We start from the raw sequence: 57,671 nt of genomic DNA on the forward strand, positions 1-57,671 counted from the left end.
TGAGTTAAATAATAACTCACTGAATAATCCGGATTGTTCCCCGTTATCTCTAAATTCTTTAACGTTAAATCTATACTCGTCAACCCATCTGGTACTCCATCATCACATACCTCTAATGCGGTTGGTGGGATTGCAATTACTGCTGGATGAACAGTTACAGACTGCATACTTGTTGAAGGACAAGCTCCATTAGTTGTATATTCTAAAGTATATACTGCATCAGAAGTTCCACCTGTAATTACTCCTGTAAGTGGGTTAACAGCAGCGGTATCACCAGGTAATGGATTAAATGCAAAAGTACCTCCTGAAAGACCAGTAACTGTTGAAATTCCTCCATCACAAGTTGGTGCTATTGTAAACGAAGCATCATCAGCAAGAAAAACATTAAAAGTTTCAGTACTTACTTCGGAACATACACCTGGAGTTGTATATTCTATTGTATAACTAGCACCTGAAGTGCCTCCAGTAACAGTTCCTGTAATTGGATTTATAGCAGCATCCGTTGGGACAGGGTTTAAAGCAAATGTTCCGCCTAAAGTCCCTGTAATATTAACTGTAGCTCCATCACATGTTGGTGTAACTGTAAATGATGCATCATCAGCAGCAGAAACAGTAACATTTTGAGTTGAATTTTCTGAACAAGACCCCAAAGTTGTATAAACAACTGTATATGTTACTCCTGATGTACCTCCAATTATAGTACCTGTGCTAGCATCTATAGTAACTGGTAATCCTGGATCTGGGTTTAATGTAAAAACTCCTCCAGTATCTCCAGTAATTGTTGCTAAACCTCCATCACATGTTGAAGTCATTGTAAAACTAGCATCTTCAGCTGGTAAAACTGTAACATTTTGAGTAGTTGTTGAAGGACAAATTCCTACTGTAGTATACTCAACTGTATATGTAGCACTTGGTGTTGCTCCAGTAATAGTTCCTGTCAACGGATTAATAACCGCTGTATCTAAAGGTATTGGGTTAAAAACAAATGTCCCTCCAATTACACCAGTAATGTTAGCTGTTGCGCCATCACAAGTTGGCGTTAATGTAAATGATGAATCATCTTCTGGTAAAACAGTTAATGTTTGAGTTGAAGTTGCTGGGCACGTTCCAGGAACTGTATACTCAATAGTATATGAAGCTCCTGAAGTTGCTCCAGTAACTGTACCTGTTGTTGAATTAATAACTGCTGTATCTGTTGGAATTGGATTAAAAGCAAAAGTTCCACCAACATCTCCTGTAATAGTAGCTGTTCCACCATCACATGTGGCAGTCATAGTAAACGATGCATCATTAGCTGGATTAACAATTAAATTAAAAAGCGGTGTAACTGACACATTATTACAAGCTGAATCACCAATAACTTGTACACGTACAAATATTGGTTGCGGACTACCTACATTATTATAAGGGCTTGTTAAAGCACCAACATTCATGTCTGCATCATTAAACGATGTATGATATGTTACTATAAAAGTAGTATCAGACTGTGCACCAAGAATAGTTGCAGATTGCGACTCTAAGTTAAAAGGTTCTGTTCCATCATTAGATGAATCATCACAAACAACCATATCTCCAACAGGATTAATTGTTGGTTGAGACGTAATATTTAATGTAAATGTTTCAGACTCATAACATCCCGATGTTAAGTATTCTACTCTCACATAAATTATTTGACCATCAGTTCCTGTATAATTATCAGGATTTGGAATTGGATTGACATCTCCATCTGCATCTGCTTGAGTTTCATGATAGGTTACATTTAAATCTCCAGCATTTGGTGATGGCGTTAAAATAATTGGTGTGTTTTCTGTTAAATCAAAAATATATGGTGGTGCACCAGGATTACATAAAAACAAATCACTTGGTGTATCGTTTATAATTTCTGGTAAAACTTCTACATCAACATCATATGTATATTCACAACCAAAATCGTCTGTTACTCTATACGTATACGTATGTGTTCCAGCAGTAGGTGGTGCGACAGTAATTGTATTACCTGTAGTATTTGTTATTGTCGCATCTGTATCCCATGCTTCAGATGTAATGGTTGGTGTAAATGATAATTCTGGTGGCTGTAAAGCTGGGTCAAACTCTATTCCCCAAGAAAAAACATGTCCATTATCAGCAGAGATATTATCTACGATTCTAATCGTCCAATTCCCATTTAAAGGCGACCCTAAAAGACCACTTAACGGGTTAAGTGAACTATATGTTCCCGCAGGCACAAAACTATCTGTATAAGTTCCAGGTCCATCGCCATTAGTAAATGTTCCTCCGTTTTGTATTCCTCCAACTAAAGTAGGGTTTCCTGTATTGGGTTCAAAACAATAATCATAACCAACTCCCGGAGTTGTATTATTACTTTGCCCATCTACGGTTCCAGTAGCCCATGGTTCACCCAAATTAGCTGAACCACTTCCTTGTTGGTCATGTATTCTTACAACTTGTCCATTAGGAGAAATTATTTCAATATCTAAATCCCCTAAATAAGAATGCTCCATATTAATACAAATATTGACTAATTGACCTATATTATCTAATGTTTGCGAAGAATCATAACAATCTACAGTGATAGACGTTTCATAAACAGCACCACTCCCATCTGGCAAAAACGTAATACCACTTACAGGAGGTGTACAATCATTTAAAAACTCAACAGGGTTAACAACACCATCTATTGTTGTAGTATCACCAAAACATAATGTAGGGTTAGCAGCCTGTGTTCCAGTAAAATCAGGTTCTGTTGCTACTTGTATCACTTGATTTATAAGATTATTATTTGTACATCCCAAAGGGTCTGTACCTGTATTAGTATCTCTTATATTTAGATTTACAATATAAACACCAGGAGTAGCATAAGAAAACGTAGCTGTTTGTCCTGTTATTGTATTACCATCTCCTAAGTCCCACTCATAGGTTGCTCCTGTACCATCTAAAGAAAACACGCCGCTACCTGTAAGTGTAACATCCTCGTTAGGGCAAACCCAAATATAGCCATCTCCATTAGGAGCAGGCGTAGCAGTATCTATTTGAGAGTTTATGGTTTGGCATGGCAAAAAACAAGAAATAGTTGCAGCCCATCCAGAAAACGTTCCAGAAGCATCAGAAGTAAACTCAACTGTTATACAACCAGATCCGTTATCTGACGTTGCTCTTACAGAAGGTGGTAACGTATTACCATCAAAAGTTCCAAAAGCTGGTGCTGCTGTACTATCTCCATTATAAATAGTCATTGAATCTGCTCCAGCTTGGATATTAAAATCAGTAAAATCTAGCTGCGAAAGTTCTCCTGGATTTTCAGGACAAATAGTAAACACTAGACTTTCACCACTAGAGTAATTTGCAAATTCTCCTCCAGAATCGTATAGTACACCAGAACATTGCGTTGCTGTTCCATTTTGCATTAAGATGTCTTGTGCAAATGTTACTGCAGAAGACATTAAAAAAAATATAAGTATAGCTTTTTTCATCGTTAAAGTTTGATGTTATTATTTTATAACTGTTGTGTTTTTATTATAATAAAATAGTTTGTGTTATCAGCACGATACATATGAGGCCCTCCAGAGAAAAATTTAAACATATATTTAAGAGGATTAAAATTTCTAGGATTAAAAGAAGCATCTCTTTTTAAGTCTTTAACATAATTATCAAATAATGGTACTTGGGATAATAATGTACATTGCTTTTGATTCTTAGAATCTGAAACTAATTTAATTTCTATTCTGTTTCTTAATAGATGTTTAATATCTTTTAAACGTTGTGGTTTACTTAAAACATTATTTTGTAACTGGTTTCCATAAACCTCTTTAAGCATTTTCATTTCATTAGATGTTAAAGGCGCTTTAACATTATCTGGATAATTTATGACTTTTGCAAGTTGGCTGTTGCTTATTGATTGTGTATAACCTTGACTTATAGCCAATAAAGCAAACACAAAGACTAAAGGGAGAAATAATTTTTTATTCATAGCGTTTTTACTCGATTTTAAAGACGTGAAAATTAAGAAAATTTTAATAAATAAACTGTTAATCTAACAACAGAATTAAACTGTCTATCTATTTTATAGATATAACATTTTAAGTTAAAAAACTCCTACCTATGTCTTTGACTTTTTTTAATTGCTTATCTTTGCATTTGATTAAAGCCAAATACTTTTAAAGTATAATTTAAAGAGATTTCCGCTTTGACGGAAAATAAGTATGAAAATAGAAAAAGATATAAAAGATTTTGAATCTTTAGGAGATAACCACATAGGAACATCGGCAGAAACTCCTATGCGAAATGATGCCTTTAAGCTTAGCAATGATGAGAAAATTGACATTATTAAAGATGATGTACGTCATATTATGGAGACTTTAGGTTTAGATTTAAGTGACGACAGCCTTAAAGGAACGCCAAACAGAGTTGCAAAAATGTTTGTTAAAGAAATATTTGGTGGCTTAAATCCAAAGAAAAAACCAAGTGCTTCTACCTTTGACAATAAGTACAAATATGGCGAAATGCTTGTTGAAAAAAACATAACAGTTTACTCAACATGTGAGCATCATTTATTACCGATAGTAGGAAAAGCCCATGTTGCTTATATCTCTAACGGAACAGTTGTTGGTCTTTCTAAAATGAATCGCATTGTAGATTATTATGCTAAACGTCCTCAAGTACAAGAGCGTTTAACGATTCAAATAGTAAAAGAACTACAAGAAGTTTTAAACACTAAAGATGTTGCTTGTGTTATTGACGCAAAACATTTATGTGTTAACTCAAGAGGTATTAGAGATGTAGATAGTAGCACTGTTACTTCAGAGTTTGGAGGAAAATTTAAAGAAAAAGAAACTAAACGAGAATTTTTAGACTACATTAAATTAGATACAACGTTTTAAAATGTTAGATGTGTAGTTGTTTAGTTGTAAAGCCGTATTAAACAATCAGCATTACAACTAAACAAATCAACAACAAACCATTATGCATTTATATTCATTTGAAAAATTGGAAGTTTGGGAAGAAGCGAAGAAATTAGCTATTAATGTTTACAAAATAACAAGAGAATTTCCCAATGAGGAAAAATATGGTCTTAAATCGCAAATGAGAAGATGTTCAATTTCTATACCTTCAAATATTGCTGAAGGTACAGCTAGATTAACTAATAAAGACAAGGCTCATTTTATGACTGTAGCATATAGTTCTGCTATAGAACTGCTAAATCAAACAATTATTTCAAAAGAATTAAATTTTATTTCCGAAAAAAACTATAAAAATATTAGATTAGAAGTTGAATCTATTACTAATAAAATAAATTCATTACGTAATTATTTTTTAAAACCTTAACAGCAGACAAATTAACAACTAACACTATTAGCCCATGCATTTGTACCAAGAGCAAAAGATTCAAATTTATAATACGCTTAGCGGAAAAAAAGAAGCTTTTAAACCCATTGTAGATGGCTATGTTGGTATGTATGTTTGCGGACCTACAGTATATAGCAATGTGCATTTAGGAAACGTAAGAACTTTTATGTCTTTCGATATGGTGTTTCGTTATTTAAAGCATTTAGGCTACAAAGTACGTTACGTAAGAAATATTACAGATGCAGGACACTTAGAAAACGATGCCGATGCTGGTGAAGATAAAATTACTAAAAAAGCACGTTTAGAAGCTATAGAACCTATGGAAGTAGTGCAACGTTATACTGTAGATTTTCATAACATTTTAAACACACTTAATTTTCTTCCTCCTAGTATTGAGCCAACGGCTACTGGACATATTATCGAACAAATTGAATTAATCAAAAAAATTATAGATAATGGTTTTGCTTATGTCGTAAATGGGTCAGTCTATTTTGATGTACATAAATTTAATGAAACCAATGATTACGGAATTTTAAGTAAGCGTAAGCTTGAAGATTTAATACACAATACAAGAACTCTTGATGGACAGAGTGATAAAAAGAATCCACAAGATTTTGCGCTTTGGAAAAAAGCAGAACCTCAACATATTATGCGCTGGCCATCACCTTGGAGTGACGGATTTCCTGGTTGGCATCTAGAGTGTACAGCTATGAGCACAAAATATTTAGGCGATAATTTTGATATTCATGGTGGTGGAATGGACTTGAAGTTCCCACATCACGAATGTGAAATTGCGCAAAGCGAAGCTGCAATCGGGCAAGCACCTGTAAACTATTGGATGCATGCGAATATGCTAAACCTTAATGGTCAACGCATGTCAAAATCAACAGGAAACACAGTAAATCCTGACGAATTACTTTCAGGAAATAATGCATTTTTTAGTAAAGCATATGCACCAAGTGTTATTCGTTTTTTTAATGCACAATCATCTTACAGAAGTATTTTAGACCTTACAGACGATGGTTTATTAGCTAGTGAAAAAGGGTTTTACAGATTAATGGATGCCATTAATTTGTTAGACGATTTAAAACCAGAAAGCTCATCAACATTTAATGTTACCGACTGGAAACAAAAATGTTATGATGCAATGAATGATGATTTTAATTCACCAATATTAATTGCACATCTTTTTGAGGCCGCAAAACAAGTCAACCAAATTAAAGATGGTAAAGCATCATTAACTTCTGAAGATTTAGAACTACTCAAAAACACAATGAATGCATTTACATTTGATGTTTTAGGTTTAGTTAATGTTTTAAAAGCAGATACTGGCACAGATAAACTTTCTGGAGCTGTTGAATTATTAATACAATTACGTCAAGATGCAAGAGCCAATAAAGACTTCGCTTTATCAGATAAGATTCGTGATGATTTAGCTTCAGCTGGCATACAATTAAACGATGGTAAAGATGGCACAACATTTACCACCAACTAGTTTATCATGTCATTCTGCAGCAGATGCGGAATTCACTTATAAAACTTTAAAATAGATTCCTGCTTTCGCAGGAATAATAAACATTGAAAAAAATACTTACATACCCTTTTTTGTTTTTAATTAAAGTATATCAAACTTTAATCTCACCATTAACGCCTGCTAGTTGTAGATTTCAACCAACATGTTCTCATTATACTAAAGAAGCATTAGAAAAACATGGGTTATTAAAAGGCGGACAATTAGCAATACGACGTATTTTTAGTTGTCATCCTTGGGGACGAAGTGGATATGACCCTGTTCCAAAAAAGGATGACAACTAAAAATTTGCCAGCGCGATAACTCGCATGTCGCTAAAAATGTACACTGTACATTTTCTTTTTCGCTTCATCGCCTTGGGGACGAAGTGGATATGACCCTGTTCCAAAAAAGGATGACAACTAAAAATTTGCCAGCGCGATAACTCGCATGTCGCTAAAAATGTACACTGTACATTTTCTTTTTCGCTTCATCGCCTTGGGGACGAAGTGGATATGACCCTGTTCCAAAAAAGGATGACAACTAAAAATTTGCCAGCGCGATAACTCGCATGTCGCTAAAAATGTACACTGTACATTTTCTTTTTCGCTTCATCGCCTTGGGGACGAAGTGGATATGACCCTGTTCCAGAAAAGGAAGATTAAAACTATCTTAAGATGCTTATTTAATTTGAGCATAAACAGTATATTTACCCAACAAAATAAATACCTATGCATGCATTAGAAATTGTTTGGAATCCTTCAAAAGGAATTGACCTTGGTTTTTTCACAATTCACTATTATAGTTTAATGTGGATTGTTGCCTTTTTATTAGGTTTTCAAATCATGAAACGCATTTATAAAAATGAAAATCAAACCGACGAATCTTTAGATTCTTTATTTATCTATTCTGTTATTGGTATTATGCTTGGCGCAAGATTAGGTCACGTTATATTTTACCAGTCAGAATTAATTACTCAAGATTTCTTTAGTATTTTTCTTCCGTTTCGATTTAATCCAGAGTTTGAATTTACCGGATTTCAAGGTCTTGCCAGTCATGGCGCAGCTATAGGTATGATTCTCTCAATGTACTTATACAATAAAAAAGTACTTAAAAAAAGTGTGATTTGGATTTTAGATCGTGTTGTCATTCCTGTTGCTCTTGGTGCCATTTTTGTTAGAATAGGAAACTTTATAAACTCTGAAATTATAGGAAAACCTACAGGTTCAGATTTTGGTGTTGTGTTTTCAAAATTAGGGGAAGATTTTGCAAGACATCCTGCTCAACTTTATGAAGCTACATGTTATGTTTTTGTGTTTTTAATTCTATTCTTTATTTACTGGAAAACAAAAAAGAGAGAACAACAAGGCTTTTTATTTGGCTTGTTTTTAGTTTTACTTTGGACCGTTCGTTTCTTTGTAGAGTTTGTAAAAGAAGCTCAAAATATTGAACGAGCAGAATGGTCTTTAAACACAGGTCAACTATTAAGTATTCCGTTTATACTTATAGGCTTGTATTTTATGTTTGTGTACAAACCAAAACACAAATTAAGTTAACCATAAAATGAAAAACATAACACTTAAAGTTATTGCCTTATCAATAACTAGTTTATGTTTTGCAAGCATTACATCTTGTAAAAAAGACAAGAAGGATTCAACTGTAAAACCTGTTGTAATTGTATTTAAAAAAGAAGGCTCGCTTCTGTTAAAAAAAGCAGCTACAGGTTCTATAATTTCAACTTTAGATATTGAAATTGCTGATGATGCATACCAAACTCAAACTGGGTTAATGTATCGTGATAGCATGAAAGATAATCAAGGTATGTTATTTATATTTCCAAATTCTGATTATAGAAGCTTTTATATGAAAAACACTAGAATACCTTTAGATATCATATACATTGATGAGGCATTAACCATTGTAAGTATTCAAAAAGATGCCAAACCTTTTAATGAAACTTCTTTACCATCTGAAGCTCCTGCAAAATATGTATTAGAAGTCAATGCTGGGCTAGCTGACCTATGGCGTTTAGGAAAAGGTGATGTGATAGAATTCTCAAAGAACAACTAACAAAAAAGTTAACTAATACACTTAAAAAACAAAAAGCCATTTCTATTTCGAAATGGCTTTTTGTTTTCAATAAAGAATGGTTTTTAGTCTTCAGTTTCCTCTTTTGGAGGCGCAATCCCTTTATTCTTTAATGTATCATACATAATTGGAGTTGCAATAAATACAGATGAATATGTACCAACTACCACACCAACAATTAATGCAAATAATAAGCCTCTTAATGAATCAGCACCAAAAATAAACATTGCTAAAAGCACCACTAAAGTTGTTAATGACGTATTTAATGTTCTACTTAATGTACTATTGATTGCCGAGTTAATATTTACACCACCTTTAAATCCTGCACGTTCTGCAAGTACTTCTCTAATTCTATCAAATACAACCACGGTATCATTTAACGAGTAACCAATTACAGTTAATATAGCCGCAATAAATGCTTGATCAATCTCCATACTAAATGGCATAAACTTGTATGTTAATGAGAATACACCTAATACAATAATAACATCATGGAAAACCGCTGCAACTGCGCCAGTTGAGAATTGCCATCTTTTAAAACGTATTAAGATATATAAGAATACTACAACTAAAGATCCTAAAATTGCCCAGAATGATGATTGTTTAATATCATCGGCAATTGTTGGACTTACTTTACTTGAGAGCATTTTACCAATCTTAGCATCACCAGAACCATCAACAAAAGCTTCGTAAGTCATTCCTGCTGGTAAGTAAGATTTTAAACCTTCAAATAACATAGTTTGAACTTCTTCATCTGCTTCTGCTGAGTTTTCGTCAACTTTATATTTTGTAGATATTTTTAATTGATTTGCATTACCAATAGTTTTGGCTTCTGCGCTTCCAAACACAGCTGTTAAGTCTTTAGTAATATCTTCTGGACTAACGGCTTTATCAAAACGCACTTGATATGTTCTTCCTCCAACAAAATCAATACCTTGATCTAATTTATTAGTAAATAAAGAAATTAAACTCACTACAACTAAAGCAGCAGAAACTACATAAGCAACTTTACGTTTACTAATAAAGTTAATTTTCATATTCTTAAATAAGCCTTTAGTAAGTGATGTTGAGAAATCTAATTTATTTCCTTTATTAACATACCAATCTACCAATAATCTTGTAATAAAGATTGCAGTAAATAGTGATGTTAAAATACCTATTAATAAGGTTGTAGCAAATCCTTTAATTGGTCCTGTACCAAATACAAATAATATAATTGCAGTTAAACCTGTTGTAATATTTGCATCTAAAATAGAAGATAATGCATTTGCAAAACCATCTTTTACAGCTTCTTTTTGCGATTTGCCTTTTCCTAATTCTTCTCTAATACGCTCAAAAATAAGAACGTTGGCATCTACCGACATGCCTATTGTTAACACAATACCAGCAAGGCCAGGAAGTGTTAGTACAGCACCTAAACCAGATAAAACTCCAAATATTAATAAGATGTTTAATAATAACGCTATATCTGCAAAGATACCACCTTTACCATAGTAGAGAATCATCCAAATTAATACTAATGCTAATGCAATTAAAAATGATTTTGTACCACTTTCTATTGCTTCTTGACCTAATGAAGGTCCAATTTCATCTGCTTGAACAATATCTGCAGAAGCTGGTAATTTACCTGCTCTTAAAACGTTAGCTAAATCGGTAGCTTCGTTAACAGTAAATGTTCCAGAAATTTCTGAATTTCCTCCTGCAATTGGTCCTGATGTAACTCCAGGTGCAGAGTATACAATATCATCTAGTACAATAGCAATCTGACTTTGCTGCGTATATGCTTTTCCAGTCATCGCTTCCCAAATCTTAGCACCTTTTCCGTTCATTTGCATGCTAACAGATGGTTCACTTCTTTGGTTATATGATTGTCTTGCATCTGTAATTACAGCACCACTTAATTGTGGTTCGTTATCTCTGTTTCCTACAAGCGCATAAACATCAACTAATTCAGTTCCTAATTGGTCATTTGCTACTGGCAAACCAAAAGCAAACTTTGTATAACGTAACTCTACTGGTAAATTAGCAATTACTTGAGGCATTTTTAAATATGATGCCATCTTATCTTTATCTTCAACTTTAATAGCAAATAAAGCTGAAGGACTATTTTGACCAACTATTAAATCGAATAAAGGATTTACTTGAGTTGGTTGAATAGAGTCTGTTGATGTTTCTCCTAGAAGGTCATCAATAGTACTATTATCTGAATCTGTAGCAGAAGAATCTGCAGCTTCTACAACTTCATTCACTACTTCTTCTATACCAAGAACATCTTTTAAGGTTTCGTTAGTTTTCAAGAAGAAGTCTCCTAATTCTTGTCCTTTTTGAACATCCCAAAACTCTAATTGTGCAGTACTCTGTAATAATTTTTTAATACGTTCTACATCTTTAGCTCCTGGTAATTCTACCAAGATACGTCCTGAGTTTCCTAACCTTTGAATGTTTGGAGATGTTACACCAAACTTATCAATACGCTTACGTAATACCTCGAAAGCAGATACGATAGACTCATCAACTTTTTTCTCAATTTCTGTTTTAACAGCATCATCAGACATTGAAATATCAATAACATCATCTAAAGTTCTGTTTGCAAAAATATCTGGAGAGGCTAATTTTTGATCACCTTTTATAGCATCAAACGCTCTATAAAAAGACTCTAAGTAAGATTCTTGTGCATCTTTTTGGAGTTCTTCAGCATCAGCTAATGCTTTATTAAATAATGGGTCTTTAGTATTATTTGCTAATCCTGCTAAAATATCTTTAACAGAGATTTCTAAAATAACATTAATACCACCTTTAAGGTCAAGACCAAGGTTCATTGCTTTTTGTTTTACTTCATCGTAAGTAAACTTTGCAACACCTATATTATAAACCTCTTTATTAGAAATAGAATCTAGGTAACGAATTTCATCTATTTTTTGTTCGTCAACATTTTGAAATTTACTAATAGCAATCTCTTTTGCTGTATCTTCAACTTGGTTGGCTTTGAATGTAAATGATAATTGATAAATACTTACCAATCCAAATAACACCGCAAACAACTTTACTAATCCTTTGTTTTGCATTACTTTATTTTTTAGTCAAATTTTTAAAAACGAGCAAATATAGAATTTACCGTAAGATTTGACAATTATTTTTTATGATTATATATGTGATTTTTTATAGCTGGATAGCTATATATTACTTTCAAAAAAACAACATATATGTATCTCTGAAAGTACTTTATAATAAGTTAGTTTAGCTAAGAACTGGTCCAGCTCTAACCTCTGGAATCTTATATGAAGTATTATCTATTGCTATTGCAATATCTCTACGTAACTTGTAGGCTACTTTTATTATGCTTTCGTCTTCCTTATCATCTGTCTCTTTAATAGACATAAATGTATTAGGATTGAAAAATCTATCGTTTCCTGTTTTTGACTCTAAGGCAAGTTTTCCTGATAAACCTGAAGCAATATCAGACCCATTATGAATTTCAAATACATCAAGATTATAAGAAACCGATTTGTTTTCTGAAGGAATTTTAGCTGGACTTTCTTCCTGATGCTTAGTAGCATCATCAAATGCCAAGGTTTTATCTTTAGAAAATATCTTTTTTATACTAGAAATATCAGCATCACTATAGTAGGTAATTTTTAATTGCCCTTGTTCTAAATCTAGTATTTGAATATTATCAACTCCAATAGCTTCTAATTGCTCTTTAACTATTGTAATTGTATTTTGAGCTTCGTTTGATGTAACCTCATCATCATTAAACTGAAGTACTATTTCCTGATTAGGGACAGATGTTTGCTGTTGACTAGCAATTCCTCCTAATAAGGCAAGTATAATGATTAAAGTACTAAAGTACCATTTCGAGTTCATGCGCCAAATATAGAAAAAAAATAAAGACTGCATTTCTACAGTCTTTATTTTAATATTTATATCAAAATCGTTGAGTTTACTGTTTTTTCAAGAATAACGATTTTATTCGAAACATCGAGACTATATCTCAATAAATTCTTTTTAAATTATAGCTCTAATAAACCATTGGTTTTTTTAACGCCTTCTGCACTTTCTTGCATGTGAGCTTTTTCAGCATCGCTTAATTTAATATCAACAATACTTTCAATTCCGTTACGACCTAAAACAACTGGTACTCCAATACATAAGTCGTTTAAACCATATTCTCCATCTAATAACGTTGAGCAAGGGAATATTTTCTTTTGGTCACAAGCAATGGCTTGCACTAATCCGCTTACAGCTGCTCCTGGAGCATACCAAGCAGAAGTGCCTAATAATTTTGTAAGCGTAGCTCCACCAACTTTAGTATCTTCTTTAACTTGATTTAATCTATCATCTGAGATAAATTGTGATACTGGAACAGAGTTTCTTGTTGCCAAACGTGTTAAAGGCACCATTCCTTTATCGCTATGTCCACCAATTACCATTCCGTCTACATCACTAATTGGAGCTCCTAAAGCTTCAGCTAATCTATATTTAAAACGAGCAGAATCTAAAGCGCCTCCCATACCAATAACTCTGTTTTTTGGTAGGCCAGTTGTTTTATGAACTAAATAGGTCATTGTATCCATAGGATTACTAACAACTATTATAATTGTGTTTGGAGAGTGTTCTATTAAACTAGACGATACCATTTTTACAATACCTGCATTAATACCAATTAACTCTTCACGAGTCATTCCTGGCTTACGAGGAATACCTGAAGTAATCACACAAATATCACTATCTGCTGTTTTTGAATAATCGTTAGTTGTTCCTGTAATTTTAGTATCAAAACCGTTTAATGAAGCTGTTTGCATTAAATCCATTGCTTTACCTTCGGCAAAACCTTCTTTAATATCTAAGATAACGACTTCTGAAGCAAAATCTTTAATTGCAATATACTCAGCGCAACTTGCACCTACTGCTCCTGCTCCAACTACTGTTACTTTCATAATATTTATAATTTTATGTGTTGTTTTTAAGACCGCAAAATTACGAATTAATATGCTTTTAATAAAAAAAAGCGCAAGATTAAATCTTGCACTTTTTTTTATCTACATTGTTTATTTCTACTATCTAAAGCTAAATGCAATTCCAGCAGATGCTGTGTTATACTCTTGCAATGTATAATCTGCAAATATTTTAAAGAAACCTAAATTTAAACGCGTACCTATGGTAGCTCTCACACCATTAGCCTCAAAATCTAAGTTAATTGGATTACTAATTGTTTCACGTACAGATGGACCAGAAGGGTTTCCATTTTCATCTTCTACATCATATGTTAAGGTATAATCACCTTTCATTTTTGCTGTGGTTTTACCATTATTGTAGCCTAAACTTCCGTAAAGTGTAATAATTTTAAAGTCTAATGAAGCTATAGCTTGTAGTGTCCATGTGTTCATTTTAAATTCTGCTTCGCCATTATTAACTTCAACATCATCAGTTGCGCTTTCGTCTTCTATTGCATAAGTGACATTCATATTAGTAAATGCGGCTAATACTGAAACATTAAGAGGTAGTTTTTCTAGTGGTCCAAAATATTGCATTAAATCATGTTGCAGACCAAAACCTATAAGGCTAGCTTCTACATTATCATCAAAATCTAGCTTTGGCACTAGCCTTAACTTAATATCTGTTTTATATGGCAAACCAAAACCTAGTTGAATCATTGGTGTTGGTACAGCATTTACTGGCAAATCTTCTGTTATACCACCTGGCATATTAAAACTTGCAACTTTAAAAGTACCATCTTCTCTTGGAATAGATATATCTACTGTAGTTTCTGTATCGTTTTCACTCATCACTGTAGGTAATGAGGTTTCTCCATTTGGTAAATTTAAAAACATATAATCACTATCTATAAAAGAAAACATCTGTTCTTTATCTGGAACAAAAGATGCATTTGCATTTATTGTAATATCAAATCCAAACTTTTTATGTGTTTTTGCTGTAGTATACCAACCACCATTCATACTATACATTAGTCCTTTCATTGCTGGATTAAGGTAGTTCTCGGTTAATTTGCTAGCATCATCTGCAGCTAATAAAATTGTTTCTAGTTCTTGAGCTTGCGATAATTGGAATGTCAAAAAGAATGACATTATAATCCATGATTTTTTCATAATGTGTAAGTTAAGGTTAGTGTAAAACTATATAAAAAATTTAAAAAAACAACATTTAATCGATAAAAATTGCATTTTACCGATGTATTTATCTTTAAACTCTAATTTATTAGAAGTTACGGAATAAAAAAATACCCAATTTTGGGTATTTTTTTAATGATTACAATGTAATTGTATTTGAAAATCTTACGCATCAATGTTTGCATAAATAGCATTCTTTTCAATAAATTCTCTACGGGGTGGAACTTCGTCTCCCATTAACATAGAGAAAATACGGTCGGCTTCACTTCCGTTATCTATTTGTACTAATCGCATGGTTCTAAATTCAGGATTCATAGTGGTGTCCCAAAGTTGCTCAGCGTTCATTTCTCCTAAACCTTTGTAGCGCTGAATTTTTGAACTCTCACCAAATTCTGCTACAATTTCGTCTCGCTCTTTATCAGACCAGGCATATTGTTTTTTGGCTCCTTTTTTAACTAAATATAATGGTGGAGTTGCTATATAAATGTGTCCATTTTCAATGAGTTCTTTCATATATCTAAAGAAGAAGGTCAAAATTAAAGTTGCAATATGACTACCATCAATATCGGCATCACACATAATCACTACTTTATGATATCTTAATTTAGATAAATTTAAAGCTTTACTATCTTCTTCTGTACCAATAGTAACACCAAGTGCTGTAAAGATATTTTTAATTTCTTCATTTTCAAACACTTTATGTGTCATTGCTTTTTCGACATTCAATATTTTTCCTCGCAATGGAAGAATTGCTTGAAACGCTCTGTCACGTCCTTGTTTTGCTGTTCCACCTGCCGAATCTCCCTCAACAAGAAATACTTCACATTTTTCAGGGTCTTGTTCTGAACAATCACTTAATTTTCCTGGCAATCCACCAATACTCATAACGGTTTTACGCTGCACCATATCACGTGCTTTTTGAGCAGCATGACGTGCTTGTGCGGCAAGTATTACTTTCTGAACAATGGTTTTAGCATCATCTGGATGCTCTTCAAGATAATCTGTAAGCATTTCAGAAACTGCCTGACTTACAGAAGCCGAGACTTCTCTATTACCTAGTTTTGTTTTGGTTTGACCTTCAAATTGAGGCTCTTGAACTTTTACAGATATAATGGCTGTTAACCCTTCACGAAAATCATCACCAGCAATATCAAACTTAAGTTTGTCTAACATTCCTGAGCTATCAGCATATTTCTTTAAGGTATGTGTTAAACCTCGTCTAAAACCAGATAGGTGTGTTCCACCTTCATGCGTATTAATGTTGTTTACATACGAGTGTAGATTTTCGGCATAAGAGGTATTATATATCATAGCAACCTCAACTGGAACGCCATTTTTTTCTCCTTCAAATGAAATGACATCTTTCATTAAAGGCTCTCTGTTTCCGTCTAAAAACTTTATAAACTCTTTTAAACCTTCTTCAGAATGGAATGTTTCACCCTCAAAAGAGCCATCTTCCTTTTTATGTCTTTTATCTACTAAATGAACCGTAATTCCTTTATTTAAATAGGCTAATTCACGTAAGCGGCTTGCTAAGGTATCGTAGCTATATTCTAACGTTTGTGTGAAAATTGTTGGATCTGGTTTAAAGGTAACTGTTGTACCTCGTTTGTCTGTATCACCAACTTGCTTAACAGGATACATTGCTTTACCACGCTCATACTCCTGCTCATAAATTTTTCCTTCTCTAAACACTGTAGCTTTTAAGTGTTCAGAAAGTGCATTCACACAACTTACACCAACACCATGCAGTCCGCCAGAAACCTTATATGAATCTTTATCAAACTTACCACCAGCACCAATTTTAGTCATAACGACTTCTAATGCAGAAACGCCTTCTTTTTTGTGAAGACCTACAGGAATACCACGACCATCATCTTCGGTAGTGATAGAATTGTCTTCGTTAATAGTTACTGTGATATTATCACAATGTCCAGCTAAAGCTTCATCTATAGAGTTGTCTACAACTTCATATACTAAATGATGCAGACCACGAGTACCAACATCTCCAATATACATAGAAGGACGCATACGCACATGCTCCATACCTTCTAAGGCTTGAATACTATCTGCCGAATAATTATGTTTGTTAAACTCTTCTTTTTTATCGCTCATAAATTTTAATTTATTTTGAAATATCTAGTTAATTCACTTTAGTATAATTTTGAATTATACGCCACATAAAAAAAGACGCTTAATAGCATCTTAGAACACTAACAAAGATACGAAATTACAGAGCCTTTTAAAAGCATTTCATAGAATGAAAGCGATATTTATCAACATTTGTTAATTACTAAAAAAAGCTCTTAAATCGCTTAAAAATAGTCTTAAATTAAATTTGATGTATATTTTATACAGCTTGTAAAACATTTTTTTATAAAAGTCTTTTAAAAGCTATAATTTGAAGCAGCACTAGTTTAATTCTTTATCAATTTTTAACTTATTTCTTCTATAATATTCTGTAAGTATTATTGCAATTATTAAAACAAAAAGCTGCATAAACAAACCAATATTTTCTGTTTGAGTTCTTAATGATGGAGTAATATCTGTAGGAAATTCTAAATTCCATATAGCATGCCTCTCATCTTTTTGTCCAACTAATGCAAGTATAACATTTATAGCCATATGCAACCCTGTTGGTAGTGCTATTCCTTTAGACCAGATTGCTGCAATTCCATAAATAAATGCCCAAATCCCTGGACCTAGTAATTGATTTAAAAAAGAAGCTCCTGTAAAATCATGATACCAAGTAAAAAGAAGAGCTAGTAAAATTTGAGCTGGCCAAATGCCAAATTTATTATTGATTTTTGTAAAAGCATAACCTCTAAAAATAATTTCTTCCATGTATGCTAGTGGGAAAAATGCCAATAACCATAATAATACTGTTTGAATACTGGATTTTGAATTATAAGAAATTTCAAGGCTTGAAAAGCTAATTGATAATGCAAGCATTAAAGCAGTAATAACAAAACCAATGAGAAACCCAATAATAAATCGAGAAGGTGTTTTTCTGTCTAATTGAAATCCTATTTTTTTGAATGTTGTTTTATCTCTTATTACAGTAATATATGTTAACAAAAGTGCGATTACAGTCATCAGTAATCCACCAAGACCATATTTACTTATAGACGTTATTGGCACTGCATTTAAAATAATTAATATTATTATAAAAGAAATAGGTAAAATTAGGGCAGCAAGTATCTGCATGAATTTAGTTTTCATAATGATAAAATTTTAAAATTTAATATAGAATTAACTCGTTTTCAGCTTCAAAAACGGAATCGATAAAGGATAATAATAGGTTTGAGAACTTAACGCAGACATTAAATTTTTAATACTAAAAATTAACCCAAATAGTACAATTGCTCCTGTGACAAAAAAGTTAAATCCAGGGAATAAAAAAAATGTCAATAGTGAAACTACAAATAGCAATGTAATAGTGCAATGAAAATTTATTACAGCTCTACCATGAGCATCATAAACCTTATGGTCTTCAGCCTTATGAATCCATAGAAATAATGGAAATAATATATTAGCAAACGGAATTATTAAACCTAAAAAAGGAGAACCATGTAGCAACAACATCCACTTGCGTTTTATAACCTCCTCATTTGGATTATCAAGAACTAGTAAGTTATCAACTTCTATATCTAAACCAACAGCTAATAATTTTACAGTTTGTAAATGTGGTTGTACATCTCCTTTTTCAATTCGTTGAATGGTACGTACTCCAACTGTAGTTTTATCTGCAAGATCTTCTTGAGTATACCCCTTTAACTTTCGTTGATACACTAAATTTTCGCTTAAAGATTTTTTATTCATGACTATGATTTTTGTTGGTACAAATCTATAACGATATCTTGGTTTTTAACACGCCATTTAAATGTCACATATCTGTCACTTACAGTGTTTACAAGTTTTTTTTTAAGTGATTCATCAAATATATTGTAAAAACAGAGAGATACAAAAAAGACCAATTATAATAATTGGTCTTTATTCTACTCATTAAATTTCAAATTGCTAATACGCATCATCATGTACATGAGCAATAGCTCTACCAGAAGGTTCATTCATGTTTTTAAATGCTTCGTCCCATTCTAATGCTGTAGCTGTACTACATGCTACACTTGCTTCTTGAGGTACACTTAAAGCAGCTGTATCGCTTGGAAAGTGCGCTTCGAAAATTGACCTATAATAATACTCTTCTTTATTTTGAGGTGTTTGGATTGGAAACCTAAACTTAGCATTTGCTAGTTGTTCATCTGTCACTTCTTTTTCTACGATATCTTTTAACGTATCAATCCAACTATAACCAACACCATCACTAAATTGTTCTTTTTGTCTCCATGCTACACTTTCTGGCAGCATATCTTCAAAAGCTTTTCTAATGACCCATTTTTCCATGCGCTCTCCATTAATCATTTTATCTTTTGGGTTAATTCGCATTGCTACATCTATAAACTCTTTGTCTAAAAATGGTACACGACCTTCAATTCCCCAAGCCATTAAACTTTTGTTAGCACGCAAGCAGTCGTACATGTGCAGCTTGTCTAACTTACGAACTGTTTCTTCATGAAACTCTTGCGCATTTGGTGCTTTATGAAAGTATAAATAGCCACCAAAGATTTCATCTGCGCCTTCACCAGACAAGACCATTTTAATTCCCATAGACTTAATAACACGAGCCATTAAATACATTGGTGTAGACGAACGAATTGTAGTAATATCATACGTTTCAATATTATAAATAACATCTTTAATGGCATCTAATCCTTCTTGAATAGTAAACTTAATCTCATGATGAATCGTACCAATATGATCTGCCACTTTTTTAGCTGCTACTAAATCTGGAGAACCTTCCAATCCTACTGAAAAACTATGCAACTGTGGCCACCAAGCTTGTTCTTTATCATCAGCTTCAATACGTCTTTGTGAATATTTTTTAGCAATGGCAGATGTTACTGAAGAGTCTAAGCCACCAGACAATAACACTCCATAAGGCACATCGCTCATTAGTTGTCTATGCACAGCATCTTCTAGAGCTTGCTTCACTTCTTCAATACTAGTTTGGTTTTCTTTTACAGCATCATAATCTTCCCAATCTCGCTTATACCATTTTACAAATTTTCCATCACGGCTACTCATATAATGTCCAGGAGGAAACAATTCAATTTTAGTACAAATACCTTCTAATACTTTTAACTCTGATGCTACATAAAAAGTACCATGTTGATCCCAACCTATGTACAATGGGATAATTCCCATGTGATCACGTGCTATGAAATATTCATCTTTTTCTACATCATATAATGCAAATCCAAAAATACCATTCATATCGTCAACAAAACCAAGTCCTTTTTCTTTGTATAAAGCCAAAATAACTTCACAATCACTCTGTGTTTGAAATTGGTATTTGCCTTTAAATTGTTGACGTAATTCACGATGATTATATATTTCTCCATTAGCTGCTAACACCAATTTTTTATCTTCACTAAACAAAGGTTGCTTTCCAGAAGCTGGATCTACAATTGCTAATCTTTCATGAGCCATTACAGCTTTTTCAGTACTATAGACGCCACTCCAATCTGGACCACGATGGCGAATCTTTTTTGCCATCTCTAATATTTGTGGTCTTAAAGTCTCACTCTTTTGTTTTAAATCAAACGCACATACAATTCCGCACATAACTTTATATTTTTAATATTTTTACTACTAATTACATGACAAATATGAATTTAAAGTTTCATAATTAAAACATAAAAACATTAATTAGTTATAATTTATAACTAAAAAACACATGTTTGATATTAAATAAAACTAATAGAATTAAAAATAGAATTTTAACTTAGTAAAGTGAAAGTAAAAAGTAATTTAATGAAACTTATAAAGCTAGTATTAATCTTATCATACTTAAATTTATTTGCACAGCCAACTTGGCAAGTAACTCCTAATATAATTTCAAACCCAAACAACCAACGCTTTGATGATGTTTTCTTTTTAAATGAAAATTTAGGTTGGGCAGCCAATGGCTATTATGCATCTGTTTACAAAACTACAGATGGTGGATTAAATTGGACAGAACAAGTAAACGAAGCTAGCCTTGGTGGTAGTTTTTATTTTAGAAATATTGAGTTTTTAAATCAGAATGTTGGTTTTTTAGGAACTTTAAATGGCAAGTTTTTTAAAACCATTGATGGCGGCAGCAATTGGGTTGAAGTTACTAACATTTCACCAAATCCAACAGCAATTTGTGGGTTAGACACTGTTGGCAGTTCAACAATTTATGGTTGTGGTGCCTATTTTACACCTGCACATATTATAAAATCTACAGATAGCGGAAACACTTGGTCGTTTATAGATATGTCTAGTTATGCTAATGCTTTAGTTGAAGTTTTATTTTTAGATGAAACGACAGGATTTGTTTCTGGAAGAAACAATACTGGTGGATTAATATTAAAAACTACAGATGGTGGATCTTCTTGGACCGAAATATACAACACAAATAATCCTGGAGATTATGTATGGAAACTTCAAACTTTAGAAGGAAATAATAACATTATGTTTGGATCAATTGAAGCAGCAGGTCTCAATACCGGAAAATTAATTAAATCAACAGATGGCGGTGTTAATTGGAATAGCTATGATGCCCCTGAAAGAGTTATACAAGCGGTTGGTTTTATTACCGAAAACCATGGATGGATGGGCGGACACACTACTGGATTTTACGAAACATTAGATGGCGGACAAACATGGAACAATCTAAACATTGGGCATAACCTAAATAGAATTTTTATTATTAACTCAACTACAGCTTATGCTTCTGGAACTACAGTTTACAAATACACTAATGAAACTTTAAATATAGAAACCGTTAAAAACACAGATAAAACTCACTTAGATATAAAGATTCTTGAAAACCCAATAAAAGAGTATCTAGAGTTTACAATTAACTATAAAAGTGATGACAATATTCTTATAGAATTATACGATGTAACTGGCAAATTTATAAAGCAATTAACCCGAGATATCATTCCTCAAAACATAGTGAAAGCATATGCGTTTGACGTTAGTGAGTTATCGTCTGGTAGTTATATTATAGATTTTCATAATAATTCTGGTAGATCAATAAAACGATTTATTAAAGAATAATACTTTTCAATACTGAATACTGAATACTGAATACTGAATACTGAATACTGAATACTGAATACTGAATACTGAATTTAAGGTATATTTAAATACTTATGTGTTTGTAATGATACTTTCCATTTAGGATTTGCCATCACATAATCTACAATCTCAGGAACCACTTTATCACGCTTACTCCATTCTGGTTGTAAATATAAAATACAGTCCTTGTTTACTTTTGCAGCTTGCTCTTCAGCAAAACGAAAATCATCTTTATTATAGATAATACATTTTAGTTCGTGAGCTTCAGCATATACATCTTCTTTAGGTAATTTCATCTTCTTAGGTGATAAACAAATCCAATCCCAAGTACCAGATAAAGAATAAGCTCCCGACGTTTCAATATGTGTTTGAACCCCTTTTGCTTTTAACTGCTCAGTTAATGGTCCCATATCCCAAGTTAATGGTTCGCCGCCAGTAACAACAATTGTATGACTATACCTTACAGCATTTTCAACAATTTTTTCTGTTTCAGTAGGTGGATGCAATTCTGCTAACCAACTTTCTTTAACATCACACCAATGGCAACCAACATCGCAACCACCAATTCTTACAAAGTAAGCAGCAGTTCCTTTATGAAAACCTTCACCTTGAATTGTATAAAACTCCTCCATTAGAGGCAACAACAACCCCTTATCTAATAACTCTTGTCTTTCACTTCTTGTCATAGGCGGCAAAGATAGTTGACAGATTTAAGTTTCTTATTAAAATGTTGAAAAGATTTCCAGTGGATTAGCACAAGATTAGTATTTTTATACAAAATTTTAATTCATGAATAGAAGCGAAGATTTTTTCAATCATATTAAAGAAGGCAATACAAACAAAGGAGACTATATAACCTTAGGTTCTGCAATGTTAGATGGAGAAACAATAAAAGATGCCTATGTAAATGTGCCTTTAAAAACTATGAATAGACATGGTTTAATTGCTGGTGCTACAGGAACCGGAAAAACCAAAACACTTCAAGTTTTAGCAGAAAATTTAAGTGAAAAAGGCGTGCCTGTAATACTCATGGATATTAAAGGTGATTTAAGTGGACTGGCACAACCTAGTTCTGGACATGAAAAAATAGACGAGCGCCATGAGAAAATAGGACTACCATTTAATCCAAAATCCTTTCCTGTTGAAGTTTTAACGCTTTCTGAACAAGATGGTGTGCGCTTACGTGCTACAGTTAGTGAATTTGGACCTGTGCTTATCTCTAGAATTTTAGATTTATCTGAAACTCAGTCTGGTGTTGTTGCTGTTATATTTAAATATTGTGACGACAACAAATTACCCTTATTAGATTTAAAAGATTTTAAAAAGGTTTTGCAATACGCAACACAAGAAGGCAAAAAAGAATTCACTGAAGCTTATGGTAGAATCTCAACCGCTTCAACTGGAGCAATCTTACGTAAAATTGTAGAATTAGAGCAACAAGGTGCTGCTCTATTTTTTGGAGAGACATCTTTTGAAGTTGATGACTTACTACGTGTTGATGATAACGGAAGAGGTTATATAAACATTATTAGATTAACAGATATTCAAGATAGACCAAAACTATTTTCAACGTTTATGCTGAGTTTGTTAGCAGAAATATATTCTACTTTTCCTGAGCAAGGTGATAGCGGAAGACCAGAACTTATTATGTTTATTGATGAAGCGCATTTAATATTTAACGAAGCTTCTAAAGCACTTCTTAATCAAATAGAAAGCATTGTTAAACTAATTAGAAGTAAAGGTGTTGGCTTGTATTTTGTAACTCAAAACCCAACAGATGTGCCAGAAAATGTTTTAGGTCAATTGGGATTAAAAGTACAACACGCACTACGTGCCTTTACTGCCAAAGACAGGAAAGCAATAAAACTTACAGCTCAAAACTATCCAGATACAGAGTATTATGATACTGCAGATGTATTAACCTCTTTAGGTATTGGAGAAGCTTTAGTCTCTGCATTAAATGAAAAAGGAAAACCAACACCATTGGCAGCTACAATGATGAGAGCACCAATGAGTAGAATGGATATTTTAACCGAGTCTGAACTTGGCAGCTTACTTTCAAAATCTAAACTTGTTAGAAAATACAATCAAGAAATTGACAGAGAAAGTGCTTATGAATTACTCAACAAAAAAATAGATGTTGCAGAAGCTGAAGAAGCAAAAGAAAAAGCTCGCAAAGAAAAAGAAGCACTCAAAAAAGCAGAAACTAAACAACGTACTCGAAGAGCAAGCACTAGACAAAATCCAATTATAAAAGTATTAAGTAGCCCAACAGTAATACGAAGTGTTTTAGGCATTTTAACTAAAATGCTTAAATAAACATTTAACAGCTCTCATAATCTAAAATTATTACAACAAAAATGAACAAATCTATATTAAGCCTTATTACTCTTGCATTATTGATTGCAAGTTGTACTTCAGAAAAAAAACAAGACCCTTTTCAAGTTACCAAACATAATATTGGTTTACTTACAGATTCTACACAAGTAAAAGATTTAAATACTATTTACAACAATGATTCAATAGTAAAATCTATTAAAGGAGATGAATTTATTAGTAACGCTAATCAAATAGACATCTTTGATACAACTGGAAAAAAACTACTAGTACTTACACCAAGCCAAGCTTTAGATTCTACTTCGGTTATAGAAAGTGTTCAAATTATAGATCCGCGTTATAAAACAGATAAAAACATAACCAAACTTAGTGTTTTTAAAGACATTCAAGATAATTATACAATCTCAAGAATTGATAATCTAATTAATTCTGTTGTAATTTCTGTAAACGAAATTAATGCTTCGTTTACAATCGATAAAAAAGAATTACCAGCAAATTTACGCTTTGATATGAATTTAAATATTGACGCAGTTCAAATTCCAGATGGAGCAAAGATTAAGTATTTTATGCTGCATTGGTAATAATACAAACACTAAAAGTATGTCACAAGAAAACAAAAAATACACAATACAAAATTCTCCTTTTATTGTTCCTACTACAGACGGAAAAGTTATAAAAGAGCATTTTGGCATGGCAACAGATGGTAATTCTAAAGTAAGTATTGCTCATATGATTGCTCCTTCTGGTTGGAGCGAACCTTTTCAAACTCCAGAATTTGACGAATATACTTTTATTATTAGTGGCAAAAAACAATTTATTATTGAAGGTGACACAGTAGTTCTTGAAGCTGGTCAATCTATTAAAATAAAAAAAAACACAAGAGTACAATACTCTAATCCATTTTCTGAAGCTTGCGAATATATAGCTATTTGCAAACCAGCCTTTTCTATAGACTTAGTTAACAGAGAAGATTAATAGTACATATGATTCCAAAAATTATTGGTTTTTTTATAAACGCCATAGGCGTGTGCTTTCCTAAAATTTCAGCTAGAATGGCAATCAAGTTGTTTTCTACGCCAAGAGAAGGCAAACCAACCAAACTTGAAGACAACTACTTAAATACTGCCTCAAAAAAGCGATTGAGCTATGAAAATGTTTCAATCATGACTTATCTTTGGGAAGGCAAAAAAGACACTATTTTATTAGCTCATGGCTGGGAAAGTAATTCATTTCGATGGAAAGATTTAATTGAACATTTAAAGCCATTTAATTATAATATAATTGCACTAGATGCACCTGCACATGGAAACTCAAGCGGAAAACTATTTAATGCATTATTGTATTCTGAATGTATCAATGTTGTTGCTAAAAGCTTTAAAGTAGATACAATTATTGGTCACTCGGTAGGCGGAATGGCTACTGTTTTCTTTCAGCATAAATATAAAATACCAACTATAAAAAAATTAGTATTACTTGGCGCGCCTTCAAATTTTTATGGTGTACTATATAGGTACAAGCAAATGATGAGTTACAGCAACAGAGTTTCAAAACATATAGATAAGCTGGTTTTAAAACGCTTTAATCATAAACCAAACCATTTTGATGCTGCTAAGTTTTCAGAAAACATAAAAACTAAAGGCTTAATTATCCATGATAAAAAAGATATGATAATTCCTTTTAAAGATGCTTTAAACTTTAATGAAAAATACATCAATTCAAAGTTAATTACAACAAGTGGATACAATCATTCTTTAAGGTCTCTAGAAGTAAATCAGCATATTTTAGACTTTATAAATGATTAGTTTATTGTACTTTTGAAGTTATGGCACAGAATTTAAAACGAATTAATAAATTTTTAAGCGAAGTAGGTTATTGCTCACGTAGAGAGGCAGACAGACTTATAGATGCAGGTCGTGTAACTATAAATGGAGTCGTGCCAGAAATGGGAACTAAAATTGCGCCAAACGATGAAGTTCATGTTGATGGACAACTTATAAAAAACACTAAAGAAAGCTTTGTATATCTAGCTTTTAACAAACCTATTGGTATTGTTTGCACGACAGATACGCGTGTTGAAAAAGACAATATTATTGATTTTATTAATTACCCTAAACGTATTTTTCCTATAGGTAGATTAGATAAACCTAGTGAAGGTCTTATACTTTTAACTGATGATGGAGATATTGTAAACAAAATATTGCGAGCTAGTAACAATCACGAAAAAGAATATATTGTTACTGTAGACAAACCAATATCCCAAACGTTTATTGAGCGCATGGCTGGCGGAATTTATATAGAAGACTTAGATAGAACAACTAAAAAATGTGAAGTTAAAAAGTTAGGAACTTATGAGTTTAAAATAATTTTAACTCAAGGTCTCAATAGGCAAATTCGTCGTATGTGCGAATATTTAAACTACGAGGTACAAACCTTAAAACGTGTTAGAATTATGAATATAAAACTAGACGTGCCTATTGGCGAATACCGTGAATTAACAAACGATGAATTAAAATCGCTCCAGGTTTTAATTGAAGATTCTGTAAAAAATTATATTCCAAAACCATCTAAAAAATAAAGAACACTTATTGAATAATGTTTAAGCTCTTTAAAAGCATATCAAATTCAAAGCAAAGCATTATCATCATTGCTTTAGTGTTAACTATTGCAATTATTTTTGAAACATTTCAGCAACTGTATTACATCAAAAGGTTTACTATAGCAGATGATGTTACTTTCTTTTCCATTTTAAAGAACCAATCTTATAGATGGATTATTTGGATGCTCTTATCTTTTCCTCTTATTTGGTATATAAAATCTATGGCAACAAAAATTGTTTCTTTAGTCAGACTATCAAAGCTTTTATTAGTCATTTTTGGTCTTGTCTTTATAAATATTATAATAATTTCAATAAGCCAAATATATACTTCAGGTGATTCTTTTTCTTTATTAAGTTTATTTTTAGATTATGCTCCATTTTTTATGTATCAAAAAGCACCTATTTATACGCTTGGCTATATTGCTATTGCCATAATTTCATATTTGTTTTTTATAAATGAAAAATTACAAATTGAAGTACAAGAACTTGCAGAATTAAAATTAACTAACAAAAAATTGTACACGCAATTAAGCTCAAACATAAACGATGAAGCAAAAATTTTGAATATTAAAATAGGAAACAAACGTAAAATAATTCCTGTTGAAAACATTTGCTGGATTGAAGCTGACGATTATTGTGTAAAAGTACACACTACTACAAATGAAACTTATACAATGCGAAGCTCACTAAAAGCTCTTGACGAAAAACTGAGTCATCATTTTTTAAGAGTACATAGAAAAGCTATCGTTAACATGAAACTAGCCAAAGAGTTAAACTTAGCCAGCACTCCAAATCTTATTCTTAAAAATAACACACAAATACAAGTCTCTAAAAGTAATCTCAAAACTGTAAAAGACTTTCTAAACTAAAATATTTGGTTTTCTTTAACCAAGCTTACTGCAAATAAAACTGTACTCTCTGCAATTATCTAGCATTATGTGTAGCTTTTATGTTGATTTGAATTCAACTTAAAACTATATATTATGAAAAGTTTACTCTTATGTTTTGCCTTAACAATGTCTTCGTTTGTATTTGCTCAATATAATTACGATGCCTCAGAACAACTACCATTTGGAAAAGCAAATCCAAAAGCACCTGAACAAATAAAAGATTACCAAGCTCTAATTGGTTTGTGCGAGTGTAAATCAACAACTCGAAAACAAGATGGTACATGGAATGACCCTATTGATATGATTTGGCGATGGAAATATATTATGAACGGAATGGCTATACAAGACGAAACACTTAAAGCAGATGGAACACATTCAGGTAGTATTAGACAATTTAATACAGATAGTAGCAAATGGTATGTTCACTTTTTTTCTAGCAAAGGCATACCTAATACACTTCCTACTTGGACAGGCAACAAAAAGGATGGAAAAATCATTCTATATAAAGACCAAAAAGCTCCTAACGGTACTGAAGGTTTTTTTAGATTAACATTTTATGATATAAGTAAATCAGGCTACAAATGGATTGGTGAATGGGTAGATAAAACTGAAACTATTGTTTATCCTACTTGGAAAATTGATTGTAAAAGAAAATAAGCTAAACCATTATGCACACAAGAAGCATTATTACCATAAGTATAGCCGTAATTTTCACATAAGTTTTCGCTATTTACACTATAACAAAGAAAAAAGATTAAAAGAAAATATTATAATAAACAACACCTTTAACCAAATGGTTAAAGGTGTTGAAAACTGCTATTAAATCAATGATTTTACATTTATTTATCTAATACAACTTTCTTAATTACAGTTCCGTTATCAGTTACTATTTTAACATAATACAACTGGCTAGGGAATTTAGAAAAATTAATTTTCAATTCTTCGCCATTAAAATCTGAGTAATCTTTATTATACATTACTCTACCCATTAAATTGTATACCTGAACATTCATTTTAGCATTAATCTCATGATTAAACTTAATGTTTAAAACATCTCTTACTGGGTTTGGATATACAGTTAAAGAGCTTTGTTTAAATTGAGCTTGAGTGTTAGAGCCATCAATAGGAGAAAAATCAAAAAATGATGAACTAGAGGTTCTTACTGATTTCTTCTTACATCCTGAATCAACTTGAATTGTGCATTCTGAAATACATCCATTATCATCAACTATTGTTACCTTAAATATTGCAGTTCCTAACCCTGGTTTAAAATAAACTATAGATTCTGTTTCATCTGATGTAATTGACCATGAATTACTCAAAGCAAACAATTCCCATAAATAAGTTACATTTCCATTTCCTCCATTAAATAATGCTGTTAAATATGTTTCTGATGTTTCTACACATTCTAAATCACTCATATTAAAATTAGCATCAATTAAGCAAGTCAGTTCTGCTGGTTCTGAAATAGTTACTATTCTTGTTTTACTACAAGGTGTAACAGCTCTTAACTGGTAGCCGTTAGCTATAATTGTTTCAGATTCTGGATCTGGTAACGTTGCTTCAATAATATAAGTTCCAGGGCTCAAATCTTGCCCATTTAAATTTGGTCCTAAGCCATTTAACTTTATTGTTAATTCAGCACCTTCACTTAAATTAGTTACTGTTATTGAACCGTCATTTGCTCCATAACACGTTATATCTGTATAAGAGAAATCAAAACCTACTTGTACTGGCTCTTCAATGGTAATCGTTCTTTCAATAATACATCTATCGTCTGTATTCTCTTTAAATTGAGCAATAATAGTATAAACACCTGGTCCATAAGAATAACTATCAGTAAACTCATCATATGTCACGCCATTTATAGTTATAATAGCTCCAGGAGTTACATAGTTAATAACTATGCTTCCGTCATTCTCACCATAACACGACACATCTGTATATGTAAAATCTAATTCAATACATATGCAATTTGGCGCTTCTACTAATATTGTGCTCATACAACCAACTGCTGTTGTTGCCTTGATATTAATTGGCGTATCTACTGGAATCTCACTTATTGTCCAAGTTCCATTATTATTATTTGTAGCTACTGCTTCTATTATATCAGTTGTTACATTACCTTCTGATACATTAACAACTACAGAGTATGTTCCAAAAATTTCATCACATACTGGAGCTTCAGCTTCTACCTCTGGTAAATCATTTACAAATATGATTTGTGTTTGCGTATCTGATGCATTACCACAACTATCTACAGCTGTCCATTCTCTAACAATATTGTAACCATTTTCTAAGTTAACTATTTCCTGTGTAGGACTAACTATTATCTCTCCATCGCAATTATCAAATGCTGTTAAATTTTCCTGAGCAGGAATTGCATCATTAGCACAAATACTCAAGCTTCCTGGAGCAGATGGTATAAGCGGTGCTGTTTTATCTGTATCATACGAGAAAGTCGACGTACATGATACTCCATTTGGATTACATGCATCATAAGCCGTTAAGGTAAATGATAAATCTACATCTACTCTACACTCATAAGCTGGAAGTGCTGGTATATCTGCAATATTTGATGTTGGATTATCGCCATCATTTACACCAAAGCCTGATTTCCATGTATTATATGCTAACAAAATATCTGCCGCACTTGTACATGCTGGTAAATCAACATTTGTTGGACATGCTACTGTTAATCCTGTTACGCCTGGTACAACAAATGTTGAACTACAGGTTACCCCATTTGGATTACACCTATCTGTTGCTATATAATCAAAACTAATGTTCACTCCTGTTCCACAATCATACGAAGGTAATGGTGGAATAGAACCTATATTATCATCTACTTCACAGCCTCCTGTATACTCAAAGCTATCCTTCCATAAATTATAAGACGCTAATATCTCTGCTTCTGATGATGACGAATCTAACAACACACCTGTTGGACAACTCACCTCTAATACTGGTGATGGTACTATTTCAAAACTCGCTAATTCTTCTTGAGTTTCACATAAATCTGTAACGGTATACTTAACATTTACGGTTCCGCCTGTACATAAGTCTGGCGCCAAATATTGTGACTCAAATCCTTCTGTTGCATCACAACCTCCTGTGTATCCAAACTTATCTAAGAAATCTTGGAATGCTGCATCTAATTCAATCTGTGATGCATAATCACATGATGGATACGATTCTGGAGCTACTTCATCTAAAACTAAAGTAGATTCAAATGCTCTAACTGTAAAACTACATGTTGTTACTGAGGTCTCTCCACAATCATCAGTTGCTTTAACATCTATCGACACTACTTGATCCACAGCACCACATTGTGTTGGTGCTTGTAACGCATCTACATCTGTTATATATTCTACATCTGCATTACAACCGCCTGATGCACTAAAGCTAGATAACACTGCTGTTCTCCATATATCAAATGCTATTCCTATCTCTACGTTGGTAGAACAACCATCTACTTCATTGTCTGTTGGACAATCTCCTACTAGTGCTAAATCATTTGTGTAAGCTGGAACTGTAAAGGTTGCTGTTACTGGTAAAGTCTCACCACAATCGTCTACTGCCTTTATATCTACTGTCACTACTTGAGGGGACGTATTACAATACCCTAAAACTGAAAGTGTTGTTAAATCTACTGAATACTCAACATCGGCATTACAACCGCCTGATGCTGTCATATTTTCTAGTGCAAGTATCCATGCTGCAAACTCATCTGCTGGATTTACACAAGCATCCGTTATTACATCGTCTGGCTTTGTACTTAATGCTAATGCATCTGCTGCTCCTACTTTAAACGTTGATGTACAACTTACTCCATTTGGATTACATGCATCATAAGCCGTTAAGGTAAATGATAAATCTACATCTACTCTACACTCATAAGCTGGAAGTGCTGGTATATCTGCAATATTTGATGTTGGATTATCGCCATCATTTACACCAAAGCCTGATTTCCATGTATTATATGCTAACAAAATATCTGCCGCACTTGTACATGCTGGTAAATCAACATTTGTTGGACATGCTACTGTTAATCCTGTTACGCCTGGTACAACAAATGTTGAACTACAGGTTACCCCATTTGGATTACACCTATCTGTTGCTATATAATCAAAACTAATGTTCACTCCTGTTCCACAATCATACGAAGGTAATGGTGGAATAGAACCTATATTATCATCTACTTCACAGCCTCCTGTATACTCAAAGCTATCCTTCCATAAATTATAAGATGCTAATATCTCTGCTTCTGATGATGACGAATCTAACAACACACCTGTTGGACAACTCACCTCTAATACTGGTGATGGTATAAGCGTGAATGTTGCCAAATCATCTTGGCTTCCGCAATCATCTGTAACTGTATAAGTAACTGACACAGAATTACCACCATCTGAAGGTGCTTCTAGCGTTTGTCCTGAGTTTAAACTTCCTGGGCTTTCTGCTGATGGTCCTGACCATGCAAAATCTGCTCCTGCACTTCCAGTTCCTGTTTTTTGTAAACTCTCTCCTTCTGGTGTCGATCCAGGCTCTGTAACACCTATATCTGTTGATGACATACCATTTGCATTTCCGCTAGTAGCCATAAATGAACCCTCATAACTTATAAATTCTATTACTGAATTATCTGGAGCAATTAAAGCCATGCCATCTGGTGCTCCATTTTGTATACCTGCTCTTAAAAACGATAACGCTCCAAAACCTGAAGCTTCATCATCTATAATTCCAGTAAGAGCTAATGTTGGTGTATATAATGCGCCTCCATTTCCATTGTAAAACTCTACTGAATAACCAGTTAAATCTAAACCTGCAGTTCCAGCAATCTCAACAAACTCTCCTGTATCACCTCCATCGTCATCATAATGAAGTTCATTAATCCAAACTTGTGTTGCTGGTGTTGAGCTATCACTTGGGCATAAGCTTGGTGCTGTTAAGCCTTCTAAACCTGTTGCTTGTGGATTACAGCCTCCTATATATCCAAAACCTTGTAACCATAACGCAAATGCATCATCTAATTCTTGCTGTGTCTCATAAAGACATGCATCTACATCTGTACTTTGTACATCACTCACACTCAATGGTGTTGATGCTGCTACCTTAAAGCTTGAACTACATGTTAATGGTGTTGTATTACAATCGTCTGTTGCACTTAACTCAAAACTAAAGTCTAATCCACCACCACATACAAATGCTGGTAAAGATGGTAACTGTGCTAAATTTGAATCTGCATTACAACCACCGTTAACTGTAAAACCTGCTGCCCATGTTGCATAAGCATTTGCTATTTCTTGCTCTGTACTACATGCTGGTAAGTCTACATTGTTTGTTGGACAGCTCACACTCAATGGTGTTGCTGCTGCTACTTTAAAGCTTGAACTACATGTTAATGGTGTTGTGTTACAATCGTCTGTTGCACTTAACTCAAAACTAAAGTCTAATCCACCACCACATACAAATGCTGGTAAAGATGGTAACTGTGCTAAATTTGAATCTGCATTACAACCACCGTTAACTGTAAAACCTGCTGCCCATGTTGCATAAGCATTTGCTATTTCTTGCTCTGTACTACATGCTGGTAAGTCTACATTGTTTGTTGGACAGCTCACACTCAATGGTGTTGCATTGAAAACAAAATTTCTTGGACATTCTGCTATATTTTGTCCATCATCTGTTAAATAATATGTTCTTGTAATTGTAGCTCCTGAAGCACAAATATCACCTGAAGAGTTAGAATCTAAATGTGTAATTCCTGGGGTTCCACAGGTTGTTACACCTGAGAATATATCTGCGATTTCTGCATCTGTGTTTCCTGCATCATATTCTGAAGGAATCGTTGCTAAGCAACTCTCAATTAGTACATCTGCTAAACTATTACACGTAGCTTCTGGGTTACACAATGACTCTGTTACCTCAGCTGAACTACTATCACTTAAAGGAGCACCTCCTGGAGTTTCTCCTGTTACATTTGCCGTATTATTGAAAGGGAATATTTGATTTACTGGTAATGTAGTTGGATAATAATATGTTTTTGTTTGACCAGAAGTCATCGTAGTTAAAAATGGTCCGTTTAATAAATTATTTTCATCTATATTAATATCTAAATCACTAAAATCTATATTGCTAATGGTTTGCTGACCAGCATTTGTAATTGTAAAGCAATAGGTTACTTTAGAATCGTTAGGATTAGGAATTGTTTTTAACCCATTACATCCAGAGCCATCTCCATCATGGCCAGCATATACTGTTTTATCTAATTGTAAATCGTTATTACAAGAGTTTTGTGCTATATCTAAAAAACAAGCTGTTAAATCACCAGAAGAAATTAACCCATAATCTGCTGTTAATGGTGTTTCTGTTGGATCACCTGGTCCATCATCAAGAATTGGTCCTGTAACTGCTATAAGATTATTAGTATTAATATTTGCTCCAACACCTAAAGCGAATAAATGTGCTCCAGATTGTTTTAAAGTACAAGCTTCATCTACAGCATCAAGAACGTGATCTCCTGAAGTAGTAGGATCACCACTACCATTGACAGATCTATTAGGATTTCCATCAGTCATAAATAACACAATATCTGCTGTCATTGTATTGTTAAGCGTGACTGCTTTTCTTAAGGCATCTTCCCAATTAGTAAATTCACCTGTTGTATTAGAGCGATCTCCAAAACTAGCTACGATACCTGTTGAAGGATGGTTTAGACCATCTATATATGCTTGGTTCACTAAATTATAACCTGTAAAGCCACCATAAGTTGGTATATCTGCGGATGTTGCAAATTCTACAAAAGCTAATTGTGCTCCTGTATCTTTTAAAGCATTAGCTAAAGCTAATGCAGCGGCTTCTACATCTCCTTGAGCACTATCAATTGAACCCGATTCATCTAAAACTACAATAACTTTAAATGCATTACAAGAAGGCGACTCATTTATTGGATTGGCACAATCATTTTCTAAAATATTAAGTGAGTAGTCTTCAACCTCACCATCAAAATCAGTATCACAAGCGTCTGGATTAGTATTATATCTTGTAGAAATTCTCATTCTAGTTGACCCAAGAGCTGCATTATTGGGTACAGTTATAGACAAAGGCACTAATGAAACAGGTTCATTCCCATTATTATCATCAGCAAATCCGAGGTCGTACGTTTCTCCTGAGTCATTGAAATCTCCATCTTGATTCCAATCTATCCAAGCAAAAGAATGAACAGTAAAATCACCGTCTGTATTTACATTAACCGTTAATTCATATGTAGCTGATTGTGAAACATCTGTTGACATTCCTGTATAATCAGAATAATCGTTATCTACATTAGGAGAAGGATTATTAATGGTATTAAATTGAACCAGTCTAGTTAATGTAAAATACCCATCAGTAGCATCTCCAAAAGAATTACAGTACTGAGCGTTAACATAAGACCCAAATAAAAACAAAAAAGTCAAAAAGAACAGTAACTGTTTTTTGACTTGAATTAAGGATACAAAAGAATTTGTACAACATTTTAATAAGTTTTGACATGAAGTAATAGCAAAGTTGTTCATAATGATTGGATTTAATTAATAAAACCAAACATAATACGGTTACATTGTTAGTGTAAACTTGGGTTGATATAGCTATTAATCAACCAAATAAAATGCTATTATATAAAATACTTAAGGGAATGCAAATTGTACTTTACAGTTTTAAAGTTACATAAAAAAAATAGATGAAATTATTGTTTTAGCTCATTCACAAAAATTTAAGTTGAAGAGATTTTAGTCGTAGTACTAATCCTACTTTTTTAATTTCATAGAATTTTAATCATTTATAATTCAACTAACTAGAGTAATTCAGGTTTTAATGCAATTTACTCTGCTTTTTAAAGATATAAAATGGCAAATAAATAAGCATAAAAAGTGGAATTACAATAATTTGCACTACAATTATATAATATGGCCAATCGCCAAAATAATCTAATAACGACGCCGATTCCGGCTTTTTATTTAAGTAAAAATAATTAGCATCTAACATATAATTGGTAGCTATTATAATAAGCACATAAAATTGAAGTACAAAAAATGATTTAAAGACACTTTTAAACTTTGGTTTCATTTTAAAAACGAAAATCGCATAAAAAATGATGATTAGAAGTCCTAAGTGGACTACCCAATATCTAAAATAATCGAAACTAGGAAAGCCTTCTGGAATATCTGGTGTTATGACACCTTGTAAAGTCCCTGAAATTATTAAGAATACTAAAACCTCAAACATCCAATACTTTCTATAGTATGTAAAAAGAGGAATCAGTAATGCTAACAGACTACATAAATATAAAGGTAAATCTGTTTTTACATTATAATTGGTATTAAAGATTTGATACAAATGAAAACATACAACAGTTAGAGATACACCTATTGCAAACCAATGTAAATTTTTTTGTTGCTGGTCTAAGCTTTGAAGTTTTTTAGCTCTCCTAATAAACCAAATTGAGAATAAGGCTGCAACAATTATTGGTGTCAGATGTTCTAAACTACCAATGCTTACTCTTTGTAATAGAAAAAATCTAGAAATTGCTATCATCTGCATATTGCAATATAGCTATTTATAAAAGATTACATTCTTTGCTCACGTGCAAGTAATGTGTTTTTAAGTAGCATAGCAATAGTCATTGGTCCAACGCCACCTGGTACTGGAGTTATATAGCTTGCTTTTTTACTTACAGCATCAAAATCTACGTCTCCAGTAATAATATATCCTTTAGGAGATGTTTCGTCTGGAACTCTCGTAATACCAACATCTATAATTATAACATCATCTTTTACCATTTCTGCTTTTAAGAAATTTGGTACTCCAAGAGCCGAAATTATGATATCTGCTTGCGACGTAATTTGAGTAATATTTTTTGTGTGACTATGGGTTAAAGTGACTGTTGAATTTCCCGGAAACCCTTTTCTTCCCATTAAAATACTCATTGGTCGTCCAACGATGTGGCTTCTTCCTATAACTACTGTATGTTTTCCTTTGGTTTCCACACCATAACGATCTAAAAGTTCTAAAATACCAAAAGGTGTAGCAGGAATAAATGTACTCATATCTAATGCCATTTTTCCGAAGTTTTCAGGGTGAAAACCATCTACATCTTTACTTGGGTCTACAGCCATTAATACTTTTTGCGTATTTATTTGTGGTGGCAATGGTAACTGAATGATAAATCCGTCTATATTATCATCTACATTTAATTCTTCAATTTTATCTAACAATTCTATCTCACTAGTTGTATTAGACAAACGCACCATTGTAGACTCAAAACCAACGCGTTCGCAAGCACGTACTTTACTAGCAACATAGGTTAAACTTGCACCATCATTACCAACAATTACTGCAGCAAGATGTGGCACTTTTTCGCCTTTAGCTTTCATTTTTTTGACTTGTTCGGTAATTTCATCTTTAATGTCATTACTTACTTTTTTTCCGTCTAAAATTGTCATGGTTTTGTATTGTGTTGTTAGTATAAATAAAAAAGCATGAGATTTTATCTCATGCCTTTCATAGCTTGCATCATTGCTTTTCCTTTTCCGCCTTGCATCATCTTCATCATTTTGCTCATTTGGTTAAATTGTTTTAGAAGTTGATTTACTTCTTGAACCGAAGTTCCTGAACCTTTACCAATTCGCTTTTTTCTGCTTGCGTTTATAATTGAAGGATTTGTTCTTTCTGAAGGTGTCATTGAATGAATAATTGCTTCAATACCTTTAAAAGCATCGTCATCTATATCGACATCTTTTAACATTTTTCCAGCTCCAGGAATCATGCCCATAAGGTCTTTCATGTTTCCCATTTTCTTGATTTGTTGAATCTGTTTTAAAAAATCATCAAATCCAAACTGGTTTTTGGCTATCTTTTTTTGAAGCTTTCTAGCTTCTTCTTCATCAAACTGTTCTTGAGCTCTTTCTACAAGAGATACAACATCTCCCATCCCAAGAATACGATCTGCCATACGTGACGGATAAAAGACATCTATTGCCTCCATCTTTTCACCAGTACCAATAAATTTAATTGGTTTATTTACAACAGATTTAATTGAGATTGCTGCTCCACCACGTGTATCACCATCTAATTTTGTTAAAATAACACCATCAAAATTTAAGATATCATTAAAGGCTTTTGCTGTATTTACAGCATCTTGACCTGTCATAGAATCCACAACAAATAATGTTTCTTGTGGTTGAATTGCTTTATGAACGTTAGATATTTCGTCCATCATGGCTTGATCAACAGCTAAACGACCTGCTGTATCAATAATCACTACATTATGACCATTAGCTTTTGCGTGAGCAATACCAGCTTGTGCAATAGCTACAGGATCATTATTACCTTTATCACTATAAACCTCGACATTAATTTGTTCTCCAACAATATGCAATTGATCAATTGCTGCAGGACGATACACATCACAGGCAACTAATAAAGGTTTTTTTGTTTTTTTATTTTTAAGATAATTAGCAAGTTTACCAGAAAAGGTTGTTTTACCAGAACCTTGCAAACCTGACATTAATATGACACTTGGTGTACCAGAAAGATTAATGCCTTCTGCATCTCCTCCCATAAGCTCTGTAAGTTCGTCTTTAACAATCTTAACCATTAATTGTCCTGGCTGTAAGGTTGTTAATACGTTTTGACCAAGTGCTTTTTCTTTTACTTTATTAGTAAACTGCTTGGCAATTTTAAAGTTAACATCGGCATCTAAAAGCGCTCTACGTACTTCTTTTAAAGTTTCTGCAACATTAACTTCTGTTATGCTACCATGTCCTTTTAATACATGTAGGGCTTTATCTAACTTATCACTTAAATTATTAAACATATTTTAATTTAAATTTTGAAAGTTGCAAAGTTAAAGAATTGTGATGTATTTATAAAGTTAAGTCTCATAAATTAAAGCATAAAAAAAGGGTTGCTATGGCAAAGCAACCCTTTTTTAACCAACTAAAAACTAAAACTAAAACTAGCGGTTCAGTTTTAATGAATTAATTACAATCTCTCTCTAAGACCATGATATCATTATTTCTGTGTAATTCAAATCTATCTTCTTCGCATTCTACAACTAACCAATTACCTGTTATAGCTTGTATGTTTGCACCTGCTACATTTGAAAACTCTACAATAACACCATCATTAGATTGTGATGTAGACCAAAATGCATCAATTGTTTCTGTAGCTGTATAAATTACGACGATACCTGAATTGGTTTCGAAATCTAAATTATACATTATAAAATCATCACTTCCGTTGTAGTTTACAATATTCCAAATGCAATCGTATAAAAAGGCGTCAACATCTGTTTCACTACAACTTGTGTTACAATTTTCTGCTATTAATTGTATTTCAAAAATTCCAACTGCATCACCTATTTCAACTCTTACATAAATAGTTTGAGGGTTTGTAGTATTTGTATATGCTTCTGGATTAGGTATTGGATTTACATAAATTTGAGCATCTTGCAATGTTTCATAATAGGTTACAACATCTGCTTCAGGTGTACAATTAGCATAAGCTACAGTAAGATTAAATAGGGCATGACCATCGTTATTATCGCTACAAGCAACTAGTTCTGCGTTAAAACTTTCAAAGCATTCAAAAGGGTTTGTTGTAACTTCTACTTCACATTCGCAATTTGCATTAATAACACCTTGTTGATTTTCGACATAACAAACATCGCCTATATTAGCTTGTAAGTTTTCACAATCATACATAGCAACATTACAATCTCTTTCAAAAACCAAATGGTTAGCTTCGTTATGCATTTCTATTCTATCTTCTCTACACTCAACAACCAACCAATCTAATGAAATTACATTATAAGGTTCTGGTAGATCTAGGGCAACAAAAACACCTGATCCTGTTAAAATTACTGACCATGTTCCTGTTAATTGTTCGCTTGATTGAGGATTAGTAATAACGACAATACCATCTTGAGTAAACTCAAAAGTATCTGCTATTATATTATCATATAAGTTTGTACCTGCATACCAAATACATTCTTGTAAATACGCGCTAATTTCTTGTGCGCTACAATCGATATCGTCTTCACACTCTTTTTCTAATACAATTGTAGTTGTGTTTCCTTCAGTTTCTCTAATAAGTTCAAATCTATCATCATCACATTCAACTACAATCCAACTTCCTTCTAAATCTTCAGAAAAAGCAGTTAAGTTACTAATTACCAATTCTGGATAACCGTTGGCACTTAAAGATGTTTCCCAGTTTCCGCCTATAGCAACTGTTGTATCACCATTGATGATTTGAAAAGTTCCGTTTTCATTAAAATGGAATTCATACTCTAAATAATTATCATCTCCATTAAAAGAAACTAAGCTCCAAAAACACTCTTGCAAATACATTGAAAGCTCATCTTCAGTACAATCATTTTCTTGTATTTCGCAATCGTCTTCTGCTTCATTAATAGCAGTTTCAAGCTCTTGATTATTATTTACTTCTAATGTTTCTCCATTTGCATAAACTAATGTTACTGGAAAGTTTAAACTTGCTAATACTACGCCATCATTATCATCATCTAATCCGTTTAAAAAAGTATATAAGGCTTCGTCATTTTCAATAGTGATTGTATCAATAATTTGAAATTCAGAATCGTAAATAGAAAATGAAATTGGATACTGAAAATCGACACATTCTATCACTTCTACTTCTTCTGAGCAATCTTCAATAAAAACGTTTAATTGCTCTTCATTTTCAATAACAACTTCTGTATAGTCATTTAAAATTATAGTAATAGGAAACAAAAATTCTAGAGTATCTACATCATTTTCAAATTCATTATATAATGCTTCAATAAGTTGTAAGTCTTCTAGTGTACTAATTGTAATTGTTATACCATTAACGACTATGGTTACTGGTAAGTTAATTGCTAAACAATTAGCATTGTCTAATACATCATCAAGTGAACCATCGTTTGCAGATGCATAAAGCATTAGTTCTGTTAATGCAGAGTTAGCAACAATAATTTCTTGCTCGTTTGGATTATCGTTAAATACAGCTTCATCTTCACACGAAGTAAAAATAAAAAGGGCAAAAAAGGTAAGTAGGTAAATTAATTTCGTTTTCATAATATTTGGGTTGTCAATTTATTAATGAAACAATCAGAAATAAAAAACTCCTACCTTAGCCTCTAATTTTTTAACTTAGCCCCAAGTATTAAAACATGTCAAAACCTATAAAAGATAATATATGTGAAGAACGGTTATTTTCATCGTTGTTTAACAAATACTCTAAAGATTTGCATGACTTTTTACATTATAAATTTGGAAGTCATTTAAATCCAAAAGACAAAGTTCAAGAAGCATTTGTAAAACTTTGGCAAAACTGCAAAAAGATACCGCCAAATAAAGCAAAAAGTTTCTTGTTTACTGCAGCAAACAATCTAATGCTTAATGAGATAGCACATCAAAAAGTAGTCTATAGACATCAACAAACAAAACCTAAATCTTATACTAATGAAACACCTGAGTTTGTTTTACAAGAAAAGGAATACATGCAAAAACTAGAAAATGCTATAGCAAATCTAACCGAAGCACAGCGCGTTGCTTTTTTAATGAATCGTGTTGAAGGGAAACGCTTTAAGGAAATTGCTCAGCTTTTAGATATCTCTACAAAAGCAGTAGAAAAACGTATTTATGGCGCCTTAAAAAAGCTTAGAAAAGATATAGAAAATCTATAAGGGTAGGAATTATCACGTATTAACTGTTATATAGATGTAATACATAAAATGAAAAGAGAAGAACTCATACAAAAATGGTTAGACCATAGCTTAAATGCTGAGGAATTGGATGCTTTTAAAAAGCTTGAAGATTATGATGCGTTAACCAAACTAGACACTAACTTAAAACATTTTAAAGCTTCAGACTATAACACAGAAGAAGCTTTAAGTAAGGTATTACATACTATAAAAACGCCACAAAAAGCATCTAATAATTGGATGCAAGCTGCAATTAAAATTGCTGCAATTTTTGTACTTTGTTTTGGTGCATATTATTATACAACAACCTTAGACACATCGGTACAAACTTTAGTAGCTCAAAAACAAGTTATTGAATTACCAGATGCTTCTAGTGTAAACTTAAATGCTTTATCCACACTAACCTTTAATAAAAGTAGTTGGGATAAAAACAGAGAAGTTACACTTGATGGCGAAGCCTTTTTTAAAGTTGCTAAAGGCTCAAAATTTGATGTAAAAACAGAAACAGGCACAGTAACCGTTTTAGGAACTCAGTTTAACATAAAACAACGTGACAACTATTTTGAAGTAATTTGCTACGAAGGTCTTGTTGGCGTTTTATATAAAAACAAACAAACCAAATTACATCCAGGAGACACCTTTTTAATAATAGATGGGAAATACATTGCAACAGAAAAAGAAAATCAATTAAACCCTTCTTGGTTAAATAATCTAAGTCGTTTTAAAAGTTTGCCTTACAAAGAAGTTCTTAAAGAATTTGAGAGACAATACAATGTCTCAATTAAAATGCAAGGCATTGATGATTCACAATTATTTACAGGAAGTTTTACGCATAATAATATAGAAACTGCGTTAAAATCTATTACTTTACCTTTACATTTATCGTATAATAAAACGGACCATACCATTACACTAAAGAGTGAGTAAAAAAGGTGTCTTATATCTTTTTGTTTTTTTATTTTTTTGTAATGTTTGTAGTGTTATCGCTCAAAACATTTCTAAAGAAAAACAACCTCTTGCCAAAATATTAAACTACATAGAAGGTAAATACAAAGTCAATTTCACCTATGTTGATCAAACCATAAAAGATAAAGAGTTACAGCTTCCTAAAGAATTTTTAACCCTTGCTGAATTAATTACTTTTTTAAAAAAAGAAACCAATTTAGATTTTATTCTTTTAGAAGACAATAACATCGTTATATCAAAACGTATAAACCCATTAAGTAGTTTTATTACTCAAAAGCTGGAAGAAATAATAATTACTAATTATTTAACCAAAGGTATTTTTAAAAAGAGTGATGGGAAAATTGTTATTGAAACTGAAAAGTTTGGAATTTTACCTGGTCTTATAGAACCAGATATTTTACAAACCATACAAGCGCTTCCTGGTATTTTGAGTGTTGATGAAACCGTATCAAATATTAATGTTAGAGGCGGAACACATGATCAAAATTTAATTCTTTGGGACGGAATTAAAATGCATCAATCTGGACACTTTTTTGGCCTAGTATCTGCATTTAATCCTTATCTAACAAAATCTGTTAATGTATCTAAAAACGGAACTAGTGTTAAATACGGTGATGGTGTTTCTAGTGTTATAGATATTCAACAATCCAATAACTTAGACCAAGAAGCTAAAGCAGGAGCTGGTTTTAATCTAATTCATGCAGACGGATTTGCAAAAATTCCCTTAAACAATAAAACAGAACTGCAAGTTTCTGCTAGACGTTCTATTACAGACTTTATATTTACACCAACATACGATCAGTATTTACAACGCGTGTTTCAAGACTCAGATTTTTCTAACAATCAACAAAGTACTAATAATATTGTTTCAAGCAACGAAGAGTTTTATTTTTACGATATAGCTACAAAATTTTTGTACGATATAACAGATACAGACCAATTGCGTTTTAATTTTTTAACCATAAATAACAATCTGAGTTACGACCAAAAATCGATTGAGAACAATACAGATAATGTTTTTAAAAATAAATTAATTCAAAACAATTTGGTCTCATCAATAGAATATTTAAAATACTGGAATAGCACTCTCACCACAACAGCTCAAGTCTATCTTTCTAATTACGATTTAAATGCTACAAATTTTGATGTAATTAATGCGCAACGTTTAAATCAAGAAAACGAAGTAAAAGATTTAGGTATAAAAATTAATGCTACAAACCATGTAGACGAAAACCTAAAACTGCATGGTGGTTATCAATTTAACGAAGTTATTGTAAGCAATATTGAAGATGTAAATACACCTAGTTTTAGAAGTGTTGTAAAAGAAGTTAATAGAACCCATTCTATTTATGGTGAAGCCGAGTTTACATCTGCTAACAAAAACACTTATGCAAGAATTGGTATTAGAACAAATTATATTGAAAAATTTTCTGAATTTTTTACAGAGCCAAGATTATCTGTTAGCCATAAATTAGACAACAATTTTAGACTAGAGTTTTTGGCTGAATTTAAAAGTCAAACAACGTCTCAAATTATTGATTTACAAAATGATTTTTTAGGTATAGAAAAACGCCGTTGGATACTCTCAAATAACGATGATGATGTTCCTATTATAAAAAGCCAACAAGGTGCAGTTGGTATTCATTACAACAAAAACAAGTTATTAATTAGTGCCGAAGCTTTTATTAAAAATGTAGAAGGCATCACAACCAGAAGTCAAGGCTTTCAAAATCAGTTTCAATTTGTAAATGCTATAGGTAAGTATCAAGTAAAAGGAATTGATTTTTTAATTAATAAACAATTCAAAACCATAAGTACGTGGTTAAGTTATTCTTTCAGTAAAAACGATTACAAATTTGATAACTTAAACAATGGTAATTCTTTTGCAAATAACTTAGATATACGTCATGCACTAACCTTTGCAGGCACGTATACTTTAGATGATTTAAAATTAGCTCTTGGTGTAAATTGGCACTCTGGGAAACCAACTACAACGCCTTTAGAAAACCAAAACACTACAACTAATCTCATTGAATACAACACTCCAAATAACGAACGTTTAAAAGATTATTTAAGAACCGATTTATCTGCTACTTACGAACTACAGTTTAGTAAAACTGTTGATGCTTCAATTGGAGTTTCAATATGGAATCTTTTAGACAAAAAAAATAGTATCAATACTTACTATGTAACTGATGATGACAATACCATTAATAAGGTTGAAAATCGCTCTTTAGGTATTACTCCAAATGTTAGTTTTAGAGTGAAATTTTAAAATCAAAATGCTTTTGCGCTATATTTGTAAAAATCAATCTTTGTACTGACTACCAAACATTTCATACTAAAGCATGTGTTTTTGTTATTTCTATGTTTTATAGAAATGCATACATATTGTCAAGAAAAAGAAACTACAGCTTTCTTTATTACTTCAGAAATTTTAATAGGAGAAACTCTTGAAGCCAATACAAATTTTCCAGAAACAAACTTACAAAAGGCTTTTGTTTTAAACCTTGGTAAATATCATTTTAGTAATGAAAAAGAATGGTATTATAGATTAAAATATCCTAAAACAGGAATTTCTCTAGCCATAATAGATTTTGGTAATACTCAAAAAATAGGCAAAGCATATACTATAATGCCATTTATTGAATTTGGTCTATTTAGAAAAAAAAGTCAACGTTGGAACTTATTTTTGGGTGCTGGTGGATCCTATATGGACACTCAATTTGATGCTACCACAAATGCAAACAACCAAGCCATAACCACAAAGTTAAATTGGTCTTTTAGATCATTTATGTATTATGATATTTATAAAAACAAAAAAATTAATTGGCGATTAGGTTTAGGTTACTTTCATCATTCAAATGGGCATACTCGTTTACCAAACCAAGGGCTTAATTCGATATTAGCAAGTGTTTCAGCTCAGATTAACACAAAACCAAAGACAAATAAAACTCTTGAAAATCCTATAAAAATTAAAACACACCAAACCTACTTTTCTATAAGAGCTGGTGTTGGTCAGAATGTATTGTCAGAAACTTTTAACGCTAAGAGAGAAGTATTTTCTGTAGCTATTTCAGCAGGTAAAATAATAAATAAAACCTTTAAACTTGGTGGCGGTTTATATTACCGATATTATGAAAACTATTATGACTATATAAAAAAAAGCGAATACTTAATTGAAGAACAAGTACCACATTTTAGAGATAACCCTTATAAATATGCAACAAATTATGGTATTTTTGGTTCAGCAGAGTTATTACTAGATCACTTTGGTTTTGAATTTGATATTGGTATTAGTTTTTATAAACCTTTTTATAAAATTGACTGGCAACTTAATCAAGGATATTCTTTTCAAAATGCAAATGGAGAAACCATTGAAGTACTAGGAGAACTTAATTCTTATTATAAATTAAAAAAAACAGTGCCAATAAGAGCTGGTCTCAAATATTATTTGTTTTCAAACAATACATGTCCAAAACATAACTTATATATTGCTGCACATATAAATGCAAATCTAGGTCAAGCAGATTTTACCGAGTTAAGCTTAGGTTATGTATATAGATTAAATCTTAAAAATAAAGAATGATAACTGATAAATTGTATGCTCTTAAATTTCCGATAGGTGAATTTAAAACTCCAGAAATTATTACTAGTAATCAAATAGAAACTTGGATTGAAGATATTGAGCGTTTTCCAGAAGAAGTAGAAAACACAACAAAAAAATTAAGCCAAGAAGAGTTAAACTGGGTTTATAGACCTAATGGCTGGAATATAAAACAGGTAGTACATCATTGTGCAGATAGTCACATGAATAGCATTATTAGATTTAAACTAGCTTTAACTGAAGACTCACCAACTATTAGACCTTATTTTGAAGACCGTTGGGCAATGTTAGTTGATAATAATGATAATGATTTATCAAGTACTTTGTTGCTCTTAAAAGGGCTTCACGCAAAACTAGGCAAGCTATTAAGAAGCATTAAAGAGAGTGAATTGTCAAGCGAATTTATACACCCAGAATACGGCAAACGTTTTAGACTAGATGAAACTATAGGTGTTTATGCATGGCACGGCAATCATCATTTAGCTCACATTAAACAAGCTTTAAAATATAAAGGTAAATTTATATAACTTTACCATATGCAATTTTTAAATAAAAAATACACATTAATAGCTACGCTAGTATTAGTGGCAAGCCTTATTTCTTTTTCAGGTTTTGCAAATACACCAACTACATCAATAATAAAAACCGAATTAGTTGTATCTACTTTTAAAAATGATAAAAAAGCGATTAATTATTTTGATGCTTTAAAGTCAAACAAAGCACAACCTTTTAATCATTTCTATTCTTTAAGTTTTAAATCTGCATTAATCAATTATCAAAAACTTAAAACCAAAAGCTACTCTATTTTAAAAGTAAATTTTTTGACTTATAAATCTAAAATTGAATTAACAGTTTTAGGCTTTTCTTCATTCAAAAAAGATAATCAATCATTCTCCATCAGATAATCACTTCTATCTATTTACAAAACCTTTATTAATGGTGAACATCATATTAAATGATGCTTCACAAAATTGATTATTCATGAAAATAAAAAAAGTATTAAGGCTCATTGCCTTAGTCTTCTTTATTGCTATTGCTTCAATAATACCTGTTCCTATAACATTTTATAAAAAAGATAATTTACCAAAACATCTTATTGAGCAATTAGAAACAAAGGAAGAAGATTCTGAAGAAGACAATATAAAAGAGTTGTTTTGACATGCGTATAAAAACAATTACCTTAGTTAACTCATTTTTTTTACAAATTACAGATGACAGATAAATTTTTACAAGCAGCCATAGACGAAGCAAAAAAGGGTTATAATGAAGGTGGCATCCCAATTGGCTCTGTAATCGTTTATAAAAACAAAATTATTGGTCGCGGTCACAATAAACGCGTACAAAATGGGTCTGCAATTTTACATGGCGAAATGGATGCTCTAGAAAACACTGGCAGACTAAAGGCATCTGTTTATAAAGAATGTACATTATACACAACGCTATCACCTTGCTCAATGTGTTCTGGCACAATCTTACTCTATGGTATCCCTAAAGTTGTTATTGGTGAAAACAAAACTTTTATGGGCGAAGAAACACTTTTAAAATCAAGAGGTGTAGAACTCATTATTGCCAACAATCAAGAATGCCAAGATTTGATGACAAAATTTATTGCTGAAAAACCAGATTTATGGAATGAGGATATTGGTGAATAAATAATCTTTAAAACTTACATGCGCTCAGGAACGTTAATTCCTAACAAGCCAAATGCATTTTTTATAATGTTTGCTACTGTACTTGACAACTGAACTCTAAATACTTTTTCATTAACATTATCTGCACCAAGTATAGATACATTTTGATAAAATGAATTAAACTCTTTTACCAAATCATAAGTATAGTTTGCAATTAATGCAGGACTATAATGCTCTGCAGCGTTTTTTATTACTTCAGGAAACAATTGTATTTGTTTTAAAAGTTCTTTCTCTTTTGTATGAAGTGATAGATCTGAAGCATTAAATGTTGCCTCTAGATCTGCTTTGCGTAAAATAGATTGTATTCTTGCGTAAGTATATTGAATAAAAGGGCCTGTATTACCTTGAAAATCTACAGACTCTTTTGGGTCAAATAAAATTCGTTTTCTAGGGTCAACTTTTAATATATAATATTTTAATGCGCCTAAACCAATGGTTTTATATAACTCCAGCTTTTCAGCATCAGAATAACCATCAAGCTTACCAAGTTCTTTAGAAATCTCTCCAGCTGTGTTAGCCATTTCGTCAATTAAATCATCGGCATCAACAACAGTTCCCTCTCTACTCTTCATTTTTCCTGAAGGCAAATCAACCATTCCGTAACTTAAATGATATAAGTTTTCTGCCCAATCAAAACCAAGTTTTTTAATAATTAAAAACAACACTTTAAAATGATATTCTTGCTCATTACCAACAGTATAAACCATACCGCCAACATCAGGAAAATCTTTAACACGCTGTATAGCTGTACCAATATCTTGCGTCATGTATACTGCAGTTCCGTCAGAACGCAATACAATTTTCTCATCCAAACCATCTTCAGTTAAATCACACCAAACCGAACCATCTTCTTTCTTAAAAAACACACCAGACTTTAAGCCTTCTGCAACAAACTCTTTTCCTAATAAATAGGTTTCACTTTCGTAATATAAAGTATCAAAATCTACTCCTAAGTTTTTATAAGTGATATCAAAACCATCATAAACCCATTGATTCATCGTTTTCCAAAGCGATACAACTTCATCATCTCCAGCTTCCCATTTTAAAAGCATCTGCTGAGCTTCTAATAAAATTGGAGCTTGTTTTTTTGCGTCTTCTTCAGTACGACCCTGAGCAATTAACTCTTGAATTTCCTTTTTATATTCTTGGTCAAACTTTACATAATAATTACCTACAAGCTTATCACCTTTTAGTCCTGTACTTTCTGGAGTTTCGTTATTCCCAAAACGTTTCCAAGCCAACATACTTTTACAAATATGAATACCTCTATCGTTTATAATTTGTGTTTTATAAACATTCTTACCAGAGGCTTTTAAAATCTCTGAAACACTATAACCTAACAAGTTATTTCTAACATGCCCAAGATGTAAAGGCTTGTTTGTGTTTGGTGAAGAATACTCTACCATTACTGACTTATCATCAGCATTTGGCACTACAAAACCATACGATTTATTATCTTTTATTTCATTAAAAAAGTCAAGATAATAAGCATCAATAATTTCTATATTTAAAAACCCTTTTACAACATTAAAGGCTTTTACAGCTTCTGCATTAGCAACCAAATATTGTCCAATTTGCTCTCCTATTTGCACAGGGTTTCCTTTAACAACACGTAACATAGGAAACACAACAACTGTTATATCTCCTGCAAACTCTCTACGAGTCGCTTGAAACTCTACAGTTTCTAATTCAGCATTAAAAATTGCTTTTACAGCTTGTTTTACGTGATGTGCTAAAGTCTCTTGGAGATTCATTAAGTGTATAATTTAAGTGTGCAAAGATAAGATTTTTATTCTTTTTTTGTAATCAAAATACAATCTCATAATTATCTTATTAAAAAACATAAGATACTGAAAACAAGTGTTTTAATTGCTACATGCATTTCATCGACAAAAGTGTAGTTTTTCTATGTTTTTTACCTTTTATCGATATAGCATTTTTTTTATCGAATTCATCTATCACTTTATCTAATTTTTAGGTAATAAAACCTATAAATTAGCTTTTCATGAGTCTTTTATTGATTTTTGGTAAGCTATTAATCAAAGTCCCAAACGTTGATGATACTTAATATTCAACCTTTAACAGGATTGTTATTGTATTTTGCATTCTTGCTTATCCTCTCCCTCAAGGTAAGTTTGCGTTCAAACGGCATTACAATTTGTAACATAACTAAAGAACTATGAAACAGTTAATTACTTTAGCTGTTTTATGTTCTGCTCTTTTTTGTTTTTCGCAAACAAACGAGATAGATAGTCTTGCCATACAATTAGCATATCAAAAACAAGATTCTACCAAAGTAGATACGTCTTTGCATTTGATAAAAGCTTTGTATAAAGCAAACGATTTCACAAAAGCACTATTGTACATTAACCAAACCGAACGTCTTTCAAAATCTTTAAACTACACTCAAGGTATTGCAGACGTAAACTACCACAAAGCTTTAATATACTCACAAAGAGACGATTACTACAATGCTATAGATGGTTATAATAAATCACGAAAATATTACAAACAGCTAAAAGACACTTTAGGGATTGCTAAGGTTAATAATAGCATTGGTCTTATAGAAATTAAACGCGGTAATTATAGTGTTGGTTTAGAGCATTCACTTTCTGCCATTCAAACTTTTGAAAACAGAAACCTTCAAGACGAACTCAGCTCTGCCTATAACAACTTAGCCGAAGCTTATTACAATACACATCAAATTGATAAAGCTTTAGAGTTTAATTTTAAAGCACTAAACGTAAGAGAACATTTAAGAGATAGTGCCGCAATAAAAACCTCAACAAAAAATATTGCTTTACTTTATTCTGAAAGAAAAGAACACAGAAAAGCTATTGAGTACTACGAAAAAGTACTCGACTTATTAAACCCAGAAAAAGACCAAGTTTTAAAAGGTGAAATATTACCACGAATTGGTGATGAACATCTACAATTTAAAGACTACAATAAAGCTTCAATGTATTTGCTTGAAGGCTTAAAGTTTAATAGAGATACTAAAAATGAAGATGGTATATTAAGATCATTAAATTCTATTGGAAATTTAAACTTGCAACTAAAGAAAGTTAGGCTTGCAGAATTTCAACTAAATGAAGCTTATGCTTTGGCAAAAAAAATAAATAACAGAACGGAGTTATTAAAAAGCTACAGATTACATAAAGAGCTCGATTCTACAAATGGAAGGTTTCAAAACGCATTTTTCTGGCAAAGCAAATACTACGACTTAAAAAACGAAATTGACGCAGAAAACCAACCAAAAATTCCAGTAAAGACAACCTCAATAAAAAATGAGCAAACTAATGACACAAAAGAGGATTTAGATAAAATAAACCAAGAAAAAGAAACACTTAAAAATAATCAGCTTAAAAAATTAAAACTAATATCTTATATACTAGTTGGTGCCTTTATTGCTGTATTAACCATTTTATTATTAATTTATTTAAAACGAAAAAGCACACTTAAATATAATGAGGAGCTTGAAAGAAGAAATCAAGAAATTCAACTTCAAAATGAGATATTCTCAAAGCAAACTCATGATTTAGAAGAAACCAATAAGGTAAAAGACAGGTTGTTCTCTATTGTGTCTCACGATTTAAAAGATTCTATTTCTTCAATAAAAGGTTTTATTGATCTTTTAAGAGAAGATAGTATTTCTCGTGAAGAGTTTTATGATTTAGTCCCTGAGTTAAGTGAAAATGCAGATAATGCTTCTTCTCTTCTCTTTAACCTATTAAATTGGTCTAAATCGCAAATGCAAAACCTAAAACCTAAACCAGAATTATTCAATATTCAGGATGTGTTTCATAATAAAATGTCTCTGGTTGAGCAAAAAGTAGAGCAAAAGCGTATTGTTTTAATAGATGAGTCTCATCGTGATTTTGTTTATGCAGATAAAAGCATGACAGAAATCGTTGTACAAAACCTACTAACCAATGCTGTAAAATTTAGTCGTGTTGGTGATATAATTACAATCTCAAATAGAGATTATAATGGTAAATCTTTAATTTGTGTAGAAGATACAGGTGTTGGTATTTCTAAAGACAATATTGACAAACTTTTTAACAACGGTACCTTCACAACAATAGGTACAAAAAACGAGAAAGGCACTGGCTTAGGACTTTCTATTTGTAAAGAATTAGTAGAACTAAACAATGGTCGTATTTGGGTAGAAAGTACTCTAAACGAAGGCAGTAAGTTTTATGTAGAACTTCCAAAAATTAAGCCAGCTGAGTAATTTTGATTTAAGCTTTAGGCAAAAACACTTCAGCCATCATACAACGTGCACTTCCGCCACCACAAGCTTCAATTGTATCTAACGAGCTAGACAAAATCTCACAATGACTTTCAATAATCTTAATTTGTGCCTCGCTTAAACTATCATATGCAGCTTGACTCATAATTAAATATAGTTTATCATCTTTTCCTTTTACTTGTAACATATTACCAGCAAAATTATTGACTTGCTTTTCGTTTATAATAATGACTTGCTTACCATCTTCTTCAAGATGTTTAATCACATTTTTACGTTCTTTTTTATCATCAATACATTCTAAACAAATTACAGCAAAAGTTTCACCAAGACACATCATAACATTTGTATGGTATATGGCTTTACGTTTTCCATCAACAGTTTGATTGGCCGTAAAAACAACTGGCGTATACTCAAAATCTTCACAAAACTCAATAAACAAATCTTCGTCTGCTCTTGGTGATAATGCGCAATATGCCTTTCTGTTTACACGGTCTAAAAGCAAACTCCCTGTTCCTTCAAGAAAAATAGATTCATCTTCGGCGCTTGTATAATCAACAATATTATTAATCTTAAAACCAAGTTCTTCTAACTTAAATAAAACATCTTCGCGACGTTCATGTCTTCTATTTTCTGCAAACATTGGATACAAGCCAACATTACCATTCTCGTGAAACGAAATCCAGTTATTAGGAAAAATAGAATCTGGCGTATCATACTCTTTAGTGTCGTCTACAACTACAACATTCACGCCAATATTTCGCAATTTTTCTACATAAGCATCAAACTCTTGTTGTGCTTTTACATTTACAGTTTCTGGCAATAAATTATCAATTACTTTTTGATAATAATTATTTACAGCGGTTTGTTCATTCATCCTAAATCCTATAGGACGAATCATTAAAATTGTATTTGTAGTTTGTTGCATTTTATATGTATTGAATTGCAAAATTAAGATTTTTAAAAAAGATGTTTAATAGTTAGTCGAATAATTATTTATTATAATTTAATTAAGTTTGATGTATAATCATTTCATCATGAAAAAACTCGTTATTCTTTTACTATTAATCTCATCTTGTACTTCTGACAAAAATAAAGAACCATACAACTTTACTATAGCATTTGAAGACAGTAAAGGTACAGAAACTGCTACTTATGAAGAGGTTATAACATTCTACACAAATTTAGCCGATGCCTACTCAGAAGTTAACATAGAAACTATTGGTGAAACAGATTCTGGTAAACCGCTACATATGGTCACTCTTAATCCAGATTTAAAATTTGACTATAACAAGATTAGAGAAAACAAACGCATCATTTTAATTAACAATGGTATTCATCCTGGTGAATCTGATGGTATTGATGCTACTATGATGCTTTACAGAGATATAGTTCAAGAAAAAATTGAAACCCCAAAAAATACTATATTAGTTACTATTCCTGTCTATAATATTGGAGGTAGTTTAAATAGAAATTCTACAACTAGAGCAAATCAAAATGGACCAAAAGAATATGGTTTTAGAGGTAATGCTCGCAACTACGATCTTAACAGAGACTTTATTAAATGTGATACTAAAAATGCGAGGACTTTTACTAAAATTTTTCATATAATTCAACCAGATGTATTTATTGACAACCACGTAAGCAATGGAGCAGATTATCAATATGCACTTACCCATTTATTCACACAACATAATAAACTTGGTGGTGATTTAGGTAGTTATTTACATACTGAAATGATGCCAAAATTAGAGCAAAAACTAGCGACAAAAAATTGGGACATTACGCCTTATGTAAATGTTTTTAATCAAGTTCCAGAAAAAGGGTTTTCACAATTTATGGATTACCCAAGATATTCAACAGGCTACACAACACTATTTAACACACTAGGCATGATGGTAGAAACACATATGCTTAAGCCTTACAAGCAGCGTGTTGAAGGTACTTATGAGTTAATGAAAAGTATGATTACTATTGTAGATGAAGATACTAATGCCATAAAAACTCTTCGTGAAAATTCATTCAATTTAAACCCAGGCGAACTATATCCTCTAGACTGGAAAATAGATTCTACAAAAACTACAGTCTTAAATTTTAAAGGTTATGAAGGTTCTTTTATCCCTAGTGAAATTACAGGAGCACAACGCTTAAAATATGATAGAACCAAACCTTTTACAAAAAAAGTAACGTATCAAAACTATTTTAAGCCTAGCAAAAGTATTGTTATTCCTCAAGCTTATATTATTCCTCAAAGCTTATGGAATGTTATAGACTTATTAAAACTCAATAATGTAGAAATGACTCAGTTTAAAAAAGACACAATCATAACAGTTGAGTCATACAAAATTAAAGACTATGAAACCCGAGCACAAGCTTACGAAGGTCATTATCAACATTACAACACCAATGTATCTACAAACATTAAAGCATTAAAATTTATTGAAGGTGATTATTTAATTAAAACAAATCAAAAAGCAATACGCTATCTTATAGAAACTTTAGAACCTCAGGCACCAGATTCATTTTTTAATTGGAATTTTTTTGATACTATTTTACAGCAAAAAGAATACTTTTCACCTTATGTTTTTGAAGAGACAGCAAAAAAGATTCTCGCAACAAATCCTGAACTTAAAAAAGAATTCGATTTAAAAAAATCTCAAGACGCTACCTTTAAAACTAATTGGTACGTGCAACTAGATTGGATTTATAAACACTCCAGTAATTATGAAAAAGCACATTTGCAATATCCTATTTATAGAATAGAGTAAGCCATAATGGATTTGAAATCTGTAGTTTTGAAAAAGATTTCTAAAAAAATAAGTATCTGTCATTCCTGCGAAGGCAGGAATCTATTAATAAAATCAAAGGTGTATTCCGCATCAAGTACGGAATGACAAAATATCCTACAAGGTTCAACCTTTAATTTAAAAATAAATAGAAATTAAACTAATAATTTAATATTGGCGTAGCTATTCTCTAAAGCTTTTTGGCTTTGAGTTTCATTTAGCCATTCAACTTTAGTAATACCTTCATCTAACTGAGGCCATAAATTGCCAGCAAACTCTGTTTTCATTTCAAACCAATAAGTAATTTTTATTTTATACTTACCATTACGCTTAAAAATATGATATGTAGTCTCTAAAGGTTTAGTGATTTCAAGTCCGTTAACACCTGTTTCTTCAGAAACCTCTCTAATTGCTGTAGCTTCTATAGATTCGTTACCTTCAACTTTTCCTTTAGGTAAATCCCATTTATCATTTCTATAAATAAACAGAACGTCACCTTTTACATTATATACTTTTCCACCACCAGCTACAACATTGGGTAGTTTTTTAAGAAATTTTTTAAGAAGCTTATCTTCTTGCTTACCAATAAGTCTAACTTCATTTAAAGACGTGGTATTTAAATCTTTAATAATCTTACCTATATTAACCGAATCTAACAGATAATTTTTAAAATTAATCTCCTCAGAAATTTTAGTAGTTAACACTATAGGCTTATCATTAACAAAAACGTAATACATGTTAGGCTATATAAGTTTTGAATGGTAAAAATATCATTTTTTGATTCATATTATGAGTTTTTAAAATTTAATTGCAACAAAAATGTGTAATTTTGCAGCATGATTTTTGACAAACAAACCGCAAAGAAAACTGCCGAGGTTTTATTAGAAGTAAATGCTATAAAACTTCAGCCAAAAAACCCTTTTACTTGGGCATCAGGATGGAAATCTCCAATATATTGTGATAATAGAATAATACTATCGTTTCCTCACATTAGAAAGTATATTAAAGAAACAATGGCAAACCATATTGTATCTCATTACGGAAAACCAGACGTTATTGCTGGAGTAGCTACTGGCGCAATTGGTATTGGTATTTTAGTGGCAGAATACTTAGACCTACCTTTTATTTATGTTAGACCAGAAGCTAAAGGTCATGGTCGCCAAAACCAAATTGAAGGTTATATAGAAAAAGGTCAAAATGTGGTTGTGGTAGAAGATTTAATAAGTACAGGAAAAAGTAGTTTAAACGCTGTAAAAGCTTTGCGAAAAGCCGAAGTAGATGTAAAAGGAATGGTTGCTATTTTCTCTTATGGATTTGAAGTTGCTTCAAGTAATTTTAAAGACAAAGCTGTTAATTTAAACACTTTAGGAAACTATGAAAGTTTATTAGAACAAGCTTTAGATACTAACTACATCACATCAAAAGAACAAGACATTTTAGCACGCTGGAATGCCAATCCAAGTGAATGGAACGCAAATTGATATAATCACGTTAATATGTTTAGTTATGATTGTTATCACTTTCATTACCTCTAAACAAATAACAACAAATAAATAAATTTTTATAATGAATTTAGAATCTCCAAAAGTAACCGTAAATAAATCACCTCAAGATACTTTTAATTTTTTATCTGATGTCAAAAACTTCGAGCAATTAATGCCAGAAAACATTAGCAAGTTTGAAGTATTAGAAGACGACAAATTTTTATTTGCGCTTAAAGGAATGCCAGAAATAATTTTGAAGAAAAAAGAAGCTATAGCGCCTAACAAAATTGTACTTGGTGCTGCTGGCGGAAAATTAGATTTTTCTTTAACAGGTAATATTACTGAAATAAATGCTAACACTAGCGAAGTGCAACTTGCTTTTGATGGTGAGTTTAACACCATGATGGCAATGATGATTAAAGGCCCAATTGGTAAATTTATTGAAACATTAGCAACAAATATGACTACTGCTGTTTAGTATAGTAATGTCACTTCTTTTAAATCAAATTCTTTTATAATATCATCTTCAAGACGTATTTGAAGATTCCCTGAATTTGAAACACCTTCAATAAACCCAGAAAACAAAACACCTTCAGTATTTTTAAATGTTGAAGGTTTGTTTTTTCTAAACAAGTGGTCTTGGTACGTTGATATTAAAATATCAAATTCACCTTCTTTCAATAAAAAAAAGTAGTATTTCATTTTACTTAAAACTAAATGCAATACCTCATCTAAATCAAACAACTTACCAGATATAAGATGTAATGACGATGCGTTTGGTAAATTGGTAAATTCTTTTTGGTTTACGTTTATACCAAACCCAATAATAGAGCCTTGCATTTGGTTTTGTTTAATGACATTTTCAATTAAAACACCTGCAATTTTTTTGTCTTCTGACAAAATGTCGTTAGGCCATTTAACTTTTAATTTTTTAATATTAAAGCTTTTTAAAGTATCATATATAGAAAGTGACACAACAATACTTATGTAAAAATGATAATCTACATCTAAAAATGAAACATCTTTAAACACACTAACCATAAGATTTTTAGAGTCTTGAGATTGCCAATGCGTTCCCA

General features: G+C 32.0%; 46 protein-coding genes (1 of these 46 running past the window's edge). 26 read left to right on the plus strand and 20 right to left on the minus strand.

What is annotated here, in order from left to right; translation table 11 throughout:
* Positions 1 to 3,470: PKD domain-containing protein (locus BXY80_RS12135; RefSeq protein WP_120202320.1), on the minus strand; the 3,470-nt coding region annotated here is incomplete at its 3' end.
* A gap of 23 nt (positions 3,471 to 3,493) precedes the next feature.
* Positions 3,494 to 3,967, minus strand: coding sequence for a hypothetical protein (locus BXY80_RS12140; protein WP_120202322.1), 474 nt, complete (start codon positions 3,965 to 3,967; stop codon positions 3,494 to 3,496).
* A 232-nt stretch (positions 3,968 to 4,199) separates the two neighbouring features.
* Here BXY80_RS12140 and folE point away from each other — a divergent pair, with 232 nt between their 5' ends.
* The 6 genes from folE to BXY80_RS12170 all read left to right on the plus strand — a co-directional run bounded on the left by folE (position 4,200) and on the right by BXY80_RS12170 (position 8,923).
* Positions 4,200 to 4,877: a GTP cyclohydrolase I FolE gene (gene folE / locus BXY80_RS12145; RefSeq protein ID WP_120202323.1), complete on the plus strand. Its 678-nt coding sequence runs from the start codon at positions 4,200 to 4,202 to the stop codon at positions 4,875 to 4,877.
* An 82-nt stretch (positions 4,878 to 4,959) separates the two neighbouring features.
* Positions 4,960 to 5,322: a four helix bundle protein gene (locus tag BXY80_RS12150; protein ID WP_120202325.1), complete on the plus strand. Its 363-nt coding sequence runs from the start codon at positions 4,960 to 4,962 to the stop codon at positions 5,320 to 5,322.
* A 34-nt stretch (positions 5,323 to 5,356) separates the two neighbouring features.
* A complete protein-coding gene (gene cysS, locus BXY80_RS12155) occupies positions 5,357 to 6,838 on the plus strand; it encodes a cysteine--tRNA ligase (protein ID WP_120202327.1) in 1,482 nt (493 codons plus the stop codon).
* An 83-nt stretch (positions 6,839 to 6,921) separates the two neighbouring features.
* Entirely contained in the window at positions 6,922 to 7,158 is a 237-nt protein-coding gene (yidD, locus tag BXY80_RS12160) for a membrane protein insertion efficiency factor YidD (RefSeq protein WP_120202329.1), read from the plus strand.
* Between the two features lie 426 nt (positions 7,159 to 7,584).
* Positions 7,585 to 8,409, plus strand: coding sequence for a prolipoprotein diacylglyceryl transferase (lgt, locus tag BXY80_RS12165; protein ID WP_120202331.1), 825 nt, complete (start codon positions 7,585 to 7,587; stop codon positions 8,407 to 8,409).
* Positions 8,410 to 8,416: 7 nt separating this feature from the next.
* Positions 8,417 to 8,923, plus strand: a complete 507-nt coding sequence (locus tag BXY80_RS12170) for a DUF192 domain-containing protein (RefSeq protein ID WP_120202333.1) — start codon at positions 8,417 to 8,419, stop codon at positions 8,921 to 8,923.
* An 83-nt stretch (positions 8,924 to 9,006) separates the two neighbouring features.
* Here BXY80_RS12170 and secDF read toward each other — a convergent pair whose 3' ends face one another.
* From secDF to asnB, 8 genes are all read right to left on the minus strand, one after another.
* Positions 9,007 to 12,006, minus strand: coding sequence for a protein translocase subunit SecDF (gene secDF, locus BXY80_RS12175; RefSeq protein WP_120202335.1), 3,000 nt, complete (start codon positions 12,004 to 12,006; stop codon positions 9,007 to 9,009).
* Between the two features lie 172 nt (positions 12,007 to 12,178).
* Positions 12,179 to 12,805, minus strand: a complete 627-nt coding sequence (locus BXY80_RS12180) for a hypothetical protein (RefSeq protein WP_147376135.1) — start codon at positions 12,803 to 12,805, stop codon at positions 12,179 to 12,181.
* 146 nt (positions 12,806 to 12,951) lie between these two features.
* Positions 12,952 to 13,878 (minus strand): malate dehydrogenase, encoded by a 927-nt coding sequence (gene mdh, locus BXY80_RS12185; protein ID WP_120202339.1) that lies wholly within the window; start codon positions 13,876 to 13,878, stop codon positions 12,952 to 12,954.
* Between the two features lie 120 nt (positions 13,879 to 13,998).
* Positions 13,999 to 15,048 carry a DUF6588 family protein gene (locus BXY80_RS12190; protein WP_120202341.1) on the minus strand — a complete coding sequence of 350 codons (1,050 nt, stop codon included), beginning with the start codon at positions 15,046 to 15,048 and terminating at the stop codon, positions 13,999 to 14,001.
* Positions 15,049 to 15,234: 186 nt separating this feature from the next.
* On the minus strand, positions 15,235 to 17,184 hold the full coding sequence (gene gyrB, locus BXY80_RS12195) for a DNA topoisomerase (ATP-hydrolyzing) subunit B (protein ID WP_120202343.1): 1,950 nt from the start codon (positions 17,182 to 17,184) through the stop codon (positions 15,235 to 15,237).
* 297 nt (positions 17,185 to 17,481) lie between these two features.
* Positions 17,482 to 18,291: a CPBP family intramembrane glutamic endopeptidase gene (locus BXY80_RS12200; protein WP_120202345.1), complete on the minus strand. Its 810-nt coding sequence runs from the start codon at positions 18,289 to 18,291 to the stop codon at positions 17,482 to 17,484.
* 30 nt (positions 18,292 to 18,321) lie between these two features.
* A complete protein-coding gene (locus tag BXY80_RS12205; protein WP_120202347.1) occupies positions 18,322 to 18,891 on the minus strand; it encodes a helix-turn-helix domain-containing protein in 570 nt (189 codons plus the stop codon).
* A 198-nt stretch (positions 18,892 to 19,089) separates the two neighbouring features.
* Positions 19,090 to 20,754: an asparagine synthase B gene (gene asnB / locus BXY80_RS12210; RefSeq protein ID WP_120202349.1), complete on the minus strand. Its 1,665-nt coding sequence runs from the start codon at positions 20,752 to 20,754 to the stop codon at positions 19,090 to 19,092.
* A 189-nt stretch (positions 20,755 to 20,943) separates the two neighbouring features.
* On the opposite strand from asnB, the gene BXY80_RS12215 reads away from it, so the two are divergent.
* Complete coding sequence (locus BXY80_RS12215) at positions 20,944 to 22,218, plus strand: YCF48-related protein (protein WP_120202351.1); 1,275 nt, start codon at positions 20,944 to 20,946, stop codon at positions 22,216 to 22,218.
* A 74-nt stretch (positions 22,219 to 22,292) separates the two neighbouring features.
* Here BXY80_RS12215 and BXY80_RS12220 read toward each other — a convergent pair whose 3' ends face one another.
* Positions 22,293 to 22,925 (minus strand): 7-carboxy-7-deazaguanine synthase QueE, encoded by a 633-nt coding sequence (locus BXY80_RS12220; protein ID WP_120202353.1) that lies wholly within the window; start codon positions 22,923 to 22,925, stop codon positions 22,293 to 22,295.
* A gap of 103 nt (positions 22,926 to 23,028) precedes the next feature.
* On the opposite strand from BXY80_RS12220, the gene BXY80_RS12225 reads away from it, so the two are divergent.
* The 7 genes from BXY80_RS12225 (at position 23,029) to BXY80_RS12255 (ending at position 28,719) form a co-directional block, all read left to right on the plus strand.
* Positions 23,029 to 24,558, plus strand: coding sequence for a helicase HerA-like domain-containing protein (locus tag BXY80_RS12225; RefSeq protein WP_120202355.1), 1,530 nt, complete (start codon positions 23,029 to 23,031; stop codon positions 24,556 to 24,558).
* Between the two features lie 41 nt (positions 24,559 to 24,599).
* On the plus strand, positions 24,600 to 25,157 hold the full coding sequence (locus tag BXY80_RS12230; RefSeq protein ID WP_120202357.1) for a hypothetical protein: 558 nt from the start codon (positions 24,600 to 24,602) through the stop codon (positions 25,155 to 25,157).
* A gap of 19 nt (positions 25,158 to 25,176) precedes the next feature.
* On the plus strand, positions 25,177 to 25,551 hold the full coding sequence (locus BXY80_RS12235) for a cupin domain-containing protein (protein ID WP_120202359.1): 375 nt from the start codon (positions 25,177 to 25,179) through the stop codon (positions 25,549 to 25,551).
* 8 nt (positions 25,552 to 25,559) lie between these two features.
* Positions 25,560 to 26,378: an alpha/beta fold hydrolase gene (locus BXY80_RS12240; protein ID WP_245977298.1), complete on the plus strand. Its 819-nt coding sequence runs from the start codon at positions 25,560 to 25,562 to the stop codon at positions 26,376 to 26,378.
* Positions 26,379 to 26,398: 20 nt separating this feature from the next.
* Positions 26,399 to 27,151, plus strand: coding sequence for a 23S rRNA pseudouridine(2604) synthase RluF (gene rluF / locus BXY80_RS12245; protein WP_120202363.1), 753 nt, complete (start codon positions 26,399 to 26,401; stop codon positions 27,149 to 27,151).
* 17 nt (positions 27,152 to 27,168) lie between these two features.
* Positions 27,169 to 28,041, plus strand: a complete 873-nt coding sequence (locus tag BXY80_RS12250) for a LytR/AlgR family response regulator transcription factor (protein ID WP_120202364.1) — start codon at positions 27,169 to 27,171, stop codon at positions 28,039 to 28,041.
* 114 nt (positions 28,042 to 28,155) lie between these two features.
* Positions 28,156 to 28,719 (plus strand): hypothetical protein, encoded by a 564-nt coding sequence (locus tag BXY80_RS12255; RefSeq protein ID WP_162843313.1) that lies wholly within the window; start codon positions 28,156 to 28,158, stop codon positions 28,717 to 28,719.
* A 182-nt stretch (positions 28,720 to 28,901) separates the two neighbouring features.
* On the opposite strand, the gene BXY80_RS12260 is transcribed toward BXY80_RS12255, so the two are convergent.
* The 5 genes from BXY80_RS12260 to BXY80_RS12280 all read right to left on the minus strand — a co-directional run bounded on the left by BXY80_RS12260 (position 28,902) and on the right by BXY80_RS12280 (position 41,180).
* Positions 28,902 to 35,621, minus strand: coding sequence for a GEVED domain-containing protein (locus BXY80_RS12260; protein ID WP_120202368.1), 6,720 nt, complete (start codon positions 35,619 to 35,621; stop codon positions 28,902 to 28,904).
* A 295-nt stretch (positions 35,622 to 35,916) separates the two neighbouring features.
* The gene (locus BXY80_RS12265; RefSeq protein ID WP_245977301.1) at positions 35,917 to 36,639 is read right to left on the minus strand and encodes a YwaF family protein; all 723 of its coding nucleotides are present in this window, start codon (positions 36,637 to 36,639) and stop codon (positions 35,917 to 35,919) included.
* A 32-nt stretch (positions 36,640 to 36,671) separates the two neighbouring features.
* On the minus strand, positions 36,672 to 37,547 hold the full coding sequence (locus BXY80_RS12270; protein ID WP_120202371.1) for a bifunctional 5,10-methylenetetrahydrofolate dehydrogenase/5,10-methenyltetrahydrofolate cyclohydrolase: 876 nt from the start codon (positions 37,545 to 37,547) through the stop codon (positions 36,672 to 36,674).
* 44 nt (positions 37,548 to 37,591) lie between these two features.
* On the minus strand, positions 37,592 to 38,920 hold the full coding sequence (ffh, locus tag BXY80_RS12275; RefSeq protein WP_120202372.1) for a signal recognition particle protein: 1,329 nt from the start codon (positions 38,918 to 38,920) through the stop codon (positions 37,592 to 37,594).
* A gap of 163 nt (positions 38,921 to 39,083) precedes the next feature.
* Positions 39,084 to 41,180, minus strand: a complete 2,097-nt coding sequence (locus tag BXY80_RS12280; RefSeq protein ID WP_120202373.1) for a hypothetical protein — start codon at positions 41,178 to 41,180, stop codon at positions 39,084 to 39,086.
* Between the two features lie 95 nt (positions 41,181 to 41,275).
* On the opposite strand from BXY80_RS12280, the gene BXY80_RS12285 reads away from it, so the two are divergent.
* The 8 genes from BXY80_RS12285 (at position 41,276) to BXY80_RS12315 (ending at position 48,034) form a co-directional block, all read left to right on the plus strand.
* Positions 41,276 to 41,791, plus strand: coding sequence for an RNA polymerase sigma factor (locus BXY80_RS12285; RefSeq protein WP_120202374.1), 516 nt, complete (start codon positions 41,276 to 41,278; stop codon positions 41,789 to 41,791).
* A gap of 48 nt (positions 41,792 to 41,839) precedes the next feature.
* The gene (locus tag BXY80_RS12290; RefSeq protein WP_120202376.1) at positions 41,840 to 42,736 is read left to right on the plus strand and encodes a FecR family protein; all 897 of its coding nucleotides are present in this window, start codon (positions 41,840 to 41,842) and stop codon (positions 42,734 to 42,736) included.
* Positions 42,729 to 45,050 (plus strand): TonB-dependent receptor plug domain-containing protein, encoded by a 2,322-nt coding sequence (locus BXY80_RS12295; protein ID WP_120202377.1) that lies wholly within the window; start codon positions 42,729 to 42,731, stop codon positions 45,048 to 45,050. The genes BXY80_RS12290 and BXY80_RS12295 overlap by 8 nt, the downstream gene beginning before the upstream one ends.
* A 105-nt stretch (positions 45,051 to 45,155) precedes the next feature.
* Entirely contained in the window at positions 45,156 to 46,364 is a 1,209-nt protein-coding gene (locus tag BXY80_RS12300; protein ID WP_120202379.1) for an acyloxyacyl hydrolase, read from the plus strand.
* Positions 46,361 to 46,909, plus strand: a complete 549-nt coding sequence (locus BXY80_RS12305; protein ID WP_120202380.1) for a YfiT family bacillithiol transferase — start codon at positions 46,361 to 46,363, stop codon at positions 46,907 to 46,909. The genes BXY80_RS12300 and BXY80_RS12305 overlap by 4 nt, the downstream gene beginning before the upstream one ends.
* A gap of 9 nt (positions 46,910 to 46,918) precedes the next feature.
* A complete protein-coding gene (locus tag BXY80_RS12310; RefSeq protein WP_120202382.1) occupies positions 46,919 to 47,287 on the plus strand; it encodes a hypothetical protein in 369 nt (122 codons plus the stop codon).
* A gap of 76 nt (positions 47,288 to 47,363) precedes the next feature.
* Positions 47,364 to 47,540 (plus strand): hypothetical protein, encoded by a 177-nt coding sequence (locus BXY80_RS13970; protein ID WP_162843314.1) that lies wholly within the window; start codon positions 47,364 to 47,366, stop codon positions 47,538 to 47,540.
* A 53-nt stretch (positions 47,541 to 47,593) separates the two neighbouring features.
* Positions 47,594 to 48,034, plus strand: a complete 441-nt coding sequence (locus BXY80_RS12315) for a nucleoside deaminase (RefSeq protein ID WP_120202384.1) — start codon at positions 47,594 to 47,596, stop codon at positions 48,032 to 48,034.
* A gap of 14 nt (positions 48,035 to 48,048) precedes the next feature.
* On the opposite strand, the gene argS is transcribed toward BXY80_RS12315, so the two are convergent.
* A complete protein-coding gene (gene argS, locus BXY80_RS12320) occupies positions 48,049 to 49,827 on the minus strand; it encodes an arginine--tRNA ligase (protein WP_120202385.1) in 1,779 nt (592 codons plus the stop codon).
* A gap of 425 nt (positions 49,828 to 50,252) precedes the next feature.
* Here argS and BXY80_RS12325 point away from each other — a divergent pair, with 425 nt between their 5' ends.
* Complete coding sequence (locus BXY80_RS12325) at positions 50,253 to 52,307, plus strand: tetratricopeptide repeat-containing sensor histidine kinase (RefSeq protein ID WP_120202387.1); 2,055 nt, start codon at positions 50,253 to 50,255, stop codon at positions 52,305 to 52,307.
* 7 nt (positions 52,308 to 52,314) lie between these two features.
* On the opposite strand, the gene ctlX is transcribed toward BXY80_RS12325, so the two are convergent.
* Positions 52,315 to 53,250 (minus strand): citrulline utilization hydrolase CtlX, encoded by a 936-nt coding sequence (gene ctlX / locus BXY80_RS12330; RefSeq protein ID WP_120202390.1) that lies wholly within the window; start codon positions 53,248 to 53,250, stop codon positions 52,315 to 52,317.
* 109 nt (positions 53,251 to 53,359) lie between these two features.
* On the opposite strand from ctlX, the gene BXY80_RS12335 reads away from it, so the two are divergent.
* Positions 53,360 to 55,090, plus strand: coding sequence for a M14 family metallopeptidase (locus BXY80_RS12335; protein ID WP_120202392.1), 1,731 nt, complete (start codon positions 53,360 to 53,362; stop codon positions 55,088 to 55,090).
* Between the two features lie 173 nt (positions 55,091 to 55,263).
* Here BXY80_RS12335 and BXY80_RS12340 read toward each other — a convergent pair whose 3' ends face one another.
* Positions 55,264 to 55,845, minus strand: a complete 582-nt coding sequence (locus BXY80_RS12340) for an NUDIX hydrolase (RefSeq protein WP_120202395.1) — start codon at positions 55,843 to 55,845, stop codon at positions 55,264 to 55,266.
* Positions 55,846 to 55,944: 99 nt separating this feature from the next.
* Between BXY80_RS12340 and pyrE the strand changes: the two genes are divergently transcribed.
* Both pyrE and BXY80_RS12350 read left to right on the plus strand, forming a co-directional pair.
* On the plus strand, positions 55,945 to 56,589 hold the full coding sequence (pyrE, locus tag BXY80_RS12345) for an orotate phosphoribosyltransferase (protein WP_120202397.1): 645 nt from the start codon (positions 55,945 to 55,947) through the stop codon (positions 56,587 to 56,589).
* Positions 56,590 to 56,674: 85 nt separating this feature from the next.
* Entirely contained in the window at positions 56,675 to 57,070 is a 396-nt protein-coding gene (locus tag BXY80_RS12350) for an SRPBCC family protein (protein ID WP_120202400.1), read from the plus strand.
* Here the strand turns inward: BXY80_RS12350 and BXY80_RS12355 are convergent.
* Positions 57,067 to 57,671, minus strand: the 3' portion of a protein-coding gene (locus BXY80_RS12355) for a biotin--[acetyl-CoA-carboxylase] ligase (RefSeq protein ID WP_120202402.1). Its footprint extends 127 nt past the window's final position; 605 of the gene's 732 nt are visible here — the last part of the coding sequence; its start codon lies off the right edge, out of view; the stop codon is at positions 57,067 to 57,069. The genes BXY80_RS12350 and BXY80_RS12355 overlap by 4 nt on opposite strands.

The sequence above is a fragment of the Ichthyenterobacterium magnum genome (genome assembly GCF_003610635.1).
GTDB classification, from domain to species: domain Bacteria; phylum Bacteroidota; class Bacteroidia; order Flavobacteriales; family Flavobacteriaceae; genus Ichthyenterobacterium; species Ichthyenterobacterium magnum.

Bases quoted from the DNA above. Each gene is read 5' to 3' on its own strand.
- BXY80_RS12140 (WP_120202322.1), bottom strand. From the start codon at position 3,967: ATGAATAAAAAATTATTTCTCCCTTTAGTCTTTGTGTTTGCTTTATTG.
- folE (WP_120202323.1), top strand. From the start codon at position 4,200: ATGAAAATAGAAAAAGATATAAAAGATTTTGAATCTTTAGGAGATAAC.
- BXY80_RS12150 (WP_120202325.1), top strand. From the start codon at position 4,960: ATGCATTTATATTCATTTGAAAAATTGGAAGTTTGGGAAGAAGCGAAG.
- cysS (WP_120202327.1), top strand. From the start codon at position 5,357: ATGCATTTGTACCAAGAGCAAAAGATTCAAATTTATAATACGCTTAGC.
- lgt (WP_120202331.1), top strand. From the start codon at position 7,585: ATGCATGCATTAGAAATTGTTTGGAATCCTTCAAAAGGAATTGACCTT.
- BXY80_RS12170 (WP_120202333.1), top strand. From the start codon at position 8,417: ATGAAAAACATAACACTTAAAGTTATTGCCTTATCAATAACTAGTTTA.
- secDF (WP_120202335.1), bottom strand. From the start codon at position 12,006: ATGCAAAACAAAGGATTAGTAAAGTTGTTTGCGGTGTTATTTGGATTG.
- BXY80_RS12180 (WP_147376135.1), bottom strand. From the start codon at position 12,805: ATGAACTCGAAATGGTACTTTAGTACTTTAATCATTATACTTGCCTTA.
- mdh (WP_120202339.1), bottom strand. From the start codon at position 13,878: ATGAAAGTAACAGTAGTTGGAGCAGGAGCAGTAGGTGCAAGTTGCGCT.
- BXY80_RS12190 (WP_120202341.1), bottom strand. From the start codon at position 15,048: ATGAAAAAATCATGGATTATAATGTCATTCTTTTTGACATTCCAATTA.
- gyrB (WP_120202343.1), bottom strand. From the start codon at position 17,184: ATGAGCGATAAAAAAGAAGAGTTTAACAAACATAATTATTCGGCAGAT.
- BXY80_RS12200 (WP_120202345.1), bottom strand. From the start codon at position 18,291: ATGAAAACTAAATTCATGCAGATACTTGCTGCCCTAATTTTACCTATT.
- BXY80_RS12205 (WP_120202347.1), bottom strand. From the start codon at position 18,891: ATGAATAAAAAATCTTTAAGCGAAAATTTAGTGTATCAACGAAAGTTA.
- asnB (WP_120202349.1), bottom strand. From the start codon at position 20,754: ATGTGCGGAATTGTATGTGCGTTTGATTTAAAACAAAAGAGTGAGACT.
- BXY80_RS12215 (WP_120202351.1), top strand. From the start codon at position 20,944: ATGAAACTTATAAAGCTAGTATTAATCTTATCATACTTAAATTTATTT.
- BXY80_RS12220 (WP_120202353.1), bottom strand. From the start codon at position 22,925: ATGACAAGAAGTGAAAGACAAGAGTTATTAGATAAGGGGTTGTTGTTG.
- BXY80_RS12225 (WP_120202355.1), top strand. From the start codon at position 23,029: ATGAATAGAAGCGAAGATTTTTTCAATCATATTAAAGAAGGCAATACA.
- BXY80_RS12230 (WP_120202357.1), top strand. From the start codon at position 24,600: ATGAACAAATCTATATTAAGCCTTATTACTCTTGCATTATTGATTGCA.
- BXY80_RS12235 (WP_120202359.1), top strand. From the start codon at position 25,177: ATGTCACAAGAAAACAAAAAATACACAATACAAAATTCTCCTTTTATT.
- BXY80_RS12240 (WP_245977298.1), top strand. From the start codon at position 25,560: ATGATTCCAAAAATTATTGGTTTTTTTATAAACGCCATAGGCGTGTGC.
- rluF (WP_120202363.1), top strand. From the start codon at position 26,399: ATGGCACAGAATTTAAAACGAATTAATAAATTTTTAAGCGAAGTAGGT.
- BXY80_RS12250 (WP_120202364.1), top strand. From the start codon at position 27,169: ATGTTTAAGCTCTTTAAAAGCATATCAAATTCAAAGCAAAGCATTATC.
- BXY80_RS12255 (WP_162843313.1), top strand. From the start codon at position 28,156: ATGAAAAGTTTACTCTTATGTTTTGCCTTAACAATGTCTTCGTTTGTA.
- BXY80_RS12260 (WP_120202368.1), bottom strand. From the start codon at position 35,621: ATGAACAACTTTGCTATTACTTCATGTCAAAACTTATTAAAATGTTGT.
- BXY80_RS12265 (WP_245977301.1), bottom strand. From the start codon at position 36,639: ATGATAGCAATTTCTAGATTTTTTCTATTACAAAGAGTAAGCATTGGT.
- BXY80_RS12270 (WP_120202371.1), bottom strand. From the start codon at position 37,547: ATGACAATTTTAGACGGAAAAAAAGTAAGTAATGACATTAAAGATGAA.
- ffh (WP_120202372.1), bottom strand. From the start codon at position 38,920: ATGTTTAATAATTTAAGTGATAAGTTAGATAAAGCCCTACATGTATTA.
- BXY80_RS12280 (WP_120202373.1), bottom strand. From the start codon at position 41,180: ATGAAAACGAAATTAATTTACCTACTTACCTTTTTTGCCCTTTTTATT.
- BXY80_RS12285 (WP_120202374.1), top strand. From the start codon at position 41,276: ATGTCAAAACCTATAAAAGATAATATATGTGAAGAACGGTTATTTTCA.
- BXY80_RS12290 (WP_120202376.1), top strand. From the start codon at position 41,840: ATGAAAAGAGAAGAACTCATACAAAAATGGTTAGACCATAGCTTAAAT.
- BXY80_RS12300 (WP_120202379.1), top strand. From the start codon at position 45,156: ATGCATACATATTGTCAAGAAAAAGAAACTACAGCTTTCTTTATTACT.
- BXY80_RS12305 (WP_120202380.1), top strand. From the start codon at position 46,361: ATGATAACTGATAAATTGTATGCTCTTAAATTTCCGATAGGTGAATTT.
- BXY80_RS12310 (WP_120202382.1), top strand. From the start codon at position 46,919: ATGCAATTTTTAAATAAAAAATACACATTAATAGCTACGCTAGTATTA.
- BXY80_RS13970 (WP_162843314.1), top strand. From the start codon at position 47,364: ATGAAAATAAAAAAAGTATTAAGGCTCATTGCCTTAGTCTTCTTTATT.
- BXY80_RS12315 (WP_120202384.1), top strand. From the start codon at position 47,594: ATGACAGATAAATTTTTACAAGCAGCCATAGACGAAGCAAAAAAGGGT.
- argS (WP_120202385.1), bottom strand. From the start codon at position 49,827: ATGAATCTCCAAGAGACTTTAGCACATCACGTAAAACAAGCTGTAAAA.
- BXY80_RS12325 (WP_120202387.1), top strand. From the start codon at position 50,253: ATGAAACAGTTAATTACTTTAGCTGTTTTATGTTCTGCTCTTTTTTGT.
- ctlX (WP_120202390.1), bottom strand. From the start codon at position 53,250: ATGCAACAAACTACAAATACAATTTTAATGATTCGTCCTATAGGATTT.
- BXY80_RS12335 (WP_120202392.1), top strand. From the start codon at position 53,360: ATGAAAAAACTCGTTATTCTTTTACTATTAATCTCATCTTGTACTTCT.
- BXY80_RS12340 (WP_120202395.1), bottom strand. From the start codon at position 55,845: ATGTATTACGTTTTTGTTAATGATAAGCCTATAGTGTTAACTACTAAA.
- pyrE (WP_120202397.1), top strand. From the start codon at position 55,945: ATGATTTTTGACAAACAAACCGCAAAGAAAACTGCCGAGGTTTTATTA.
- BXY80_RS12350 (WP_120202400.1), top strand. From the start codon at position 56,675: ATGAATTTAGAATCTCCAAAAGTAACCGTAAATAAATCACCTCAAGAT.